Source organism: Maribacter spongiicola (assembly GCF_052119685.1).
In the GTDB taxonomy this organism is placed as follows: Bacteria; Bacteroidota; Bacteroidia; order Flavobacteriales; family Flavobacteriaceae; genus Maribacter; species Maribacter spongiicola_A.
In genome coordinates this window covers 1-57,671 of record NZ_JBGQOO010000009.1, presented here as the reverse complement: position 1 = coordinate 57,671, position 57,671 = coordinate 1, and the positions used below count along the sequence as shown (strand labels likewise).

The window sequence follows — 57,671 nt, the reverse complement described above, 5'->3', positions numbered from 1 at the left end:
GCTATAATATTTGTACCTGCACCTGTTGAAGATTGCTGTACAATTTTTAAGATTGGAGGTTTCCCTAATCCTGTATAATATTCTGTTACCGAAGAAATAACTGCACCTACTACTAAACCTACCAAAGTAGCATAGAATACACGCATTGCAGATATTTCTATTAGTCCTTCGCCGAAGAATTCCATTTTCATGGTCTCAGGTAACATCCACGTAACTAATCCAAAACATGAGATTGCAACCAAAACTATTGATGTCCAGTTACCAATATTTAAAGCACCCATTACCTCAGCTTCTTTAGCATCGTTGCTTTTTATTTTCACCAACATGGTACCGATGATAGATATAATTATACCTGCACCTGCAATTGCCATAGGCAATAATATAGGACCAATACCACCAAAGGCATCAGAAATACTGCCACCCATATCTTTAATTACATAGTTACCCAAAACCATAGCAGCCAGAACCGTTGCTACATACGAACCAAATAAATCTGCGCCCATACCTGCAACGTCACCTACGTTATCACCAACGTTATCAGCAATTGTAGCCGGATTTCGAGGGTCATCTTCTGGTATACCTGCTTCTACTTTACCTACTAAATCTGCACCTACATCTGCTGCTTTTGTATAAATACCACCACCTACACGTGCAAACAATGCAATAGACTCAGCACCTAAAGAAAATCCTGCAAGGGTTTCTAAAACAATTGTCATATCCATAGTAGATGTCCAAACACCTCCCATAAAGAATTGAAAGAAGGCTATAAAAAATATCGTAAGCCCCAATACCGCCAAACCAGCAACACCAAGTCCCATTACGGTACCACCACCAAAAGAGATTTTCAACGCATTAGGCAAACTTGTTCGTGCTGCCTGTGTAGTCCTTACATTGGTTTTAGTAGCGATTTTCATGCCTATATTACCTGCATAGGCAGAAAATATAGCGCCAAAGATAAATGCTATTACAATTAGCCAATGTGTTGTTGGCACTACAAAAGAAACGATTGCAAGTAAAACACTTACCACTACTACGAATATGGCCAAAAGCCTATATTCTGCACTTAAGAAGGCAAGGGCGCCCTCATAAATGTAATCTGATATTTCTTTCATTTTCCCATCTCCGGCATGTTGTTTCAATACCCAAGATCTTTTAATGCCCATATAAATTAGGCCTAGTACTGCCATAAGAATTGGCATGTAAATCATCAATGACTCCATTTAATCTGTTGTTAGTTAGTTATTCTATTAGTCCGACTAATGTAGTAAAATAGAATAGAATAAAAAAAGCCACTTTTTATTAAAAAAAGTGGCTTAAATAAAGTCAAAAATTATTTATATCATAAAAGTGCGCTTTGCTTTGTGCTCACTCTCATCATATCGCTTGACACATTCGTGGTAGATTTCTATTGCTTTTTCAGCATTACTCCATCCACCTGTATCCACTTTTTTCTCTTCTAAATCTTTATATACCTGAAAGAAATGTTCGATTTCTTTCAATCTATGCGGATTCAAATCACTTATATCATTGTTATTGCTCCAAATTGGATCTGAAACCGGTACACAGATAATTTTCTCATCTGGACCTTTTTCATCAGTCATGTGAAATACGCCAATTGGCTTCACTTCCATTACCGTCATTGGGTAAGTTGGTTCTGTACCCATAACTAAAACATCTAAAGGATCTTTATCCAACGCTAAAGTTTCAGGTATGAATCCATAATCACCAGGGTACATCATTGAAGAAAATAACATACGGTCAAAACGAATTTTATGTAGATCAAAATCGTATTCGTACTTGTTTCTGCTTCCTTTCGGAATTTCTATTAAAACATCAAAGGTTAAGCCTTTTGCTGCTGCCATATTAAAAATTGTTTAATTTATAGTTACTTATGAAACGTTACTAAGTTGTTATAATTGTAAAAAATAATCGAATTAAAAGACAAATCCAAACGTACCTGTTACACCGAATTTTCTCGCATCTGGATTTTCTAAATAATTTCCTCTAAAGTTAAAATCTAATCTAAATACCTTAAAGATATTTCCAATACCGAAAGAATACTCGTAGTATATTTTATCTGATGGAGCTCTTAATGGCGTATTTACTGTCGCTGGCGCACTTAAAGCAATATTTTCATCAGACAAATCTCCCCAAACCCCTCGAACAGCTACTATTTCTCTTAAATTATATTTCCTTAAAAACGGAATTCTAGAGAAAAATCGACCATTAAAATTATGCTGTAAATGAACTGCCGCATACGTATCGGTTACAAATTCATAAAAATCTAAATTTGGAAATGTACCATAATTAGAGAAGAAGGTTTGGTTACCAGGCACTACACTCAATAGCCCTAACGGCACTTCACCAAATGTTTTACCAAGCTCAACCGTACTCATCAATCTGCCAAAACCACCCAATTGCCAAGGCTGACTATATGAAAACTGAAGCTTGCTATAATCAAAATCGCTATCTAGCACTCCCTTTGTCCCTTTGGTGTAATTTAATAATATAGTACTATACGTGTCATTTACATCTCTACGTTCAACACCAAAACCTATGGTTTTCTTACCTGGTGTATACAATACCAATGCATTAAAATCGAATTGTCGAATTTCTGATGAAACCCCTGTAGGAGATTCTAGATCTACATAATCTAAACTAAAATCGCCTGGTAACGCAGAACTCAAAGTTCTAAATGTACCACCCACTGATAATTTTATATTGGTTAATGGCTCAACTTCAAAATTAAGCGCACTTAAATTAATATTCGTTAAACGATTATTGGCCCCTACAGTCAATAAAGAAGATGATGCAATACTGCGGCCTAAAACGTCATTCGTTGCCGTTAGACTAACACCAAGTTGCTCTATGTCTCTACGGTTACCGCCAGATATGATTAATCTACTGTTTTTATCAACCAGCATTTTACCTGCCAACCCGTGTTTAAATTTATGATCTTTAAAGCCGTATGCCGTATACCCTTCTATTCGCCAAAGGTCATTTTGCCCATAATAGGTTCTTGCCCCCAGTCGTACTCGTGCACCTTCTGCAGTATTGTATCCGAAGAAATCATAAACAGACCCTAAATCTAAGTTCCATTTATCTACCTCAACATAACCTGATCCTAAAATACTTACGAAATTGTAATACGTTTTAAACTTAGGTACGGTCTTAAGGGTGTCGAGCAATTTGTAAATACCCTGCTCGTCTTTATTTAAACTTTCTAACCTGTTCTGTTCCCAAAATTCATCGCTTTTAATGATTTGGGTAACATCTAAAGGATTTCTGTCTTTTTTATAAACATCTCTGGGCTTCACCTTATTGAACTCGTAGTTATCATAAACACTTGTTCGTTTGCCATATAAACCTTTTGATTCTTCTTTTTTATTAAAGCTGAAATCACTCAACATATAATCGCGCTTCAGAAGAAAAACTGAGTCGTTTACCACCTCAAAATCCTGCTCAATGTAGATATCTTTTACCCAGTTGATATTAGCACTTTTGGTAACCTGAAGATTAATATTTTTTACCGCCCAAGTAGAATCATTTACCCAAAAATCTCCTTTAAAGGTCAATTCGTTTTTACGACGCGGGTAGTATACGATATTATAACACCACTTATTATCTATAAAAGCACTGTCTCGAAGTGCATAATTATATACATCTACTCCAGTTTTTGATAGCGGACTTGTAAAGCTTTTATCAAAGAACTTCAAGTAGTTATTATACACATCGTACTCTTGGTACAAATCTTTTACAAAGGCAATAATAGCTTGATTGTTTTCAAAACCAGAGTTCTTGTTACCAAGTATCTCTTCTTTCTCCTCTTTAATTTTATTATCACCGTAAACTTTTGAAAAAGTTTCGTTTAAGAAAATTGGCAAATAGGTTTTACCCGTAATACGAGAGGTATCTAAATCTTGAAAAACAAATTCCAGTCCTTTAAATATCTTACTTTTAATTAGCGAGCTATCAATGGTATTGAGATCGAATTCGACTTTTTCATACTTATCAAACGCATATTGATTAAACTGTCGAACACCGTTTTGCCTCTTTTTCGCCCATATTTTTCTCAATATATCTATCGCAGGGTTATTTTTTTTAGATTGTTTACCCGCAATTAAAACCACTTCGTTCAACTGCTCGGCAGCTTCAATAAGTGTGATTTTTAAATCAAATGCAACTTTAGCATCTAACCGCAATTCATAATCTGTATAACCGATAAAAGATATGATTACAGTTGGGTACTCATTTTCAGACTCTAGGTAAAACCTACCATCATCATTTGTAATGGTACCTTCTGTAGAATTCTTAAAGAAGACATTCGCAAAAGATACGGGTTCACCTTGTTCATCGATGACAATACCACCAACCTTAGTCTGACCCTGAGCTATGAAAAAACATAGACTTAAGAATGTAAAAAATAATACCCTCATTAAAATTAGTCGTTCAAGATATTTTTGTCGCAAATAGCATACCAATAAAAAAAGCTTCTCCAGACTTGGTCGGAGAAGCTAAAGTACTTTACAAAAGTATATCTTTTATTTGTATAAAACTCTTTTAACAGCTTCAACAACATCTTTATAATTTGGCAACCACTCTTCTAATAGAACAGGAGAATAAGGTGCCGGTGTATCTGCAGTGTTAATTTTAACAATAGGCGCATCTAAATAATCGAATGCATGTGCCTGTACATGGTAGGTGATTTCTGTTGCAACGTTACCAAATGGCCACGCTTCTTCTAAGATTACCAAACGGTTCGTCTTTTTAACAGATTTTAAAACAGCTTCGTAATCTAGTGGTTTTACAGTACGCAAATCGATAATCTCGCAGCTAATACCTTCTTTTTCTAATTCATCGGCTGCTTTATCTGCTTCCTTTATAATTTTACCAAAAGAAACAATAGTAACATCTTTACCTGCTCTACGAATGTCTGCAACACCTAATGGAATAGTGTAGTCACCTTCCGGCACTTCACCTTTATCACCATACATTTGCTCAGACTCCATGAATATTACAGGATCATTATCGCGTATTGCAGCTTTTAATAACCCTTTTGCATCTGCCGGATTAGATGGAACAACTACTTTCAACCCCGGACAGTTGGCATACCAACTCTCAAAAGCTTGTGAATGCGTTGCAGCCAATTGACCTGCTGACGCCGTAGGACCTCTAAATACTATAGGACAAGGAAATTGCCCACCTGACATTTGTCTGATCTTAGCAGCGTTATTAATAATTTGATCTATACCTACCAACGCAAAGTTGAAGGTCATGAATTCTATAATAGGTCTATTGCCCGTCATAGTAGAACCAACTCCTATACCAGCAAAACCAAGTTCGGAAATCGGAGTATCAATAACCCTTTTAGGACCAAATTCGTCCAACATACCTTTGGAAGCTTTATAAGCGCCATTGTACTCAGCTACCTCTTCACCCATCAAATAGATAGATTCATCCCTCCTCATTTCTTCGGACATGGCCTCGGCTATTGCTTGCCTAAATTGTAGTGTTTTCATGTATGGTAAATATTATTCTTTGTTATATGCTAGAAAGCAAGCAAAAATAGGAAATATAATATCAAAAAATAGAATGCCATATTTAAAAAAAGTTATAAAATTTACTATGCATGCATAGTAAATTAGGATTTAAATAGCTATCTTCGTCACCATTGATATAAAGTTTTTTAAACATGAAGATATTAGTTTGCATAAGTAATGTTCCAGACACTACGTCTAAGATAAATTTCACAGATGGCGATACAAAATTCGACACTAACGGTGTACAGTTTGTAATTAATCCGAATGATGAATTTGGATTGACCAGAGCTATGTGGTTTAAAGAAAAACAAGGTGCTACAGTACATATAGCTACTGTTGGCGGCCCAACCGTTGAACCAACAATGCGTAAGGCCCTTGCCATTGGCGCAGATGAAGCTTTCAGAGTAAACGCAGAACCTACCGACGGATTTTTCGTTGCACAACAACTTGCAGAAGTTGTTAAGAACGGAGGTTACGATTTGGTTATAGGCGGTAGAGAATCTATTGATTATAATGGCGGAATGGTACCAGGTATTTTAGCCTCTTTAACGAATATGAATTTCATCAATTCTTGTATAAATCTTGAAATTGACGGAAACAACGTTACCGCAATTAGAGAAATCGATGGTGGGAAAGAAAAATTAAACAGCTCATTACCTTTAGTAGTAGGCGGACAAAAAGGTCTTGTCGAAGAAAGTGATCTTCGTATACCTAACATGCGAGGTATTATGATGGCAAGAAAGAAAACACTTTCTGTTCTTGAACCGGTTGATGGGCTTAAAGCAACTGAAGATAAAAAATTCGACAAACCTGCTGCAAAAGGTCAAGTTAAACTTGCCAAAAGTGTAGATCAATTAATTGACCTACTACACAACGAAGCAAAAGTCATTTAATAACCTATGTATTAGGTAATCATTAAAAATAAAAAAGATGTCAGTTTTAGTATATACAGAATCAGAAAAAGGGAAATTAAAAAAGAATGCGTTTGAGGTTGCCTCATATGCCTCTGCAGTTGCCAAAATGATGGGTACAACTGTTACAGCAATCGCTTTCAACACTACAGATGGCGAATCTCTTGGCGAATACGGAGTTTCAAAAGTAATGAACGTTAAAGACGGCTCGTTAGAAACTTTTAACGCAGGTGCTTTTGCAGCATCTATTGCAGAAGCGGTAAAAAGCATAGATGCAAAAGTGGTGATACTTAGCTCAAGTACCGATACAAAATATTTAGCACCGTTATTATCTGCCAAATTATCTGCCGGTTATGCACCAAATGTAGTTCAGGCCCCAGATAGCACTTCTCCATTTTTGGTTAAAAGAACAGCTTTCAGTAATAAAGGGTTTGCACACACTCAAATAGATACAGATATTAAAATAGTAGGGGTATCCAACAATGCTTTCGGTGCTCACGAAAACAAAACAGCTATTTCTGTTGAAGAAATAAGCAGCGCTACCGATGCTGCCACTAATGATACCAAATCTGTTGAAATAGATAAAGTTTTAGGTAAAGCCACCATAGCCGATGCCGATATTGTTGTTTCTGCAGGTAGAGGAATGAAAGGACCAGAAAACTGGGGAATGATAGAAGAACTTGCCGATATTTTGGGTGCTGCGACAGCTTGCTCTAAACCGGTTTCCGACCTTGGCTGGAGACCTCACGGCGAACATGTTGGTCAAACAGGAAAACCTGTAGCGAGTAATCTTTACATTGCTATCGGTATTTCTGGAGCGATCCAACACTTAGCTGGTGTAAGTGCCTCTAAAACAAAAGTTGTCATCAATAACGACCCTGAAGCACCTTTCTTTAAAGCTGCTGATTACGGTATTGTTGGAGACGCCTTTGAAGTAGTTCCACAATTGATTGAAAAATTAAAGGATTTTAAAGCACAAAACGGGTAATTTTTTGTTATTTTGTGCCCCTTAAAGGGCTGTTCGTATAGTTGGAGCCCCAAGTATTCGAACAGCCTTTTTTAGTTAAAAATCTATGAGTCTAGTACGATTAAAAATAAAAGGAATCTCTTACAGCCAAACTCAAAATGGTGCATATGCACTTATTTTGAACGAGGTTGAAGGCGACAGAAAGCTACCAATTGTTATTGGCGCTTTTGAAGCACAATCTATTGCAATCGCTTTAGAAAAGGAGATCAAACCGCCAAGACCACTTACACACGATCTTTTTAAAAACTTCTCTGATAGGTTTGATATCGTGATAAAACAGGTGATCATACATAAACTCGTTGATGGTGTATTTTACTCTAGCATTATTTGCGAAAGAGATGGTATCGAAGAAATCATAGATGCAAGAACGAGTGATGCTATTGCCTTAGCATTGCGTTTCAACGCTCCTATTTTTACCTATAAAACTATATTGGACAAAGCGGGTATTTTCTTGAAATTCTCTTCTAAAGAGAAAGACAAAAAAGAGAACGATGACAGTATAATGGTCGATGAAATTTTGCAAGAAGGTGAAACTATAGAAATAGAATCTGGTGCTAGCGATGGCTATACAGAACTTACTATAGATGAACTGGAAGCTGAATTAAAAAAGGCAGTTACCAACGAAGACTACGAAAAGGCAGCAAAATTGAGAGATGAAATCTCTAAACGCAACTAAACATTAAATAATAGTTTATGAAAAAGGGCAAATGGTTGCTATTTTTTGCACTAATTCTTACCACAATTACTTTTGCTCAAGACGTAGACGTAACCCAAACCATACAAAGTACCACTGATACCACCCTGGCTGATAACGTAGCCACTGCAAGCGTTATGGGCATGGAACCAAATGAAGGCTTTTCATTTAATAGTCTTGGTAGAGGTATTATAGGCATGGCCGTGTTGTTACTGTTGGCATTTTTATTCAGTTCGAACCGAAGAGCCATTAATTGGAAAACTGTTGGTATTGGTCTGGCGCTTCAATTGGTTATTGCCATTGGCGTACTTAAAATACCTTTCGTACAATTGGTTTTTGAACAAATAGGAAGAATCTTCGTCAGTATACTAGAATTTACACGCGCAGGCAGTAAATTTCTTTTTGAAGGTTTAGTAGTGGATACTGGTACTTTCGGGTACATTTTTGCTTTTCAAGTGCTACCTACCATCATATTTTTCTCAGCTTTAACATCTCTTTTATTTTACTTAGGATTGATACAAAAAGTAGTAAAATGGCTTGCTTGGGCTCTTTCTAAAACCTTAGGTATTTCAGGACCAGAAAGTCTTTCAGTAGCTGGAAACATTTTTCTTGGACAAACTGAAGCTCCCTTATTGATAAAAGCATATCTAGAAAAAATGACCAAATCAGAGATTTTATTGGTCATGATCGGTGGTATGGCTACTGTTGCCGGTGCAGTTTTAGCTGCCTATATTGGGTTTTTAGGTGGTGAAGATGAATTGTTACAGCTGGTTTTTGCCAAACATTTATTAGCAGCTTCTGTAATGGCAGCTCCTGGAGCTATTGTTATATCTAAAATACTTTATCCACAGACCGAAGAAGTAAATAGTGATGTTCATGTTTCTTCTGAAAAAATCGGTGCCAATGTACTAGATGCTATTGCAAACGGTACTACCGAAGGACTAAGACTAGCGGTTAATGTCGGTGCTATGCTTTTAGTTTTCGTAGCTATTATTGCTATGGTCAACGGTATTTTAGAGTGGACAGGAGATTTTACCCATTTAAACAGCTGGATAGCTGAAAATACCTCGTATTCTAAATTTTCTCTTGAAGCAATTTTAGGTACCATATTCGCTCCTTTAATGTGGCTTATTGGTGTAGCCGACGAAGACATTATGTTAATGGGGCAATTGTTAGGTATTAAATTAGTTGCAAGTGAATTTGTCGGTTATATACAATTGGCAGAGCTAAAGGACATTGCCACAATGCCACATTTAAAGTTCAATAAGTCTGTAATTATGGCTACCTATATGTTATGCGGCTTTGCAAACTTTGCTTCTATCGGTATACAAATAGGCGGTATTGGATCTCTTGCTCCAGGCCAAAGAAAAACGTTATCTGAATTCGGAATGAAAGCTGTTCTTGGCGGTTCTTTAGCATCACTACTTTCTGCAACTATTGCAGGTATGATTTTAGGGTAACTTACATATTCAACTTTAATTTAGTTAATAAGATCTTCATAACCCATACTTTAAATTCCACTCAAAAATTCATCTAAATAGTATTTTTGCAATACGTCGATGAATCAATTTGGCGTATACATAATTCTATTTCTATGAAACAATACCACGACCTTTTAAAACATGTTCTTAAAGAAGGAAACCAAAAAGGTGACCGCACAGGAACCGGAACTAAAAGTGTTTTTGGGTATCAGATGAGATTTGACCTCAGCGAAGGTTTCCCTATGGTTACTACCAAAAAATTACATTTAAAATCTATAGTATATGAGCTACTTTGGTTTTTAAAAGGTGATACCAATATTAAGTATTTACAAGAAAACGGTGTTCGAATTTGGAACGAATGGGCAGATGAAAACGGAAATTTAGGTCCTGTTTATGGTCATCAATGGCGTAACTGGAACGATGATGAAATCGATCAAATTAAAGAAGTAGTACACTCTTTAAAAACCAACCCTAATAGTAGAAGAATGTTAGTGTCGGCTTGGAATCCTAGTGTATTGCCAGACACTTCTAAATCATTTTGTGAGAATGTTTCTAATGGTAAAGCTGCTTTACCGCCTTGCCACGCCTTCTTTCAGTTTTATGTCGCCGATGGTAAATTATCTTGCCAACTGTACCAACGTAGTGCAGATATCTTTTTAGGCGTACCGTTCAATATTGCATCTTATGCATTGTTCACCATGATGATGGCTCAGGTTTGTGGCTACGAAGCTGGAGATTTTATTCATACTTTCGGTGATGCGCATATCTACAATAATCACATGGAGCAGGTTGAATTACAACTAAGCAGAGAGCCTAGAGCATTGCCAAAAATGAAAATGAATCCGAATGTGAAAGATATTTTTGATTTCAAATTTGAAGATTTTGAATTAGTAGATTATAATCCGCATCCTCATATTAAAGGGAAAGTAGCTATTTAGAATCAATTTCTTAATTTATCAAGTTAAACCCAATTGTTCATTTTTATTTAACTTTCCATAAAAATTGTTTTCATGGTTAGTACTGATACGCTCTTAAATTTCTTTTTAGAAACCAGAGAGCACACCGAGGCTATTTGCATGCCTTTAGAAATTGAAGATTATGTGGTACAACCTATCATAGAGGTCTCTCCTCCAAAATGGCACTTAGGTCATACGACTTGGTTTTTTGAGGAATTTATTCTAAAAACATACGATAAATCTTATACGGTTTTTGATGAAGATTTCTCGTTCGTATTTAATAGTTATTACGAAACTGTAGGTAAACGCGTTGTGCGTGCCGAACGCGGTAATCTATCTAGACCTGTTGTACAAAAGGTTTATGAATACAGACATTATGTAACTCAAGCAATGAAGAGGCTGTTAGAATCTAATGAAGAAGAAACATTATTAGCCGTTCTTGAAATCGGTATACATCACGAAAAACAACATCAAGAATTACTACTTACAGATATTAAATATATTCTCGGGAACAACCCGCTATTACCTAAATACTCAGACAATTTCAAAGAATTTACTATTGAGAAAGAAGCTCAAAGCTGGATACCTCTGAGTGAAGGAATTTATGAAATAGGTCATAATTCTACAGACTTTTGTTTTGATAATGAATTAGGAAGACATAAAGTATACCTACATGATTATGAAATTTCGAACAAACTAGTTACCAATGCCGAATATCTTGAATTTATACAAGCAGACGGGTATAAGCGTTTCGACCTTTGGCATGCCACTGGATGGGATTGGGTACAGCAAAACCAAATAACATCACCATTATATTGGCACGAGATTGATGGAATATGGCATTACTATAGCCTTAACGGATTAACTGAGGTTGATTTAGACGCACCTGTTACACACATATCATATTTTGAAGCATTTGCCTTTGCCCAGTTTAAAAGTTGCAGATTGCCTACTGAATTTGAGTGGGAAGCTGCTCAAAACCAATTTAATTGGGGACAACGTTGGGAATGGACAGAGAGTGCATACTTACCCTACCCTAATTATAAAAAAGTAGACGGCGCTTTAGGTGAATACAATGGTAAATTTATGGTAAACCAGAAAGTACTTAGAGGTAGTTCTATTGCAACCCCGAACAAACACGCAAGACATACCTATCGCAACTTTTTTCCAACCGATTTAAAATGGCAGTTTACCGGAATAAGGTTAGCAAAATAAATACGACAGATTACGTATGCAAGACACAAAAACTAAGCTCACCAATACAAGTGAATTTGAAAAAGAAGTTTCCCAAGGCTTGATCGACAAGCCTAAGCACTTATCTTCAATGTATTTTTACGACAAAAAAGGAGATAAGCTTTTTCAAGATATTATGGCAATGCCTACTTATTATCTAACCGATTCTGAGTACGAAATTCTTGAAAGCAATAAAGAAGAAATCTCAAATCTATTTACCGGATTTGGATCATTTGACTTAATTGAACTTGGTGCTGGAGATGGTAAAAAGACTAAAATTCTATTAAAACAATTTAGCGACAAAAAAATCGACTTCACTTATGTACCTATTGATATTAGTGACAACGCATTAAATCAATTACAGAATTCTATTGAACAAGAACTGCCAGAAGTACAAGTTCAACCTTTTCAAGGCACATATTTTGAAGCACTTAAAGAAATAAACAATCGCGAGAACAGAAAAATAATTTTGTTTTTAGGTTCTAATATTGGTAACTTAATGCATGAACAGGCAGTTGTTTTTATGAATAAGATTCAACAGCTAATGCAACCTGAAGATTTACTGTTTATGGGGTTTGATCAAAAGAAAAATCCGCAAACCATATTAGATGCCTATAATGACAAAGAAGGCATTACTGCTGCATTCAATAAAAATGTTCTTGCAAGAATAAACACCGAATTAAATGCAAATTTTGATTTAAATCAGTTTTTACATTGGGAGGTGTATAACCCCGAAACAGGCACTGCAAAGAGCTATTTAGTTTCGAAAATTGAACAGACTGTACAAATTGAAAATTTAGAATTAACCGTAGATTTTAAGCAATGGGAGACTATACACACCGAAATTTCACAAAAATATGATGATGAAATAATTACTTGGCTTGCGAAAGAATCTGGTTTAAAAATGACCACTTCTTATGAATCAACAACATATGGTTATAAAAACTGTGTCTTTAAAAAAGCTTAGATTCTACTGCTAAATAGAATAAAAAAAGCCTGCTATATCAAATAGCAGGCTTTCTATATTTTAGTATTATTTCTATTTACAATTCTAATACAGCATTCTCAGAACCTGCGAAATCATTCCATTGATAACGATCTGCCTCACCATCGTTTACATATTCTCCATCAACGATGTATTTGAATTCAAATGAATTCTCTTTTGGAAGATCAAAAGTTCCTGTAAACGAGCCATTCTTTTGTTTCTTCAATGCGCTCTTTTTTGCGTTCCAGTTATTGAAATCGCCTACAACAGCTACTTTTTTTGCATCGTCTGTAGGTACTGTAAAAGTAACCTTACATACTGGCTTAGTTTTTAAATATTTTTTTGCAATTGCCATGATATTAAATTTAATATTTGAAGCAAAACTAGTACAATAAAATACTCATTTACAACACTTAACAGATTTTTATCAAATCCTTAATATTTAGGCATTTTATAGATGTACAACGGAATTTAATCCTACAAAATTACTTTATTGTGAATAGCTACTTTTCTGCTTTTAAGATTTTTACAATTGCATCTATTTCTGCTTCGGTATTATAAAAATGAAAACTTAAACGTACACCATCGCCTCTTTGAGCACAAAACACATCATTGTCTATTAGTTTTTGATAAGTAGCTTCGTTTGCTTTAATATTAAAAATGGTACTGTGTTGTTTTCTTCCCGAAACCGCATCAGATAGTAGCCCTAGCTTTTGAAATTCTGCCTTTGCCTTCTCAGATAATTTTCGATTCTGCTCGGTAATTTTATCTACTCCGATTTTTTCAAAAAATTCCATTGAAAACTTCATGCTTCCAAAAATAAGCGATGACAGATGACCTGGCTCAAACTGTTTTGCAAACCTTATTTCATCTCTTTTATCTAATTCGCCATTGGCAGCATTAAAGCCAATGTTATGCAATGAAAATTTTTCTTTTATCTGATCAGAGAATAGCATGAATCCGTTTCCATAACCTGCCAATAGCCATTTGTATGCACTTGCTCCTAAGGCGTCGATACCAGAATTATCGAAATCAAATGTAGTACTGCCACAAAACTGAGTGCCGTCGGCAATTATAATCAAATCAGGATGTTGTTTTTTTAAATCTTTCAAAAAATCTAAATCAATGGTAAATCCGTCTAACCACTGCACAAGACTTAATGCTAGTACATCAATTTTTTTCTCTGACACCACTTTTTGAATTTGATCTTCTATGTCAACCGACATTTTCAAATACTCGATATCAAATTCTCTCTTTTCAAAACACCAGTTTAGTGATGGGTAGTCATTTTCCACTAAGAGTATTTTTTTATTTGAATTTAATCCTTCAAGTAAGACATTTAATCCTGTAGAAAAATTACTGACCAATGCGACATTCTCTCTTTTACAATTAAAAAATCTACCAACAGTAGATCTCGTATCAGCAATAACTTTTAAGGCTTTGTCGCGCATATCGCTGCCATATATAATAAAGTCTAAATCGTGCTCTTGTCGCCAATCTAGCAAAGAATCATACAACAGACCATATACCGCTGTGTTAGCATAAATACCTTTTTTTAAAACTGGGAATTCCTTTCTAAATTTTTCCATTGATTATAGCGTATACTACATTTCCTGTATCTTTATACCAAATATAGGAAGAGTATGTTTTCTAGAAATAAAAATACCTCCAAATTAGATTTAGAGCAGCATGAACTTTTAGAGAATGCTCAAAAGAGGGTTCGTCAAAAGAAGCGCTTATACACCCATTTTGTAATTTTTTTGATAGGTAGTGTATTTTTGGTGCTTATCAATAAAATATTAAAATACGGACAAGAATATAACTGGTTCATATGGGCAATTACCTTTTGGGGATTTTTGTTTGTACTTCATATTTTCAATGTTTTTATTACCAATAAATTTATGGGTCAAGATTGGGAACGCGCCCAAAGAGAAAGATTAGTAGCTAAGCAAAAGAAACGCATTGCAGAAATGGAAAAAGAGATTGAACAGGATTTAAAATTTCCTACCTCAATTGAACCTGAACCTAAAAAAAAACTACTTTGAGCACACTTATAATGATAGCTGCTGCTGCAGAAAACAATGCACTTGGCAAAGACAACGATTTGCTATGGCATTTACCAGATGATTTTAAAAGATTTAAAAAATTAACGTCTGGTCATAAAATTATCATGGGCAGAAAAACATATGAAAGTTTCCCTAAACCCTTACCGAACAGAACTCACATCATCATTACCAGGGATAAAGATTACTCGGTAGACTTTGATGAATGTATTGTAGTGCACTCTCTTGATGATGCTATAGATTTGGTTGACAATGAAATTGCCTTTATAATTGGTGGTGGAGAAATTTATAAGCAGGGTGAAAAGCGTTCTGATAAAATAGAACTTACCCGTGTACATGCCAATTTTGAAGAGGCAGATACTTTCTTCCCTGAAATTGACGAAAACTATTGGATGTTAACGCAACAAGAATTTCACCCAACAGACGAAAAACATAAATTATCTTTCACTTATTTGACTTACGTTAAAAAAGAAAATACGCTTAAAAGTCTTTAAAAAATACGCTCAAATTTGACTGTGGCATATTTAAAATACTAGCCAGCACTTTTTCATCGCCATTGGTATAAAATTGGTGCAAACCCTGCTGTTTAGAGCTGGTCAACAACTCATTTTTCTCTAAAACAGTTTTCGTTTGTCGCGCCACTGCCTGACCAGAGTCTATAATAGTTACATTCTCAGGCAACATTCTTTTCAATAACGGAATTAAATATGGGTAATGGGTACAGCCCAAAACCAAATAATCCATCCCCTTTTCAAGCATAGGTTTTATATAACCTTCTAATAACTGGTATAATTCATCGCTTCGAAGGTTTCCGTTTTCGATCATCTCGACCAAACCGGTGCCTCGTTGTTCTAACACGGTTATACCGGCAGCATGATTTTTTGAAGTACTGTGAAACAGACTACTCGACAAGGTACCTTTGGTCGCCAACACACCTACAATCTTAGATTTGGTATTTATAGCCGCAGGTTTTAATGCAGGCTCAATACCTATAAAAGGTATCGCATAGTGGGCCCTTAAATAATCAATGGCGTTGGTTGTTGCCGTATTACAGGCAACAACTATAATTTTACAACCTTGGTGTAATAAATATTCGGTATTTTTTATACTTAGCTCTAGAATTCGCTCTTCAGATTTTTCACCATAAGGCGCATTTTTACTATCTGCCAAATAAATACAATTTTCATTTGGCAAAAGTTCTTGTATTTCGCCCCATATAGATGTGCCGCCAATACCAGAATCAAAAATACCTATCTGCCTATCATCCATATTATTTAAACACCTCTGTTATGGGTTTACCGGTTGTACCGTTCGGAAAAGATATTCCTAACAATGCCGATATTGTAGGAGCGATATCAGGAATCTCTGTTCTGTTAATAGTTGATCCTGGCTTTATACCCATACCATAAAACAATAATGGTGCATGTGTATCGTAGATTTGTGGCGAACCATGTGTTGAGCCTGTAGAACCGTAAGAAATAAAACCTGGTTTCAACACTACCAATACATCACCTGATCGCTTTTGGTTATAACCGTTCTGTAATATATAAGGTATGCCAGTAGTATAGTTAGTACTCCACATTTGATTAGCAGTATACACTCTAGCAATAGCATCGTAATCTAAAATTTCTTGCGCTATTTCAACTTGAACTTCTGCCAGACTTAAATCTAGATTTTTTATAATTTTATGATCTAAGAATATTTGATCGTTAGAATAGTTTTTAACTATATCTTCTGCACCATACTTATACTGCAAAAACTCGGCTAACCTTTTTTTATTCGCTGCTGTTTCTATATAACCAGATGGTATTTTTACACTCTTTAAATACGTTGGTACTTCAATAGCCGCATGATCTGCTGTTAAAAACAATGTGTACTGCCCTTCACCTACATTCTTATCTAATGCTTTAAATAATCTTTCTAAATCTGCATCTAACCTTAAATAAGTATCTTGAACTTCTTTAGAATTTACCCCATACATATGCCCAACATAATCGGTACTTGAAAAACTTACCGCAAGGAAATCTGTAATATCATCTTTACCCAGACCTTCTTGCTTTAATGCTTCTATAGCAAAATCTGCAGTCAATGAATTACCAAATGGCGTTGCTTTAATAATATCAAGATCTTTGGTCTTGTCTAATAATGCAGAAGTATTGTGAGGGAATGAGGTGGTAGATTCTCCTTCAAATTTACCTTCAAAAAGGTTATTATCGCTTCCACTCTCTTTATATTCTTTAATATCTTTTAACGTATTCCACTCTCTTTTATATGATTGTGCTGTACCAGATGAATTAAAATCATTAACCCATTTCGGTAGTTCGTTCATGTAATAAGAACTTGTTATCCAATTCCCTTCATTTGCACCATGAAACCAATAAGCTGCATTTGCCGTATGACCACCAGGTAAAACCGCTCCTCTGTCTTTTAAAGCAATGGCAATAGTCTTACCTTGCATTTGGTTATTTAAGCGTAATTCGTCTGTTATTGTAGTTACCCCCATTCGGTGCGGTGACATTTGCCCTGCATCTGAAGTTGTACCTACAGATGTGTAAGAATCATCACCGGCACAATACACACTTTTATCTATTTCTTTATCGTACCAATTGTTTCCGATAATGCCATGTACTGCAGGCGTTGTGCCTGTATATACCGAAGTATGCCCAGGTCCTGTGCTTGTAGGCGCATAATTAAAATGATTGTTCTTGCAATTAAAGCCTTGCTCTACAAGTCTTTTAAATCCGTCATTTCCAAAATGATCATAAAAACGAGTTAGATAATCATATCGCATTTGGTCTACCACAATACCAACCACCAATTTTGGCTTTACGCGTAATAAATCGTCGGTCGTATTATCTTTGTTTTTCTTTTGCGCTGTTAAACTACTTGTCAACAACAATGTTACCATCAATAATGATGCACTTAAATATTTTTTCATTTTGATACTGGTGAGATTGAAACGCAAAAGTAAATAATTTCAACGTTTAAAGATTAAACGGAGGTTAAATCAAGTCCTTTATTGTTATTTTTACGATAAGAAATTTATTTGTAACGAATGAACTATTTAGCATCTGTAGGAAGCTATACAATTATGATCCGCGAGGTTTTTAAAAAACCTACGAAATGGAGAATAATGAAATCACTTATTTTTAAGGAAATAGATGAGCTAATCTTTAGCTCATTGGGTATTATTATATTCATCTCCTTTTTTATAGGTGCCGTTGTAGCTATCCAAACTGCCCTTAACCTTACCAACCCATTAATACCGAGAAACCTTATTGGTTTCGCGACACGGCAATCTGTAATATTAGAGTTTGCACCTACGTTCGTTTCTATTATTATGGCTGGTAAAGTGGGATCATATATCACATCTAGTATTGGTACCATGCGGGTTACCGAACAAATCGATGCGCTTGAGGTAATGGGTGTAAACTCATTAAATTACTTAGTATTCCCAAAAATAATTGCAATGCTTTTTTATCCTTTTGCAATTGCAATTTCTATGTACGTCGGAATATTCGGTGGATGGATGGCCGGAGTTTTCGGCGGATTCTTAACTAGTGAAGATTTTATAACCGGACTTCAAACAGATTTTGTACCCTTTCATATTGCATATGCATTTTTAAAAACATTGATTTTTGCCTTTGTGATTGCTACCATACCATCATTTCATGGCTTTTATATGCGTGGCGGTGCTCTAGAGGTTGGTAAGGCTAGTACGACCGCGTTCGTTTGGACGAGTGTTGTAATAATTATACTCAACTACATATTAACGCAACTTTTACTAGGATAATGATAGAAGTACGAGACATACATAAATCTTTTGGCGATGCTCATATTCTTAAAGGGATTACCACCACATTCGAAAAAGGCAAAACCAATTTGATCATTGGACAAAGTGGATCGGGTAAAACTGTATTCCTTAAATGTCTTTTAGGATTATTCATTCCTGAAGAAGGTGGTATCGTCTATGACGGAAAATTATATGCCGACCTTTCAAACGACGAGAAACGCGATTTAAGACAAGAAATGGGCATGGTATTTCAAGGTAGTGCCTTGTTTGATAGTATGACGGTTGAGGGTAATGTAATGTTCCCTTTAGAAATGTTTACCAAACAGTCTAAATCTGAAATGAAAGACCGTGTAGATGCTGTTCTAAAAAGAGTTAATCTAATTGATGCGCATCATAAATTTCCTTCCGAGATTTCTGGTGGTATGCAAAAGCGTGTAGCTATTGCTCGTGCGATAGTTATGAATCCGAAATATCTTTTTTGTGACGAACCAAATTCTGGTCTAGATCCTAAGACAGCTATTCTTATTGATGACCTTATCAAAGAAATTACCGAAGAGTACAATATCACCACGGTTATAAACACCCATGATATGAACTCGGTAATGCAAATAGGGGAAAAAATAATATTCCTTAAAGACGGACTCTTAGAATGGGAAGGAACCAAAAATGAAATCTTTAAGACCGAAAATGAAGCGGTAACTAATTTTGTATATTCATCTGACCTTTTCAAAAAAGTACGTCAAATGTATATTCAAGAACAGAACTAGTCTTTCGCTATTTCCTTTATTTGAATGTTTTTATTATTCAATCTAAGACGCAGCCAATCTTGTAGCTTGCCCATGTCTTTAACCGTTTCTGCCCTTTTAGCTTCCTTCTTCCAAGTTACCTCAAATAATGGTATACTATCAGTTTTAGCAAAATCTGTTGAAATTAAATAAGCATAGCCTATTCGTTCTAAATTTTCATAATTCGTTTTCGCCTCTAGACTAATTTCTTTGAAAGGAATCTGATTTGATGATATTTGATTTAAACGAACCAATTCACTTTCTAAAAGCTGAATTTTCTCGTCTTTAGTGGTAAGAATACTTTTCTGTGACTCATAAAGCTCATTAACATATTTCAGCTCATTTGCTTCGTCACTTTTAGAACCCTGAACAACGCTGAGCTCAGTTCCTTGTAGTTGTTTGTATTCTGCCATTTGGGCACGCCAGGTAGCAATTACATTGTCCGGTATGCCATCATTACCCATGAAAACCAATTCAATTTTAGACTTACCTTCAGCATCATAGTCTACCTCACTAAAATCTTTCAAAAATTTACCTTCACCCGAAAATTGGTATTGCACTATTTTCTCTGTTATAAAAGTTTCGGCATCTCTATTAAATAACGATTTTTTGAAAACGCTGTAAAAAGTAAATCCCGCAGGTATCATTACTAGTATAGCTAATAAAGACGCTAATCTACCTATTAATTTTCTTCGCTGCGAATTCACATAGCGAACCATAGGAAATTTTAATAGCTTAATAACCAAGAAGGTTGCAAGGGCTATAAATATGGTATTAATAATAAAGAGGTACATCGCACCTGATGCATAATTCCAATTACCAATTGCCAGACCAAAACCTACGGTACATAATGGCGGCATTAACGCTGTTGCAATCGCCACACCGAAAATAACACTAGCTATTGTTCCTTTCTTAGCACGAGCAATAACCAATGCCAAACCACCAAAAAATGCAATTAAAACATCTCTAATATCAGGTTCGGTTCTTGCTAAAAGTTCTGAAGACTCATCTCTAAGCGGAAAAAACCTATAGAACAAATAGGCTGTTATTACACTTAAAACTACCATTACGGCAAAGTTCTTCAATGATCTTTTTAGCGTATCAATGTCATTTATTGCCACAGACATGCCAATACCTAAAATAGGCCCCATTAATGGAGAAATTAACATCGCACCAATAACAACAGCTGTAGAATTGGCATTAAGACCAATTGATGCAATAAAAATAGAACAAATCAAAATCCAAGAAGTATGACCCTTAAAAGGTATATCGGCAATAATAGCTTCTTTCGTTGCCTGCTGATCAGTATTCGTTCTAATGTCCAACAACTCAGAAAGAAACGTTTTAACACTACCTAAAAGACCTTGAAAATCTTTTTTTACTTCTTCACTACCACTACCCTCATTACTATTAGGGGTAATATTATCTTGATTAAGATTGTTCTCCATATTTAAGCGAATTCATCACCAAAGGTATCTTTTACCTTATTTAAAACTTGTTTAATGTCTTGTTCTTTTGTCTTTGGGTAAATCAAAAGTACTTCATCTTTATCAACTATTATATAATCACTTAGACCATCTACTACAACAACTTTACCTGCTTTAGACCTAATCATGTTACCATTAGCATCTTGGGCTATCACTTTTGCATTTACTATGGCATTTTCATTCTTATCTTTATCTAACTTATCATACAATGAGCCCCAAGTACCTAAATCATTCCAATCAAATGTTGCTTCTTTTACGTAAATAGCTTCCGAATTTTCTAATATGGCATAATCGATTGAGATATTTTCTGCCTTAGGATAGTTTTCAGATATAAATTTCTTCTCATCATCGGTATTATAACACACTAAACCATCTCTAAACAATGCATATTGTTTCGGTTGAAAATTTTGAAATGCGTTTACAATTGTCTTTGCACTCCACATGAAGATTCCCGCATTCCATAAAAAATTCCCTTGTGCTAAAAAATCTTTTGCAGTCTCGTAGTCTGGCTTCTCTCTAAACTGATTTACCTTTTTAATTTGTGCTTTATCTGCCTTGTTATATTCTATGTACCCAAAACCAGTGTTTGGAAAAGATGGCTTAATACCTAGCGTACATAACACATCTTCAGTTTCGCATTTCTTAAAACAAGCTATAACATCTTTTGCAAATGCATCTTCATCTTCGATCCAATGATCACTTGGTGCCACTATCATTACGGCATCTTTGTTCATCTTCTGAATTTTCATTGCAGCATATAAAATACAAGGCGCCGTATTTCTCATGGCTGGCTCAAGAACGACTTGCTCTTGTTTTACCATCGGCAATTGCTCTAATACTAAATCATTATAGCGTTCATTGGTAAGAATCAAAATATTTTCGGTAGGTACAAATTTGTTCAACCTCTGAAACGTTTTTTGAATAAGGGTATCACCTGTACCCAACATATCATGAAATTGTTTCGGATTGTCACTTGTACTTATTGGCCAGAATCTAGACCCTACTCCTCCTGCCATTAAAACGGCGTAATAATTTTTATTCATGTCAGCTTTTTATTAATTCCACTTCAGCATTAGGTTGAAACAGAAACATCCTACCTGAGGATAATTCTACACATTCATAACGCTTAGTTCGTTTATTTCCTTTTTTAAATAATTTGCCATTATAGATGCGAAACACACACCCAATCGGTAATTCGTAAACGTAAGTTTTTTCCGATTGTTGTTCATCGAATTGCTTTAAAGCAATAGATAATTGAGCATCTGTACTACTGCTTGCCTTCGGATTCTTAAAATGTCTAGCCAATAAAGGTAAAAGTTGCGAAGGAAATATCTCTGGTCGTATAAATGGTAGCATTAAATGCTGAAAGGTTTTTTTCCATTCTAACCCATGTGGTTTAATATGTCGACCATATTTCTCAAACGCCATTAAATGGGCGATCTCATGAATTAAAGTAATCAAAAACCGGTACTTATTTAAAGACGCATTGACCGTTATTTGATGATTACCATCTTTTCGCCTTCTATAATCGCCATGCCTAGTAACCCGCTCATTCACGATTTTTAAATGCACCTGACTTACTTTAATTAGCTCATAACATGGACTAACCGCTAATTCTGGAAGATATTTAGCTAACGTTTGTTGCATTTTTACGGTGTACTACTGCTTACCTGTAATATTTTACCATTATAAAGCTTTTGGCCTTTCAAGGCAAATTCCATTATATATTCAGCTATTTCTAATGCAGTAACAGGAGCTTTATAACCCGGAAAAGCTTCTTCTAACATTTCTGTCTGTACCGCACCTAATGCGAGTGCATTGAATGCCGGACCTGTTTCTTTGAATTCCTCAGCTAGTAATTCTGTTAGTGTAAGAACAGCTCCCTTACTCGAACTATATGCAGAAAGACCTGGAAATTTTGCGCTCCCCTGAATACCACCCATAGAACTAATAGTAAGTACGTGACCATTAGTATTCATGAATGGCACCACCAATCTTGTCATAGCCGCAACCCCAAAAACATTCACATCATATACCGACTTAAACTCTTCTTCTGTCAATTCTAAAAAAGGTTTGTTGATCAGCTTGCCCGCATTATTTATAAGTGCTATTACATTACCCTTTTTATCTTTTAAATAATCAGATAATTTGGCTCTATCTGGTACCGAAGACACGTCAAAGGAAAATGTCTCAATATTTTTATGGTTAAGGTTCTTAATCGGCTTTTCATTTCTGGATAGCGCCAAGACTTTATAACCGTTATCGGCTAGTAGCTTACTCAATTCAAAACCAATTCCCCTACTGGTACCTGTTACAATTACGTATTCCATTAATTATATTTTACTTCTTTTATCGGTGCGTTAATTATACCTTCTAGCATAGGCATGGCTTCATTTACAACTGTAGACATGAAATTATAATCCATCAACGATGCTTCATCGCCTACTTTATGATATTCACCAAAATTTGTAAAGTCAAAAGAGCTATATGTTTGCGAAGGCACATTAAACTCATCGTGAAAAGGAGCATTATCTGACCTTCTAAACAAATTAAACTCTTTTGCTTTCGGAAGAAAACCTACTAAATTTTTGTGCGCGTACGAATTACTGATGTCTGCTAAATTTGACAACTCATATCCTGTTAAATACAGACTATGATCTTTATCGACCATAGGTACACCTACCATTTCAAAGTTTAGCATGGCATATAAATCAATATTTTCAGCCTTTAATTTTGAAGCCAAATGCTTAGAACCTAACAAACCCTTTTCCTCAGCCGTAAACAGTGCGAAAATTATACTTCTCTTATTGCCTTTCAACTTGCCAAAGTATTTCGCCAATTCTAAAACTGTGGTTGTACCAGATGCATTATCATTTGCTCCATTCGCAATTGAATCATCACCACCGCCACTTATTAAACCGATATGGTCATAATGCGCACCTATAATAACAAACTCGTTTTTCAACTTATCATCTGTACCTGATAAAAAACCAACTATGTTATAAGCTACACCATCGTTATAATTTTCTAAAGTATCTCTGTATGAGGTAAAATAAGGTGCGATTCTATTCTCTTCAAATATATTTTCAATATAATCGGCTGCCATTACAATACCTTCACTGCCTGTATCTCGACCCTGTAGCTTATCTGAAGTTAAAAACGTCATAATTTTTTCAATTTCACCTGGTGTGGTATGCGCCTTCAGCTTTGAGGATTCCATATCTACTTTACCTTCAGAACTTTCAACTGTACTGCTAGGTAAAACCGTTCCTTTTACTCCCTTCGGATTTGTAAGATTCAAGACTGTTGATTGATCAACTTTCGCCCCACCACAACTAAGAATTAGTGTACTGAGAAGTACTAAGCTTAAATATTTCATAACAAGATTACATTTAGAATATAAAGATAAAAAAAAGCATCCCGACGAAAGGATGCTTTTCTAATTCTATTTTTAAAATTAATTTTCTATGCTAACATAGTAACCGGATTTTCAACAAAATATCTTAATGTCTGAAGAAACTGAGCTCCTACAGCACCATCAACAGTTCTGTGATCACAGGCAAGCGTCAATTTCATTGTATTGCCTATTACGATTTCACCATTTTTAACAACCGGCTTTTCAACAATTGCACCAACTGAAAGTATTGCTGAATTTGGCTGGTTGATAATACTAGTAAATTCAAGTATACCGAACATACCTAGGTTTGACACCGTAAACGTACTGCCTTCCATTTCTGAAGGAGCAATTTTCTTATTACGTGCTTTACCTGCTAAATCTTTTACGGCACTACCTATTTGCGTTAAACCTAATAGATCGGCGTGTTTTATAACTGGCACAACTAAACCTTCATCAACAGCAACAGCAACACCCATATGAATGTGTTTGTGGTACTTTGTAGTTTCGGCACTCCACGAAGTATTAACCTGAGGGTGCTTTCTAAGCGCCATTGCACATGCCTTTAATATCATATCATTAAATGACACTTTGGTATCTGGCAAGCTATTGATCTGTGCTCGAGATTCTTTTGCATTATCCATATCTACCTCAATTGTAAGATAGAAATGTGGTGCATTAAATTTAGAATTACCTAATGCCTTAGCTATTGCCTTACGCATATTAGAGTTCTTAACCTCTTCTGTACCTTCCTCACCAGATGGCAATGCCATTGATACAGGCTGGGCAGCGATTGCGTTATCAGCTTTTACACTTGCAGTAGCTGCTGGAGCAGAAATAGCAGCGGCACTTGGAGTATAATTTTCTATATCTTTCTTTGTAATTCTTCCATTATCACCAGAGCCAGAAACTTTTGCTAAATCGATACCTTTATCGGCAGCGATTTTTTTAGCTAACGGCGAAGCAAAAATTCTTTCACCATCGGCTACCGAAATTGAAGCCTCTTTAGTATCAAAAGTATCATCTGATTTTTTATCTTCTTTCTTAGTTTCGTTTGCAGCACTCTTTTTACTTCCGCCAGATTTGTTATTTAAAACAGCATCGACATCAGTTCCTTCTGGACCTATAACCGCTAACACAGCGTCTACGGGTGAAGACTCACCTTCTTGTATACCAATATATAACAGTTTTCCATTATAGAAAGATTCAAACTCCATCGTAGCCTTATCGGTTTCGATTTCTGCTAATATGTCACCTTCCTCAACATCGTCACCAACCTTCTTTAACCATGTTGCCACAGTACCTTCTTCCATGGTATCACTTAAACGAGGCATTTTTACGATTTCAACTCCCTCAGGAATTTCACCAGCACCATTCGCTTCTTCAGCTGAATCTTCAGTAACAACTTGCGCTTCAGATGATTTCTCTTCTGCAACAGCCGCACCGCCACCTAACAAAGTTGAAATATCTTCACCTTCATCACCGATAATAGCCAATAGACTATCTACAGGGGCAGTATCACCTTCTTGAATACCAATATGCAATAAAGTTCCCTCATTAAATGATTCGAATTCCATCGTTGCCTTATCAGTTTCGATTTCGGCTAATATATCTCCTTCTTGAATTTTATCTCCAACGCTTTTTAACCATTTAGCTACGGTACCCTCTTCCATGGTATCGCTTAAACGGGGCATATTTACTACTATAGCCATCTAATTAAAATTTATGTTCAACAAATGGAAAATCCTCTTGTTCGTAAACCATGTCGTATAATTGGTTTATAGGTGGATAATCTGATTCTTCTGCGAACTTCTCGCACTCCTTAACCATTGATTTGACATTTTTATCAATTTCCTTGATTTCGGCTTCAGTTGCGTAATTATTTTCTTTAATAATATCCAATACTTGAGTAATCGGATCTATTTTCTTATACTCTTCAACTTCATCTTTCGTTCTGTAATGCTGAGCATCTGACATGGAGTGACCTCTATATCTGTATGTTTTCATTTCCAGAAAAGTTGGCCCGCCACCACTACGAGCTCTATCAATAGCTTTACTCATTTCTTGTGCAACTGTCACAGGGTTCATTCCATCAACTGGTCCACAAGGCATTTCGTAACCTAAACCTAACTTCCAGATTTCTGTAGAAAAAGATGTCCTAGCCACCGAAGTACCCATTGCATAACCATTATTTTCGCAAATGAAAACAACTGGCAATTGCCATAGCATTGCTAAATTGAATGTTTCATGTAATGCTCCTTGTCTAACAGCACCATCACCCATATAACATAGGGTAACATTATCTCTACCAGCGTACTTATCACCAAAAGCCATACCTGCGCCTAATGGAATTTGCCCACCAACAATACCATGACCACCATGAAAACGGTGCTCTTTCGAAAAGATATGCATCGATCCACCCATACCTTTAGAAGTACCAGTGACTTTGCCATAAAGCTCTGCCATAACCATTTTAGGATCCACACCCATACCAATTGGCTGAACGTGATTTCTATAAGCCGTTATCATACGGTCTTTGGTTAAATCCATTGCATGCAGTGCACCAGCCAAAACAGCTTCTTGCCCATTATACAAATGTAAAAACCCTCTTACCTTTTGCTGAATATATACAGCAGCCAATTTATCCTCAAATTTTCTCCAAAATAGCATGTCTGCATACCATTTCAAATACGTTTCCTTGGTGATTTTTTTCATCAATTTTAACTAAAGGTTTAAAATTCTATATTGATAACAGAGGTATTATGACCTATGTATACTAGAGCAGCAAAAATACACATATTAATGAATCGATAAAAATATTAGAAGCAAATCCATTCAGAAATTATATGCTTAACAAATAAAGCATATAACGTGTTTATTTACAATACTTTTTGCGTGAAAGATTAATTTAAAAAATCACTATTAAACCCGAGTGGTAGTAGATCCGCTAAAGAATTGCACTCTATAACACTACCTATCTCTCCCATTAATAAAATTTTAATCGGTTCGCCCTGCCTAAATTCATACTCAGAAATTGCCTGTCTGCAATTACCACAAGGGGCAGCAGGTTCACTTACTTCATGATTTAAAGACGCAGCCGTAATCGCAATTGCTTTAATTTTCATTCCTGGATATTTCGCACCTGCATAAAACACAGCTACCCTTTCTGCACACAAACCTGAGGGATAAGATGCATTTTCTTGATTATTACCCTCTATAACTTCACCATTTTCCAATAAAACGGAAGCACCAACATTAAAACTTGAATAAGGCGCATAAGCTCGCTGCCTTGCACTGACAGCGGCTGACATTAAATTTTGGTCATCACTTTTCAGTTCATTGAACGAATCATATACCGTAATGTCAAAACTTATCTTCTTTTTATTGACCATATTTTATCTTTATGTTTCAATCTACAAATATATGTCTGGTGACTATATAAATTTACCTTTAAAAAAATTACCGCATAAAAAAACCTGCAATTGCAGGTTTTTTTATATTCTTAAAATCTATTTTTAAGCCTAATCGTTGTAAAATTCTTCTCCTAAATTAAAGGTAAGGGAAAAACGTAGCGTATTCTCTAAAGGATTTCTAACCTGAGAAGTAGAGAACAAATAAGATAAATCTACTTGTGCAGCCTTAAATTTAAAGCCAGCACCTAGTGTAAAAAACTTTCTAGACCCTTTCTCTTCACTTTCATTAAAATAACCTGTTCTAATCATAAAGGCATCTTGATATACATATTCTGCACCTAAAGCCCAAGTGAATTCTTTTAACTCTTCACTAAAACCATCCGGTGCATCAGAGAATGAATTGAAAATACCACTGAACCCACTTTCGTTCTGGTATATATCATTATCAGCAGCATCTACATCGCCATCACCATCATAATCTTGTGGTGTAGGCACTAGTAACTTGGTAAATTCTGTTGTAATACCAATAACATTGTCTTGATCTAATATAAAATCAAAACCACCACCAAAACTTAACTTACTTGGCAAGAAGTTTTCTTGTCCGCCAGCATCATACTGAATTTTACCCCCAATATTAGAAAGGTTGAAACCTGCCCTCCATCTACCATCAAAATTATTATAAGCTATTTCGTCAGACCTATAGTAACCTGCTACATCTACTGCAAACGATCCCGCAGCTTGAGAATCTTCGGTACCGTTTTGAGGCAATCTTAAATTAGACCTAATATATCTACCACCAACGGCCATAGAGAAAGTCGGACTCAATTTTAGAGAGTACGAACCATCTAGCGCTAATTCATTTGGTTTAGCAATAGTACCAGGGTCATTTGCAAATTGTCTTAATTCTATTTCACCTAAAGTAAAATATCGTAAACTTAAAGCAAACGCACTCTGGTCATCTAGTTTATTATAAAAACTAGCGTTTAACAATGAAATATCGGTAATTATACTTTCTAAGTAAGGAGTATAACTAACACCTATACCCATTTTGCGTTCTGCAAAAGCAAACTTAGCAGGATTCCATTGTTGGGAAAATGCATCCGTAGACGTTGCCACACCCATATCGCCCATACCTGCAGACCTTGCATCTGCTGCAATTGTCAGAAAAGGTACAGCTGTGGTAATAACACGTTGATTATCTTGTGCAAATACTTTACCTACAATTAATACAAAGAAAATTATAGAAATTTTTCTCATTTTAAAATGGTTCTTTAAATTTTTAAAGGTGAAATATAGTGAATACCCTATTTCAAGCTTTAATATTTTACATGAAAACGCACATTTTCCCGTTATCTTGCATGAATCTTAAGTTTTTTATAAGATTTTATTTTTTCATCACGCGCTAAAGGTTCTTTCCTTAATAAGAATACCAAATAATAACAGTTTTCAAAGCTTTCAAAAAGAAATATTCAAAACCATACTAATTAATCGTTTTAAGCGTTTACCTAATTAAACGAGCCTAAATTTATTGACAGTTCGATATGAGATTTTTAAAATTATTTTTAAATGTAAAATAATCTCACAAAAACACCGTTCTATTGAGCGAAAGTGACAAACAAATTAAAAGAAATTATAGTATCATATTCTGTAGCGACCAAACTACTATAGTATATGTAAATTGAACTCAAGTCCTAATTATGAAAAAACATTTAATAAAAGTTGTACTCTCATGCACGGTATTAGTAGGAGGTTTTACAGTAAGTAGCTGTTCGAAATCCTCATCTGGAAAAAATACCTCTAGAGCTACAGGTTGGAAGATAAATGCCAAAGAAGGTGGTTTTCAATACAATACCGACTTTAAAGAGCAAGAAACCGCTCCTGGATTGGTATTTGTTGAAGGTGGTACATTTACTAAAGGTAAAGTACAAGATGATGTGATGCATGATTGGAACAATACTCCAACTGCACAACATGTACAATCTTTTTATATGGATGAGACCGAGGTAACTAATGTTATGTATCTAGAATATCTTGACTATTTAAAAAGTGTTTACCCTCCAGAAAATCCTAAATACACTAACATATATGTAGGTGCATTGCCAGATACTTTAGTATGGAGAAACAGATTAGGTTTCAACGAAACTATGACGAACAATTACCTGAGACACCCAGCTTATGCAGAATACCCTGTGGTTGGAGTTAACTGGATTCAGGCTACACAATTTGCAGAATGGAGAACCGACCGTGTAAACGAGGTTATGCTAGAAAGAGAAGGTTACTTATCTGAAGATGCAAAATATCAAGCATCTACAGGTGAGGTTCAAGGTACCTTTAGTACTGAAGCTTACTTAAACAGACCAGAATCTGTTTATAACGGTCAAATTGATTCGCTTCAAGGAAAAATGAAAAAAGATAGTACATCTACTTTCGCAAAAAGAAGTAGTGGTATTATTATGCCAGAATATAGATTACCTACTGAAACTGAATGGGAATATGCCGCTCAGGCACAGGTTGGTCAAAGAGAATACAATAACTATAGAGGTAGAAAAAAATACCCATGGGAAGGTGATTATACTCGTAACGGACAACGTGTAGGTAGAGGTGATCAATTAGCTAATTTTAAGCAAGGTAAAGGTGATTATGGCGGAATCGCAGGTTGGTCTGATGATGGTGCCGATATTACCGCTCAAGTAATGTCTTACAAGCCTAACGATTTAGGTCTTTATGATATGGCTGGTAACGTTGCCGAATGGACAGCCGATGTTTATCGACCAATAGTTGATGACGAAGTAAGTGATTTCAACTACTACAGAGGTAACATTTACATGAAGAGCGCTATAGGCGAAGATGGTAAAGTAAACATCTTAAGAGATACTATTGTTTTTGACACTTTACCAAACGGAAAAGTAGTTGCAGTAAATTTACCAGGTGAAATTAAAATGGTACCTGTTGATGAAGAAGAAACTTATTTAAGAACAAATTTCTCTTCAAGTGATAACAGAGGGTATAGAGATGGTGATTCTGGATCTTCAAGATTTTACGATAGATTTAATGACGGCGAAGAAGAAGACCCAAACAAAAAAATGTACAACTCTCCTAAGCATTCAGTTGAAAGAGATTCATTAGGTAATCTTGTTAAAGGTTTTGACGTATCAAACAACAGAACTACATTAATTAATGATGAAGTTAGAGTATTCAAAGGTGGTTCTTGGAGAGATAGAGCGTATTGGTTAGATCCAGCACAAAGAAGATACTTACCAGAATATATGGCGACTGATTACATTGGCTTTAGATGTGCAATGTCTAGAGTTGGTTCTAAGTCAAAAACAAAGAACAAAACAGTTAGAGGGAAAAAAGCTAAATAATTTTTCTCTTAACCAACTAAAAAAAGCTCCTTTCTTAAGGGGCTTTTTTTTATCTTCGATTTTATGAAAATTCAAGATTTACATTCCGCTTTTTTAGCAAACCCTTCTATCAGTACCGATACCAGAAAAATTAAAGCGAACGACATATTCTTTGCTTTAAAAGGAGATAATTTTAATGGCAATACGTATGCTCAAAAAGCTCTTGATAGCGGAGCAAGCATTGTCATTATCGATGAAGAAGAATATCTAATTGACGATAGAACAATTCTTGTTAAAGATGTATTGACGACACTACAACATCTTGCAAATTTTCATAGAAAACAATCTAAAGCGCAAGTTATAAGTCTAACCGGCAGCAATGGTAAAACCACCACAAAAGAACTAATTAATGCCGTTTTAAGTACCACTTTCAAAACTATAGCTACCAAGGGAAATCTCAATAACCATATAGGTGTTCCATTGACATTATTGACTATTGAACCCGATACTGAAATTGCCATTATTGAAATGGGCGCAAATCACATTAAAGAAATCGAATTTCTTTGCAAAATTGCTGAACCAGATTTTGGGTATATCACAAATTTTGGAAAAGCACATTTAGAAGGTTTTGGCGGTGTTGAAGGCGTTATTAAAGGAAAAAGCGAATTATATGAATATCTCACCTCTCATAAAAAGGGAATTTTTTTAAATGCTGACGACCCTATTCAAAAAACTAAGCTAAGCACTTACACGAAAAAATTTGGTTTTAGTTCTGAGGATTCTAAATACTATATTATTAAATTACTGGAGGCTCAACCATTTGTTCACCTATTAGTAGAAGACATTCGTATGGAGACTAATTTAATTGGTGCGTATAACTTCTCGAACTGTTGTGCAGCAATTATAATGGCTAAATATTTCAATGTTGAGTTAAATGATATAAAAAAGGCACTTGAAAAATATACCCCGGATAATAATAGATCCCAGATATTAAATAATAGCGGACACTATATTGTCTTAGATGCCTATAATGCCAACCCCTCTAGCATGACTGTCGCATTAGAAAACTTTAATTCTTTAAATAAACAACGTAAAGTTTTAATTCTCGGTGATATGTTCGAATTAGGCGAGTCTGCAAAAGAAGAACATCAAAATATTTCAGACTTAGCAGCGGGCTTAAATTTTGAAGAAGTGATATTGGTTGGAGAGAATTTTTACCTAACAGACTCAATCGCTACTAAACTAAAGAATTTTGAAGAATTGAAATCTTACCTAAGTAAAAATCCTTTACAAACTAAATCTTCTATATTGATAAAAGGTTCTAGGGGAATGGCTTTAGAGCGTGTTTTAGATTTGATTTAAAAATATAAATTTTATTGTGGGATATACTGGATTCGAACCGGTGACCTCTGCCCTGTCAAGGCAGCGCTCTAAACCAACTGAGCTAATATCCCTTTAAAATTTGATATAAGGGGATAAAGATACTACATATCCTATTTTAAAATGAAGTGATAAAAGTAAAATTATTCGATTTGATTTTATCTTGATTAAAAATAATCAAATAAGGCAACTATACCATTATAAGAAATTACGCAAGAAAAGAAAAGTGCCGCGAATAGACCAATATTTAGCCACGCACCTGCCTTATATATGGTCATTAATCCTTTATTATTAATTAAGAGAATTATAACTATTATTACCAAGGGCAATACAAATACATTAAAAACTTGCGATAGTATCTGCATTTCAATAGGGTTTGCCCCATAAACAGGTACAATTAAAGCAAATACGCAGGCAATCGCCGTTATAATTCTAAATTGCTTTGAATTGGTATCTAATTCACCAGATTGATAATCTGCCAACAATATAGGTGCAATTAATAAACAAGGAAATATTGAAGATAAGCCCGCACTTAATGTACCAAAAAAGAAAAGTGTAAGCGCAAATTTACCGGCTACTGGCTCTAATGTATTGACCATATCTAATACCTGAGTTACCGGTTGCCCTTGGTGAAATAATGCTCCGCATGCCACAGCCATTACAGATGCACTTATGAAGAACACTAACGTTGCCGCAATTATCGCATCTTTCTTTTGTTGCGAACGATTTTTTATCGTCCATCCTTTTCCTTTTACAAAAAGTGGACGCGACAGAAAAGTTGCTGCCGCCATTGTGGTACCCACAAAAGCAGCTACCATCATTTGACCTCCTTCCACTTTCGGAATTGCTGGTATCAAACCCTTCGCTACCTCAACAGGTAAAGGATATACCATAAACAAAGAAATGATAAATGAGAGCCCCATAATCGTGACAAAAATGACAAGTATTTTCTCAAAGAAGGCATATTTACCGACCATTAAGAACCCATAAAACACCACTATTACCACAATGGCTATTGACAATACCGCTTCATATTTAAGGTCTGCTAAACTTGGAAAATATATTAGAAAAATCTCGTAAATGATATTGGCAGAAATACCTAAAATACCCATTAAGGAATTCCACTGACCAAATGATATACCCAAAATTATAAGAATCGCAATTAACTTACCCCACTTTAAATGTTTCTTAAATGCATACAGTGCTGTTTCGCCCGTAACTAATGCGAAATTTCCGTATGCATACATTAACAACCCCGAAAAAATACAACTGAGAAGAAGCACCCATAAAAGTTGCATGCCATATGTACTACCAGCTACAATCATTGAAGTTACGCTACCGGTACCTATGGTATAGCCTATAGCAAAAATACCTGGTCCAAAAGCGAGAACTACCGCCAATATTTTTTTCCAGATTGATAGTTTAATTGGCTTGCTCATCCATTTGTTCTTTAAGTTTGGTGGTAGGTATCGTAATTGACTGGGGTTCAGTTTAGGTGTTCAGCTCGTGTGAACACTTATTGTAATAATTATTTGAATCTTTACTTTTTCATTGAAATAGACCACGTATTTCTAATTTTAAGCGAAGCTTATTTTGAACCATCGCATAAATGTTAGGTGAGTTTTTTTTAGCAATGCTTATCTAAAAGTCCTCCGTTAGAAAATATTTTAAATATTATAACAATATTGGTAAAGGTTTTTGAAATGCACTTTCATTTTTTCTCTTGCTAATTGCGGATTTTGTTCATTGATAGCATCAAAAATATCTTGATGTTCTTGAATACCTTTAAACGCCATGTCTTTATCGCAAACATGGTATTTTTCAAAATTGGTCAATATCTCTGGTATAATAATAAGCATGAAAGTGTTTAAGGTACTATTTCCACTTGCCTTTGCTATGCCCAAATGAAATAATAAATCTTCTTGAACTGCATCTTCTGCATTTTCAACTTTTTGTTTATACGCATCTAACGAGTTTTTTAATCGTTTCAAATCCTCTTTGGTTCTTCTTCTAGCTGCCAGTCTAACCGTTTTAAGTTCTAACAATATTCTTGTTTCTACTAAAGATTTAAAATCTGGCTCTTCCAATCTTAAAATTTCATTAACCATACCATTCATAGCGATCTGCCCAATATCTGCTACAAAGGTTCCGCTTTGTGGTTTTGAAATTAAAATTCCGTAAAACTCTAATTTTTGAATCGCCTCACGAACACTTGTTCTACTAACCCCAAATTTATCTGAAAGGGATCTCTCGGAAGGCAATTTATCACCGGGTTCGAGATTTTTATGATTCATTAAATCTCGAATCTGAATTACAATATCATTTTGTATTTCTTGGTTTTCGGTCCTTGTGAGGATTTCTATTTTCATATATAGCTTGTCATTAATAGAAAAATGATTAGTAAAACAGTTTGCTGAAAATTAGTTACACAGATGAACAATTGTGTAAAATTAGCTTTCAACGTATTATTATTCAGTTCTAAACCCTAAGGTTAAATGAAGTTTACCGGCCTAAAAAAGACCAGTAAATTCATTTCAACAAATCTAACTCAAACAACTTTCTTATTTACACTAAGTATATTAATCGTAAAACACTAATGTGTTACTTCTAATTCGTAATATTTAACCTTAGCAGAAGCCCCAGCATCTAGGGTTTGCAAATAGTTCCCTGCTTTAAAATAATTTTCAAAAACACCCCATTTTTCCATATGAATGTCTTCATAAACTACAGATTCGGTTTCATTTAAAATAACCTCCATTTTACCATTAGAGGCTATAATTTCGAATGTAAAAATATCTGTACCTATTTCATCAGGGAATGTGTAACCTTCATCATCGCCCCAAGCATCGGTATGTAATATTTCTTCATCTGATGCATTAATATTCTTTAGCACTTTTGTTTTAACCCTAATTTTTCCATTTTGCCAATATATTTTTAATATCGGTGGAGCATTATTATCATTCTCACCAATTAAATCTCGTTGAGCATTGGTTAACCTACCATGAATTTGCATAACCATAGTTCTATGATAATCTCCACTTGCATCTGTTGTTATTTCTGGTACTGACAAAGTACCTTTCATTCTGCCACCTTCTGCAAAAGTCCAATTTGTACTATTACTACCCGGTACCATTTGTTCTCTTAGCTCTGTTCTAGAATATGAAGAGTTCGCTGTAGAAGAACCTGGGGAGGTATAAAAAACTAATGAGCCATCTGTAGAATCATTATACATATAAGGCATTAACTTTTCATTTGTAGCATAATCTAAAATCTGGGGTGGCTCAACCTCATCAGGACTACCGATAGGTAATGTCACTTTCCAATTGCTTAAATTAATATTTGGCAAAAAGAAATCAACCCCTTCTACCCTTACTTCTTCTTCAACCTCTTCTTCTACCTCAGCCTCGGGAGTTTCTTCAACTTCTTCTTCTACTATTACTTCTGGAATAACTACTGGCTCATTTACATCAGAATCGTTACTACAACTATACATAGAAATTACAACAGAAAAAACTATAATGAATTGATAGTTCATCTGTTTACTTACTTCTATTATTTTATTTAATATCATATTTCTAATTATTTATGCTCAACCTCAAGTTCATAAAAACTAACTTTCGCAAATGAGCCTTCATCTCTACTTTGAAAATAATTACCTGCTTTAAAGTAGTTTTCAAATATGCCCCATCGTTTCATATTAGCATCTTCATAGACGGCAAATTCAGAATTATTGAGGGATACTACCATTTTACCATCGGTAACTTTAATTTCAACTTGAAACTTACCGAAGCCTACTTCTTCTTCAAAATTAAATCCTTCATCATCTGTCCACGCTTCTTCATGTAAAATACCTAAAGCGTTTACGCCTGAAAATTTGAGCTTTTTTGTTTTAACTCTAATCTTACCATTCTGCCAATAAATCTTTAATACTGGAGGTGCGTTATTATCTTTTTGACCTATTAATTCTTTTTGCTCGTTGGTTAATCTACCATGTATTTGTAAAATAATTATTTTATGATATTTACCATTACTATCTCTAGAAACCTCATCAACGGAAAGTTTTGCTTTTAAAGTACCGCCTTGACTAAATGTCCAATTGATGTTATCATTACCCGGCACCATTTGCTCTCTAAGTTCTGACCTTGAATATTTAGTATTTGCTGTGGTCGCTGTAGTTGGGTAAGCGTAAAATGTAATTGCTCCTTTCGTTGAATCATTGTACATATAAGGCTTTAAAGTCTCATTTGTACCATAGTTCAAAATCTCGGGCGGTTCAACACTAATTGCGCCTCCTTTTCCTTTTCCTTCAGGTATGGTAACTTTCCAATTACTTAAATCAATTTCTGGTAGTTTTACTTTCTTTTTCTTCTCCTTTTTTTTCTTAACTTTTTCAACTTTAACATTAGCTTCTTCTAAACCATCTGTCTTATTTTGGCCAGACAAACTAAAGGATATAAACGCTATTATTAAAACGGATAGGAATTTTTTCTTAATTCTTTTCATCTTACAAATTATACACATTAAATAGTCTTCAACTTTATCATCTTCATTACTATTGTTATATAACCACCCATACTGTTTTATTAGTATGAGTGGTTTTTATAATTGCTAAAACAATTTGCTTTTAGTATTATTCTGTAATCATAATATTATCAAAGAAAGCTTCGGCAGTGTTATCTATAACCTCTACATTTCTAACATAAATAACAATTTGATTTGTTGAAGCGGTGAACTGGAATGTGTTTGTTGCATAAGCATCACCATCTGTATCATAAATATTTGGTATTGCATAATACGCATCTATTGCCGCATCTGATGTTGACGAATTTATACCCACTTCATCTTCTATTTGTGTATTCAATATAAATACCTCAGATGTAATACCACCTGCGGTAGTTCTTGCATCAATAGAGAACGTATATGTAGAACCTTGCTGAACAGTTACTACTTGATATAATCGACGACCAGTCTCATCTAACTTAGCACCTCTTGTACCGTTATTACCGTCACTAGTAGATCCTGCTTGCTCGCTATTATCACCATAAAAACCTTCTAACCAAGAATCTAAAGCTCCGTTATCCCATAATGGATCGTAAGGACTATCTACCGTATTACCATCATTGTCTACAACTGTGCTGTTAGGCGTCATATCCCAAGCATCGGCATTGTCTCCTGTGTTAACGGTGTACTCATCAAAAGTTCCATTAAGTACTTGCACTACGAAACCTTCTGAAACTACTAACTGTTCGGTAGCAATATGCGTATTACCTGTAATACTATACGCAGTTAAAACAACATCATAGATCCCATCTTCTTCATAAGTGTGCGAAGGATTCATACCAGTAAATTGGTAACCATCCCCAAATTCCCATAGAAGCATAACAGCATCTATTGAAGCATCCATAAAATTAAATGTTCTATAATCATCTGGATCAACTTCAGATGTAAAAGCAGCCGTTACTGGAGCTAATATATTTATGGTCTTACTTAACTCAGTAGAAAGGTTTGAATCATTTATAGCATTTAACGTTACAACATATTCTGCCGCTGTCGAGTAAACATGTGTTGGCGATTCGTCTGTAGATGTATTACCATCTCCAAAATCCCACTCATACGTTACTGCATTTACCGATGAATTATTAAATGTATATTCTAAGTAATTTGTCTCACTCTGTGCAACAGCAAACCCTGCAGACGGAGGCACAGCACCTGCAACACCAATTTCAATAGTGAAATCATCTAATCTTGCTTCAACTTCGCCATTTGTAAAATAAATCGCTACCGTATTATTGATACCAGAATTAAAAGACAATTTCTGTTGTATATAAACATCTGGTTCTGAATCATCTGTCACTGTTACCGAAGCTATAGTTGCCTCTGCCGCTTCTTCTTTTGTTGCAAATGGTCCGTTTTCGGTAACCCCTAATACAGATATTGTCAACGAAGGATCAGAAGAACCACTCAACATTGTATACCAAAAACTTAAATCATAATTCATGTCTGGCTCTACCGTTATTTCTTGATAACCTACACGATCACCTGCAGGCACTGGTAATTTAGCACCTTGATCGCCGAATGTTACTGGACTTCCTGTAATTTGAATTACTCCGCCCAAATCATTATTTCTCCAAGAATCTCTACCATCTCCACCACCTTCAGGCAAGGTATCATCTTCAAAACCCGGTTCTAATATTATAGGTTGAAATGGACCTTCTACAACTATGACATCTACAGTTGTTGTACCAACAACGGAATTTCCATCAGAAGCCGTTAATGTAACAGCATAAGTTCCTTCGCCTTCAAATGTAAAGGAAGGGTCTTGATCAGTTGATGTATTACCATCTCCAAAATCCCATACATAGGTAGAAGCTTGTGTAGCAAGATTGGTGAAATTTATTATTCTAAAATCATCTGATGAACTCGCATAAGAAAAATTAGCCTCAGGAAAAACCGTGTCAACCTTAGAGTTTGTACCCGGTAATTCATCTCTGAACATTTCATCACCAACACAACTTACGAAAACAATAGCCGAAACCATTGTTAGAAGTACCAGTTTTGTTTTACTGCATATATTTATTTTTTGTTTCATAATTTTTTATATTAAGAATATTAATATCCTGGATTTTGTGTCAATAGACCACCACTAATATTGATTTCTCTCGCCGGTATCGGCAACAACAATGCCCTTGAAGTATAGACATAACCCATTTCAGTTGCGTGCGCACTAAGAATAGCGTCAGCTACGCCAAACCTAATTATATCGTACCAACGTTGATTTTCAAATGCCAATTCAACACGTCTTTCAACCAAAAGTTCTGTTTTAGAAACGCTTGAAATACTGTTAGGTGCTGTTTCAGGAAAAGCTCTATCCCTTATCTTCTGAAAAGATGCTAGGGCATCTATATTGGTAGTACTTGTACCATCGCCTATAGCCGCTTCTACATGCATTAAAAGAACATCTGCGTAACGCAATGCTATATAATCATTACCAGCATCGCGAGCACTTAAACCATAATCTGGCGGACTGATACTAATATCTGTGCCTTCTGGTAAAAACTTAGTTACCTCTGATGTTGTGTTGAAAGTAATATAAGAAACCTCAGATCTAGCACCACCATATGCAGTAAAGTCTGCAATTAGATTCGCATTTACAATATTCTGACCATCTTCTCTACCTTGACGAAATGTTGATGTGAACTCAGAAGAAAAACTTTGGCTTTCAGCACTGTTACCTGCAGTATATTGAATCGCAAAAATTATCTCATCATTTAATTCATCATAGAACACATCTGAGTAGTTGCTCTCTAAATCAAATTGACCACTATTAATAATAGCTTCGCATAATTGTAGCGCACCAGAATAATTTCTGTTTGGTTGTGTTAAATACACTTTTGCCAATATACCTTGAGCTGCAGCCTTAGAAGCTCTAGATTTAGATGAATTATCTAAAACATTTACTGCTTCTTGTAAATCTTCTACTATTTGAGCGTAAATCTGTGCTTCTGGAATTCTAGTAAAAAGCGCTTCATTATCTGTAGCCCCAACAACTTCTGTTACAAGCGGCACATCGCTAAATAAACGAACCAAATTAAAGTAAGCATAAGCTCTTAAAAACTTAGCCTCCGCAGCATATTTTGCCTGATTGCCAGCATCAGCTACATCAATATAATTTAATATGTTATTAGCTCTAAAAATAACCTCGTACATAGATTGGTAGTAATCTTCAGATTCTACATTGTTAGCATTAACTATATATCTGTGAAAATCTGATTTTGAACCTTCTAAGGTTGCATTTCTAGTATTATCCGATCTATGCTCAGTTAAAAGATGCTCAAATTGAACCCCTCTATTTGCGTCGCCGATATTGGTCGTGGTATTTTCATTGACACCTTGTAAAGCATCATAAATACCTATAACCCCAGATTGTACATCTGCATCAGATTGAAAAAATGATTCGACTGCCACTGCTGTCTCTGGCAATGGGTTTAAAAAATCATCACTACAAGATAGAAAAGCTATTCCTGCTATAGTAAAGATCAAATATTTTATATGTTTCATAATATGTATCTTTTAAATTTAAAAATCAATGTTAAGACCCAATGTCATCGTCTTGAAAATAGGAGTACCAGCTCTTTGAGAACCATATGCTCTTGGGTTTGACCCGTCTACATGTTCTGGATTAAAACCATGATAATCGTCTGCAGTGATATATAACAAATTTTGAGCTGTAGCATAAATTCGTAAACCATTTATACCAATTTTAGACGTTACCTCATCTGAGAAATTGTAGCCAACATTTACATTTCTTAAAGAGAAGTAGTCTGCACTAGCAATTACTTCGCTGGTTAACACCTTTTCTTGAATAAATGAAACATGTGGTACAAGACCATCGGCTACCGCTTGGGCTTCGCCTCCACTTCTAGTTCTATTACCAAACCAGTTGTAGAAATATTGATCACCAATATTATTGACCTGACCTCCTAAGCTACCTTGAACCATGAAGGATAAATCGAAGTTGCCGATTTGAAATTCATTGGTAAAACTGTATACCAAATCTGGGTATGGATCACCTAAAATTGTCTTATCCTCCTCAGTAATAATTCCATCTCCATTTAAATCTTTTACAACGGTATCGTCTGCTTGACCATTAATTCTGTTCCATGGATTATCAACATAAGTTGTTCTAAACTGTGTGTCATCATATACATCTGTATCTACCACATAACCCCAAAAAGAAGATATTGGCTCTCCAATGCGATTGATCCATTGAGAATTTCTACCATAATCATCCTCAATTAATGCGTTGTTAGAATCACCAAAACTTAACAACTCGTTTTGGTTGGTCGATGCTATAATTGTAGAGTTCCATCTGAATTTTTCACTAACAATGTTTTTAGTTCTTAATTCAACCTCTATACCCTTGTTTTGTACTTCTCCTAAATTTACAATACCACTTGTAAACCCTGTGATATAAGAAACAGGATTTTCTAAAAGTAACTCATCACTAGTTCTTTGGTAATAATCAACAGATCCTGATATTCTATTACCTAAAAAACCATAATCTAAACCAATTGTTAGTTCTTCTGAAGCTTCCCACTGCAATAATGCATTTGCAATGTTACGTGGCGATACACCAGCAGCAATACTACCATCTGTAATTGCATTTGAGTTTTGCAATAAAGCCAGGTAAGGATATAAGTTCACATTATCATCACCTACATTAAAGTTCTCTGCACCGGTAAGACCGTAACTAGCTCTGAACTTTAAATTACTTACAACATCGCTATTCAATAAGAAGTTTTCTTTAGCAACATTCCACCCAACAGATACTGCCGGGAAATTACCGTACTTAGAATCTACACCGAAAACAGAACTGCCATCTCGTCTAAAAGATGCATTCACTAAGTATTTATCTTTATATGCATAATTAACTCTAGCGAAATAACCTACTTTTTTAAGCTCTGTATTAATTTCTGTTGGATTATCGATTAAGGTAGCTCCTTGAAAGTTTTTCAATAAATCATTAGAAAACCCGCCACCTGAACTGATACTTTCTTCCGATTTTCTTTGTTGAACGGTCATACCCGCCAATAAGTTTAAATCATGATTATCGCCAAATGTTTTAGAATAATTCAATGTATTATCTAAGACCAATCTAGTTCTTGACCTGTTAGAAAGATAATATGCCGCTCTACTGTTACCAGCTGCATGATGTAATGTACCATCATATCTTGTTCTCTTTCTCTGCTCCAGAGTAACCCCTAGAGAAGTTTTTGCAGTAAGACCATCTAATAATTCATAGCTTAAGTACGTAGAACCAAACAACTTTGTATTGTATTCATAATGTTCTCTTTCTACATATTGCGCATATGGGTTAGAATCACCAGATGTACGAGGGCGCTCATTATTACCATCATTATCCAAATCTAAATTCTTTAAATGGTTTTCATAAAAATAATCTCCAACACCAACATCTGGGTAAACATCTCTATCAATAAATTGTAAAGATGATTCTGTATGATATATTGGCAACCAAGGCGATTGACGAATTGGATTGTGTATTGATGTGGGTAATCTTCTCTGAAAAGTATAAGAAGGTGTAGCACTTAAGCCAAATCTTACTTTATCTCCAAATTTAGAATCCATTTTTAAATTTGCCGTATACAATTTATAATCATCAGTGATTACTACACCCTCATCATGTAACGCTCTTAAAGATGCGCTGAATTTTGTATCTTCCGTACCACCTCTTGCTGAAAAAGAATGACTTGTTACATTACCACCATCAAAGAAAACATCTTGCCAATCTCTATCGACAACTGTCGTAGAAACTAATAATTGAGCATATAGTGTTTCTCCAGAAAGTGTACCGGTAGCAGCCTGTTCTCTCTTTGCCCAGTCTGCAACACTTTTCTTATAATCATCGCTACCGTGTGCCTGCTTATAACCAGTATAAGTCTGGTAACTAAATTTTGTTTTACCAGCTTTACCACTTTTTGTTGTAATCAATATTACCCCGTTAGAACCTTCACTACCATAAATAGCAGCAGATGCAGCATCTTTTAAAACTTCAAAAGATTCTACATCGTTCATATTAATATTTCCAAGAAATTCAGAACTTACAACTATACCATCAACTACTAAAGCCGGGCCTGAATCTGCAGTTACAGAACCTACACCCCTAATTGTAATCGTTGGCGCCCCACCTGCCTCGGCATTGGTAGCTTGTATATTTACACCCGATACTTGACCGATTAAAGCATCATCTACTCTAGATACCGCTATTTGATCTAATGTTTCGTTCGTAACTTTTGATATCGAACCAGTTAAGGTCGATTTCTTTTGTGTACCATAACCAACTACTACAACTTCATCTAGTTGACTGGCATCTTCCTTTAAAGTTACACTAACTGTTTTTTGAGCAACAATAGCTACTGTTTGCGTACTATACCCTATATAAGAAAACCGCAAAATATCTCCACTCTTAACTTGAATGGAAAAGTTACCATCAAAATCTGTTTGGGTTCCTCTTGTTGTATTTGCTACAACTATATTTGAACCTGGTATCGGTACATTGTTTGCATCGATCACTGTACCTGTTAGGTCATAAGTGTCTTGTGCAAATAATTGAATGTTGACAAGCAACATTGCAACCATAAAAATTTTCAATTTAAAATTCATCTGTGTTAAATTAAGTTAGTTCTGTTGAATAGGCTAACACGCCATCTTTTTGATCTACTTAAAATGCGATTACTTTTGTCGCATCATAATCTTCAATTTACCAATACACACATTTCATAAAAACCAATGAAATTCCGTATTTTTACAGGAAATATGTCTATCGTAGTATTTACATGTTTGGTATTACTTCCCTTCTAAATGAAGTAAATTTTTTAATTAAAAGGATGGGCGAGCACCCGTCCTTTTTTATGCCACTTTCTTTTAAGGTTTCATGTCTATTTTTTTAGTTAATAATAGTTTGTTTATAATCATATTTTAACTGGTTTACCAAATTGGTTCATCAAACTGGTTTACCAAATATATGTTATTATATTGTTAAAAAAAATTACTTCAATTAATAAAGCCTTAAAATTTTAAGATTTAACATAATTAAATCTTCTTAAATTAGATATTTCATAATTATATATGCTAATTAATCTGTGCTATACAATTTTAAAGTAAACAGCTACATTATTGGGCTACGGGAGATTGAGCCACTATTAGAATGAAAGTTATTGAAAAGAATTACAGTGAATAAAATAATGTACCACATGATAGAAACTTGATTATCATTTAAACCTAATTTCTTGATATTACCCAGAATTATACTTGATTTTTTTAACTACACCCTATATAATAGGTTGGGTGAAATTAATGGATGGTTCTGTGATGACGGAATAATGATTACAAGAAATAATTGATAATTACCAAATCTAATTACCTATCAGGTGCAGAGATTATATGCGAAATAACACCTACTTTTTTTTGCACCTAAAAAAGTGATTCAGAATCGATTTAAAATAACAGAAGTATAACTATTAGGAAAGTGCTAAAAATAAAAAAAGGCTTTCATTTTCATGAAAGCCTATTAACCTGTGGGCCCTACTGGATTCGAACCAGTGACCCCCTGCTTGTAAGGCAGGTGCTCTGAACCAACTGAGCTAAGAGCCCCAAAAGGAGTGCAAATATATAATACTTTTACATTCCACAAAAGAAAAATCAATAAAAATTTAAAGAACTTCTGCTACAACAAAATTACTACCGCCAACATATATAAAATCATTCTTTTTAGCATGTTTTTTCGCCGATTTAAATGCCTTATTTACAGACTTATAAACCTTACCCTTAAAATTAAGGTCATAAAATAGCTCTGCCAAAATATTTTCATCTAGCCCTCTAAATATTTTCGGTTTGCAAAAATAATATGTTGCGTTTTTAGGAAATAAAGGTATAATTTGACTAATATCTTTGTCTTTTACGAAACCTACTACTATATGAAGATTTTCATATTGCTGGGTTTTTAGTTGGTCTAAAACTATAGATATACCTTCTTTGTTATGGGCAGTATCACAAATTATCGTTGGTTCTTCACCAATTTGTTGCCAACGCCCCATCAATTTGGTATTTTCAATTACTCGCTTTAATCCTAAAACAATATCGTTTTCTTCAACTTTAAAATTAGACAATACGTTTAAAGTCGCTAAAACGCCTTTTATATTTTTCTTTTGATAAGAACCTATTAAGCCAATTTCATAAGGAGGATACACATTATCTTCTGCAAATATTATAGGTGAATTTACCTCTTTTGCTTTCGCCTTAAATACCGGCGCTGTCTCATCATTATATTCACTTATAACCACAGGCACATGAGACTTTATAATACCAGCTTTCTCTTTGGCGATTAGTGGAATGGTATGACCAAGCATATCAACATGGTCTAAGCCAATATTTGTAATTAAAGCAACCTCTGGTAAAATAATATTGGTAGAATCAAGCCTACCGCCTAAACCAACCTCTATTACCGCTATATCTACTTTCTCATATTCAAAATATGAGAACGCCATACCTACGGTCATTTCAAAGAATGAAAGTTTGTTAGAAACAAAATAAGATTGATTTTGAGCAATAAAATCTACCACCCAGCTCTTTCCTATTTTTTTTCCATTAATACGAATACGCTCTCTAAAATCTTTTAAATGAGGTGAAGTATAAAGTCCGACCTTATAGCCTGCTTCTTGCAAAACAGACGCTAGTAAGTGACTGCTTGAGCCTTTACCGTTAGTACCGGCAACATGAATACTCTTAAATTTTGTATGTGGATTATCTAAATGTTCGGCAAATGAAGTAATGCCATCTAGTTTCGAATTAAAGGCTACTTTACCTTTATTCTGATACATTGGAAGTTGTGCAAACATCCAATCTAATGCTTCTTTATAGGTCACTCTCCAAGCTTAAAGTTAACAACTACGAAACCAACTTGTTGATTTGGGGCATTGCTATCTAAATTCCATTTATGCATGAATGCCGTCTTTTTAGCTGGTTCCAATAAACACGGATTATTGTTTGTAGTACCACGAACGCCTGGCTCAGCACTAATTACTTTTCCATTTCTGTCAACAACAATTTTCACTACTACTCTACCAGATTCATTGCATTCTTGCTGCACTTTTCCCTTATTTACTAACGAACGACCATTTAATCCGTATCCCCCAGTTCCACTTCCACTACCAGGACTTCCATAATAACTAGTTGCGTACGGGTCACCATCTGGTTGACCTTTATCTCCTGCTTTGTTATCATCGCCTTCGCTACCCGATGCCGTACCCTCAGACTTATTGAGTCCACCCATCATAGCATCTAAGGCTCTCTTTTTAGCTTCTTGTTCTTGTCGAGCCTTATCTTCAGCATCTTTCTTTTGTTTCGCAATTTTAGCCGCCTCTGCCTTTTTCTTATTTTCAACTGCTTCTGCCTTTCTCTTGGCATCTGCAGCTGCCTCATCAGCCTTTCTTTTAGCTTCTTTAGCTTGATTTATTTTTATTGCCTCTTCGTTTTCTTGAGTCAATAATTTTTCTGCTGGGGCATCTTTCTCAGCCGTTGCTTCCCCTACTTCTTCTTCAGGCAATTCTACAGCCTCTTCCACCTCTTGTTTTGTAGGTTCTACTGGCGGAGTATCTAATGGCTCTGATTGTATTTTTTCTTTTGGCTGCACTTTACCGCTACCAAATTCCATAGTTCCAAAATTGACCGAGATTCCATTCTCTTCTGGCGGATCCATGTATGTTAGACCAATATAAAATAAAACCAATAACAGTGTACTCAACAACAATGTGGTAAGTGTCAACGATTTCTTTTTATGTTTTGTGTCTAAAAATGCCATTAATTTGGACGTACCGCTAAAATAACTTTAAAATTATTTCTATTCGCGATATCCATAACATTTACGGCTTCTTTAATCGCGACACTTTCTTCTGCTCTTAAAATTATAGTAGGATTATCTTGACCTGCTAATGCTTTCTTAAGCTCTATCTCAATATATTCTCCATTGATACGTTCATCATTAACGAAATATTGAAGATTCTTATCGATGCTGACCGAAACGTTCTGGGTATTTGTAGATTTTCCTTTAGCCTTTGGCAACAACAAATCTAAAGCGTTCGGTGAATTAGCCGTTAGCATGAAAAATATCAACAACAAGAATACAATATCTGTCATTGAAGACATGCTAAAGTCTGGACTGACTTTATTTCTTCCTTTTAATTTCATATTATAAAATTAAAGAGGTTCGTTTAATAGATCTAAGAATTCTACCGCGTTAGCTTCCATTTTATGAACCACCTTATCGGTTCTGTTCACCAAATGGTTATACCCAACGTAAGCAATAATACCTACTATTAGACCCGCTACCGTCGTAGTCATCGCAGTATAAATACCTGAAGCCAAAGACCCCATCTCTGCTTGACCGCCACTACTGGCCATTTCATGAAAGGCAAGTATCATACCTATTACCGTACCCAAGAAACCAATCATTGGTGCCGCACCTGCTACCGTAGCAAGTATACTTACATTTTTCTCTAGCTTGTATACCTCTAAAGTACCAGCATTTTCAATTGCGGTATTTATATCGTCTAATGGCTTACCAATTCTAGATACACCTTTCTCGGTTAATCTAGCTACTGGCGAATCAGTTTGCGCACAAAGAAGTTTTGCAGCATCTAATTTACCCGAAGTAACATAATCACGAATTTGATTCATGAAATTCTTATCTATTTTAGATGCCGCATTTACAGCAAGCAAACGCTCAAAATAGATATACAACGCTACACCTAACATTATAAATAGTACTGAAATAATGATGACACTACCCGTACCCCCATTAAATATTAAATCTATAACCGAAAGAGTTTTCTCTTCAGACAATAATTCGTCGCTCGCATTTTGAGCCAAATCCTGGAATAATAACATAGTATTCTTTAAGTATTGAATTTGCCTTTATAACGATGAATTGCGAATTAAATTATACGTTAAGTACAAAATCTCTTAACAATATAAAAACTATGGCTCCACTAATAAAACCTGCGAATGCCAACCATGCAATTTTTTTAAGATACCAGAAAAAATCAATTTTTTCCATACCCATTGCAACAACACCTGCTGCCGAACCAATAATCAACATACTACCACCTGTACCAGCAGAATATGCGATAAAATGCCATAGTGGATTATCTAAAGGCTCGCTAAACATACCCATACTTGCCGCAACTAATGGTACGTTATCAATAACCGCCGATCCCAAACCAAATAATAATACTACAATATCAGTATTTGGTATTGCTTCATTAAGTGCACCTGCAGCATTAAAAAGTATTCCTAATGACTCTAAAGCAGCAACCGCTAATAAAATTCCTAAGAAGAATAATATACTTGGCAATTCTATTTTAGATAAAGAGTGGTGAACAGGGCTATGGTGACCTTCACTATCTTGTCCTTCTTGATCCACTGAAGAGATGCTAAACTTCTTATTACTATATATTTCAGCGAAAGTCGCTACAACAGCCAATGATAACATCATACCAACATATGGTGGTAAATGTGTAACTGTTTTAAAAATAGGCACGAACAAAATAGCACCTAGACCTAAATATAACATTACTCCACTATACTTAGATTTAGATTTTTCTTCGTCTAATTCCCCATCGATCAAACCTTTGAAAACTTTAAACCTACTTGCAATCACCACAGGTACAATCATACAAACTAATGAAGGTAAAAGAACATGAAGCACTAACTGACCGGCACTTACTCTATTCGCAATCCACAACATTGTTGTTGTAACATCGCCAATTGGTGACCAAGCACCACCAGCATTAGCCGTTATAACAATCATACCTGCAAACCATAATTTTGTTTCTCTATCCTTAATAACTTTTTGCAGTATAGTTATTAAAACTATAGTAGCTGTAAGGTTATCAATAATAGCGGACAATATGAATGCTAATATTGAAAATAACCAAAGTAACTTTCCTTTATTTTTGGTTTTAATAAAGCCTTTTATAGTAGCGAAACCATCGAAATAATCAATTATCTCCACAATAGTCATAGCACCTAACAAGAAGAACAGTATTTCAGCAGTTTTACCCAAATGATGTAAAAGAGATTCCTCCATCATATGCATTCGATCCAAATGACCGAATTTATCAAATCCATCAACAAGACTTTGATGAGCTGAATCAAACCAGTTTTCATAACCATCTATTCCAAGAGCAATCAGAGCCCAAAGTATAGCCATCATAGCTAATGCTGGAATTAATTTATCTATTTTAAGATTGTGTTCTAAGGTAATGGCAAGGTATCCTGCCAAAAAAACAATAACAATGATGGTTTCCATATTAGTTGGTTTTTTTGAGTAACTAGTTAGTAGTTGTAAATATAGGTTCTAATTCTAAAAAATAAATCTTCCAAATATATTTAAAATTGTCTGTGAATTCCTAATGAATTGACAATAATACCGAAGTTATTTGACTTCCAAATACTTAAATCGATACTATTCTAAATTTAACAAGTTTTTAGTGACCACATTTTAACATCTAAGAAAATGTTAAATAGTCATCTCTAAAAAATTTACAACCACATTTGTTATAAAATCGATTAAAAGAGACTTTTTAAGTTGAATATTTAACGAGTATATCTTTATCTTTGAGAAGATAACTTTTATAAAATTTACATGGATTTTTCTTTAACTGAAGAACAACAACTTATTCAACAAGCTGCGCGCGATTTTGCACAAAGCGAATTACTACCTGAGGTAGTGGAACGTGATGATGCACAAAGGTTTCCTAAAGAAGAGGTCAAAAAATTAGGCGAACTCGGATTTTTAGGAATGATGGTAGATCCAGCTTATGGCGGTAGTGGTTTAGATACCTTATCATATGTATTGGCCATGGAAGAAATTTCTAAGATTGATGCCTCTACTTCTGTAATTATGTCAGTAAATAATTCTTTGGTTTGCTGGGGATTAGAAAAATTTGGTTCTGAAGCTCAAAAAGAAAAATATCTTACCAAGCTTTCAACCGGCGAACAAATTGGCGCATTCTGTCTTTCTGAACCTGAAGCTGGTAGCGACGCTACTTCTCAAACAACAACAGCAATAGATATGGGCGACCATTATATTGTTAACGGTACTAAAAACTGGATTACCAATGGCGGCACAGCTAGCACATATATTGTTATAGCCCAAACCGATAAAGAGAAAAAACACAGGGGAATAAATGCTTTAATTATTGAAAAAGGTGCTCCAGGATTTGAAATTGGTCCTAAAGAGAACAAATTAGGGATTAGAGGTAGCGACACTCATTCTTTGATTTTCAACGATGTAAAAGTACCTAAAGAAAATAGAATTGGTGAAGATGGCTTCGGTTTCAAGTTCGCCATGAAAACTTTGGCCGGTGGTCGTATTGGTATTGCTGCACAAGCATTAGGCATTGCTGCAGGTGCTTACGAATTAGCTTTAAAATACTCTAAAGAACGAAAAGCGTTCGGTACCGAGATTAGCAATCATCAAGCCATAGCTTTTAAACTTGCAGATATGCATACCGAGATTCAAGCAGCAAGGTTACTTGTATATCAATCTGCTATGGATAAGGATAATGGTAATGATTATGACCTTTCTGGCGCTATGGCTAAATTATATGCTTCAAAAGTTGCGATGGAAACAACCGTTGAAGCCGTTCAAATTCATGGCGGAAACGGATTTGTAAAAGATTACCACGTAGAAAGATTAATGAGAGATGCAAAAATCACTCAGATATACGAAGGTACTTCCGAAATACAAAAAATCGTAATTTCAAGAAGTATTCTGAAGTAAAGAAGTGCTTTTATAATAAACACCCCTATAATTTATAGGGGTGTTTTTATTTTAAGTCAACACTAACTTTGTTACCCTCTCAATAAAGTTAGACTTAATTGTTAGAAAGTTGTATAAACTGCAACTTACCCCCTTAGTCAACCCTTCATTTACGTAATATTAACTTAAATTTATCAATCTGATAAATTGAAGGTTTTAAAAATCCATAATTATCGATTTTTTAAGCTTTTATTTATTCTGTTGAGTTTTTTACTAGAATTTGTTCAAATCATTGAATATAATTCAATTAAATTGATATTTTTGAAGAAATACCACAAAGGATGACACTGAAAAAGCAAGGATTATATCTACCGGAATTTGAACATGATAACTGTGGGGCTGGATTTATTTGTAGCCTTAAAGGAAAAAAGTCCAACGACATTATACATAAAGCGTTGGAAATCCTTGAACGATTAGAACATAGAGGTGCTGTAAGTGCTGATGGTAAAACAGGTGATGGAGCGGGTATATTAATAGATATACCTCATGATTTTTTTCAGGCTGTTTGTAGTTTTGAATTACCAAAAGCTGGTGATTATGCTGTTGGTAATATATTCTTTCCTCGTAAAGCTAATCAGCGAGATTTTTGTATTTCGGTATTTGAAGAAAATATTAAAAAACAGGGGTTAAAATTATTAGGATGGAGAGATGTACCTGTTAATAGATCAATACCTGGCAGAATTGCTTCTGAAACAGAACCTTTTGTAAAGCAGATTTTTGTTGCGAAAGAAAACGAAGAACAAGACTTTTTTAATTTTAACCTAAAATTGTTCATTGCTAGAAAAGTAACGGAACATACAATTATAAAATCAAAATTATCTGAAAATAAGTTTTTTTACGTACCTAGTCTTTCTACTAAAATAATTATTTTCAAAGGATTATTGATGCCATTAGATATAAGTCTTTATTACTCAGACTTAATGGATTCTAGAGTTGTAACTAGACTGGCATTGGTACATCAAAGATTTTCAACAAATACTTTCCCTACTTGGGATCTGGCTCAACCATTTAGATATATGTGCCACAATGGTGAAATCAACACCTTAAGAGGAAATGTAACTCGAATGTTCTCTAGAGAAGAGCTGTTAAAGAGTGATGTATTCGGTGATGAAATTAAAAACATACTTCCTGTAATTTTACCTGGCAAATCAGATTCTGCGACTATGGATATGGTTGTTGAGCTATTACTTATGACCGGTAGATCATTACCAGAAGTAATGATGATCCTAGTTCCTGAAGCTTGGGAGAAAAATGCAGAGATGTCTGATGCTAAAAGAGCATTCTACGAATATCATTCTTGTATGATGGAACCATGGGACGGACCAGCGTCTATTCCATTCACAGATGGTAATTTTATTGGTGCCGTTTTAGACAGAAACGGACTAAGACCTTCTCGATATACTGTAACGAAAGATGACTATGTCGTTATGTCTTCAGAAACTGGTGTTGTAGATATTACTCCAGAAAATGTAGAATTTCATGGTCGATTACAACCAGGTAAGATGTTCTTGGTGAATATGGAAGAGGGCAGAATTATTAACGATGAAGAAATTAAAGAGAACATTGCTAAAAAATTCCCTTACCAGAAATGGCTAGATGATAACCTTGTTCATTTAAAAGACATACCTTATAATGATTGCCCTTTATTTTTAGGGGAAGAGACTTTAGAAAAAAGGAAATCTGTTTTCGGCTATACATTAGAAGACATTAACACCATAGTGTTACCAATGGCTAAAGCTGGTAAAGAACCTATTGGATCAATGGGTTCAGACACACCAATTGCTGTTTTATCTCAACGCCCTCAATTAATATATAATTACTTTAAACAATTATTCGCCCAAGTTACGAATCCGCCTTTAGATGGTATTCGTGAAGAATTGATTACAGATATCAGTTTAACTTTAGGTAGCGACCATAATATTTTTGAATTTACAGAATTACACTGTAGAAAGCTTAAAATTCAAAACCCGGTTATTTCTAAAGAAGATTTAGATAAAATTAAAAATTACGATGTTAGTCCAGATTACAAAGTAGTTTCAATACCTATGCTATATCCTATTAAACAAGGGCATAATGGATTAGAAGATGCACTTCAAGCTCTTTTAGAACAAGCACGTAAATCAGTAGAAGAAGGCGCTAACATTATCATACTTTCCGATAGAAATGTTACCGAAGAAATGGCTCCTATTCCTGCATTATTAGCTTGTTCATTTGTTAATAGCGGATTGCAAAGGCTCGGCAAACGTTCTAAACTAAGTGTTATAATAGAATCTGCAGAACCGCGAGAAGTACATCATTTTGCCTTATTATTTGGCTTCGGCGCAAGTGCTATTAATCCATATTTGGTTAATGAAATTATCGCTGAGCAAATAGAAGAACATGATATTACAGAAATATCATTTGACGATGCTATTAAAAATTACAATAAAGCTGTAGGCAAAGGTATTTTGAAAGTAATGAACAAAATCGGTATTTCAACATTGAACTCATACCGAGGTTCTCAACTTTTTGAATGTATCGGCATTAATACTAAGGTGGTTGATAAATATTTTCCGAATACACCAACCCGTATTCAAGGTATTGGTCTATATCAAATAGAAAAAGAAATTGCTTTACGTCACCATAAGACTTTTAGCAAAAAACATATTGATGCTACTTTAGATTTAGAAATTGGTGGTGAATATAGATGGAGAAGAGATGGTGAAAAACACATGTTTAATCCATTATCCATTGCCAAACTACAAAAGTCTGTTCGTAATAATGAACCAGATACTTATAAGGAGTACTCTAATATGGTTAACGAGCAATCTAAAAACCTGATGACTATTAGGGGTCTTTTTGAATTCTCTAATTATGACCCAATTCCCTTAGAAGATGTTGAACCATGGACAGAAATTGTAAAAAGGTTTAAAACCGGTGCAATGTCTTACGGATCTATCAGTAAAGAAGCACATGAGAATTTAGCGATTGCCATGAACCGTATAGGTGGCAAAAGTAATTCAGGCGAAGGTGGTGAAGATGAAAATAGATTCTATAAGAATTCTACTGGTGATTGGAGAAATAGTGCCATAAAACAAGTTGCCTCTGGTAGATTCGGAGTTACTTCTAATTATTTGACCAACGCCAAGGAAATTCAAATAAAAATGGCTCAAGGTGCCAAGCCTGGTGAAGGAGGTCAATTACCTGGACCAAAAGTAAATCCTGAAATTGCGAAAACAAGAAATTCAACACCTTATGTTGGTTTAATTTCCCCGCCACCGCATCATGATATTTATTCTATTGAAGATTTATCTCAACTTATATATGATTTAAAATCTGCTAATAGAAAAGCTAGAATAAATGTTAAATTAGTTTCTGAAGTTGGTGTAGGCACCGTTGCAGCCGGGGTTGCAAAGGCAAAAGCCGACGTAGTATTAATATCAGGTTTTGATGGTGGTACTGGAGCATCCCCTTTAACCTCATTAAAACATTGTGGTTTACCTTGGGAGCTTGGTATTGCCGAAGCCCAACAAACACTTGTTTTAAATGATTTAAGAAATAGAATTGTTCTTGAATGTGACGGACAATTAAAAACTGGTAGAGATGTTGCCATAGCTTGCCTTTTAGGTGCCGAAGAATTCGGTTTTGCTACTGCTCCATTAGTAGCGTCTGGTTGTATAATGATGCGTGTATGTCATTTAAATACCTGCCCAGTGGGTATCGCAACTCAAAATCCTGAACTAAGAAAGAAATTTAAAGGTAAGCCAGAACACGTTGTTAACTATATGTATTTTGTAGCACAAGAACTACGAGAAATCATGGCGCAATTAGGCTTTAAGTCTATTAACGAAATGGTGGGTCAGGTTCAAAAACTAGATCGTAAAAAAGCAATTGATCACTATAAAGCAGCAGGTATTGATTTAACTCCGATATTACATCAAGTAGATGTACCAAAAGGAACTAAATTCTACAATACAGAAAAACAAAAACACGATATAGACAAGTCTATAGAGTTCGATATTATAGCTAAGGCTAATCCGTCGCTATTTAGAAAAGAGAAATTAACTTTAGATTACCCAATTTGTAATACTGACCGTGCCGTAGGAGCAATAATAAGTAATGAAATTTCTAAAACTTATGGTGCAGAAGGCTTACCAATAAACACACTGCGACTTAATTTTACCGGCTCTGCAGGACAAAGTTTCGGTGCATTCGCAACAAGAGGACTTACTATGATTGTTAATGGAAACACTAATGATTATTTAGGAAAAGGGCTTTCAGGTGCCAAACTTGTTATTAAAGTACCAGAAAAATCAACTATAGTACCTGAAGACAATGTAATTACAGGAAATGTTACTTTATATGGAGCTACTGCAGGTAGAGCATACATTAATGGAAAAGCCGGCGAGCGTTTTTGTGTTCGAAATTCAGGAGCTAAGGCGGTAGTTGAAGGTATAGGAGATCACGGTTGTGAATATATGACAGGTGGTGTTGCCGTTATTCTTGGTGAAGTAGGTAGAAACTTCGGAGCAGGTATGAGTGGTGGTATCGCATTTGTTTTAGATGACAACAAAACATTTAAAAAGAGATGTAGCACAGAAGGACTTAACCTTCTAGAAGTAACAGAGACCAATGATATAAAGCAATTAAGAGATTTAATTGAAAGCCATTACAACGCTACATCAAGTCCATTAGCACAACGTATTTTAGAAAACTGGGAATCGTATTTACCTAAATTCGTTAAGGTCTTACCTGAAGAATACAGACAAGCTTTAATCAGATTAGAAGAAGAAAATTTACAAACTATTTAAAATCGGAATATGGGAAAGATTACAGGGTTTTTAGAATTCGATAGAAAAATTGAAGCATACGAACCGGTTGAGGAACGTTTAAAAGATTATAAAGAATTTACAATACCATTACCTGAAAAGGAAATGAAAGAGCAAGGTGCTCGTTGCATGGATTGTGGTATACCTTTTTGCCATAGTGGTTGTCCTTTAGGGAATTTAATTCCTGACTTCAACGATGCAGTATACCGCTCTAAATGGGAGAAAGCGAGTGAAATTTTACATTCTACAAACAATTTTCCAGAGTTTACAGGCAGATTATGCCCAGCACCATGCGAAGAAGCTTGTGTACTTGGTATTAATGAAGATCCCGTAACTATTGAAAATATTGAAAAAAATATTGTTGAAACTGCTTTTAAGAAAGGATGGATTACCGCAAAACCACCTTTAAATAAAACGGGCAAGAAAGTTGCAGTTGTTGGTTCAGGACCTGCTGGTCTTGCAACTGCACAACAATTGAACAGAGCAGGTCATGATGTAACCGTATTTGAACGAGATGAAAAACCTGGCGGATTAATGCGTTATGGTATTCCAGATTTTAAAATGGAGAAAAACGTTATTGACAGACGTTTAGATGTTCTTAAAGAAGAAGGAATAACTTTCAAATGCGGAGTTCATATAGGTTTAGATATTAAAGCGGATACGCTAAAAGAAGAATATGATGCAATAGTATTAACTGGTGGAGCTACCATTAGAAGAAATTTACCCATTGAAGGTTCAGATTTAAAAGGTGTTGTTCAGGCAATGGATTTTCTAGGTCAAAATAATAGACGTGTAGATGGAATTAAAAATTTAGGAGAAGAAATCAAAGCTACAGGAAAAGATGTAGTTGTTATAGGCGGTGGTGATACAGGTTCAGATTGTATCGGTACTTCTTTTCGTCATGGGGCTACTTCTGTATCCAATTTCGAAATTATGCCAATGGCTACAACTGAAAGACCAGAAGGTCAACCTTGGCCATTTTGGCCAATGAGACTAAGAACTAGTTCATCCCATAAAGAAGGTGCTGAACGTTTCTTCAGTATATCTACAAAGAAATTTATTGGTGATGCCGATGGGAATTTAAAGGGATTAATAACTTCAGAAGTAGAATGGGTTAGCACTCCGGGACAACGACCACAATTAAAAGAAGTTCCTGGTTCAGAAAAAGAATGGAAATGTGAATTAGCACTTTTAGCTTTAGGTTTTACTGGATCTGAAAACACAGTTGCTAGTCAATTAGGTTTACAAATGGATGCCAGAACAAACATTAAAGCATCTGAAAATGATTATAAAACAAATGTTGCAGGTGTATTTGCTGCAGGCGACCAAAGAAGAGGGCAATCTCTTATTGTCTGGGCTATATCTGAAGGTCGACAAGCTGCACATCATGTAGATAAATATTTAATGGGAGAAAGTGCTTTACCTCTTAAAGGTGAAGGAGACCTACCAAGAGTTTAATACTCCAACAAATAATATTGAAAAGCCTCAACTAGTTAAATAGTTGGGGCTTTTCAATTTACAACAAGATCTAGCTTACATCTGAATTCACAGGTTATACATACTTCAGTTTTATTGACTACTTCTCACAGTTGAATAAATAATACTCTATTCAAGATTTATTATCAGTTAATATTTTTGAAGATAAACCCATACATGATACATTCTAAGAATATATACACTTATATAGGTACTTCAGCCATAATTATCAATCTGTTATAAAGATTGGAAGAATATCGACTATACTATAACAGCCTTATAACTTTAATTAGTAGTAGTAGTAGTAGTATCGGTAATAGGGACCGTGACAGTTGAGTTGGTATTGCTATTACCCCTTTGCTATAGGGGCGTATATGCAGTATAGTTTGTTGACTTTATGGTATAAAAAAAGCCCTTTACATTGCTGTAAAGGGCTTTCGAAAAAGGCGGCTACCTACTCTCCCACTTGATATAGCAGTACCATCGGCGCAAACGGTCTTA

Annotated in this window: 45 protein-coding genes and 2 tRNA genes (1 of these 47 running past the window's edge); 16 read left to right on the top strand and 31 right to left on the bottom strand. The window is 35.1% G+C overall.

Annotation, left to right across the window (positions count from 1 at the left end; translation table 11 throughout):
- The 4 genes from ACEN2N_RS13490 to ACEN2N_RS13475 all read right to left on the bottom strand — a co-directional run.
- Nucleotides 1–1,220 carry the 5' portion of a sodium-translocating pyrophosphatase gene (locus ACEN2N_RS13490; protein WP_441824819.1) on the bottom strand. The gene continues 1,207 nt to the left of window position 1, outside the view, so the window shows 1,220 of its 2,427 coding nt (coding positions 1–1,220); its start codon is at nt 1,218–1,220; the stop codon falls past the left edge of the window.
- A gap of 114 nt (nt 1,221–1,334) precedes the next feature.
- A complete protein-coding gene (locus tag ACEN2N_RS13485) occupies nt 1,335–1,862 on the bottom strand; it encodes an inorganic diphosphatase (RefSeq protein ID WP_441824818.1) in 528 nt (175 codons plus the stop codon).
- Nucleotides 1,863–1,934: 72 nt separating this feature from the next.
- A complete protein-coding gene (locus tag ACEN2N_RS13480) occupies nt 1,935–4,436 on the bottom strand; it encodes a DUF5686 family protein (RefSeq protein ID WP_441824817.1) in 2,502 nt (833 codons plus the stop codon).
- A gap of 105 nt (nt 4,437–4,541) precedes the next feature.
- A complete protein-coding gene (locus ACEN2N_RS13475) occupies nt 4,542–5,519 on the bottom strand; it encodes a pyruvate dehydrogenase complex E1 component subunit beta (protein WP_441824816.1) in 978 nt (325 codons plus the stop codon).
- A gap of 173 nt (nt 5,520–5,692) precedes the next feature.
- Between ACEN2N_RS13475 and ACEN2N_RS13470 the strand changes: the two genes are divergently transcribed.
- The 7 genes from ACEN2N_RS13470 to ACEN2N_RS13440 all read left to right on the top strand — a co-directional run bounded on the left by ACEN2N_RS13470 (nt 5,693) and on the right by ACEN2N_RS13440 (nt 12,809).
- Nucleotides 5,693–6,433: an electron transfer flavoprotein subunit beta/FixA family protein gene (locus tag ACEN2N_RS13470; protein ID WP_441824815.1), complete on the top strand. Its 741-nt coding sequence runs from the start codon at nt 5,693–5,695 to the stop codon at nt 6,431–6,433.
- A gap of 37 nt (nt 6,434–6,470) precedes the next feature.
- Complete coding sequence (locus tag ACEN2N_RS13465; RefSeq protein ID WP_441824814.1) at nt 6,471–7,439, top strand: electron transfer flavoprotein subunit alpha/FixB family protein; 969 nt, start codon at nt 6,471–6,473, stop codon at nt 7,437–7,439.
- Nucleotides 7,440–7,524: 85 nt separating this feature from the next.
- Nucleotides 7,525–8,154 (top strand): bifunctional nuclease domain-containing protein, encoded by a 630-nt coding sequence (locus ACEN2N_RS13460; protein WP_441824813.1) that lies wholly within the window; start codon nt 7,525–7,527, stop codon nt 8,152–8,154.
- A gap of 17 nt (nt 8,155–8,171) precedes the next feature.
- Nucleotides 8,172–9,632 carry a NupC/NupG family nucleoside CNT transporter gene (locus tag ACEN2N_RS13455; protein WP_441824812.1) on the top strand — a complete coding sequence of 487 codons (1,461 nt, stop codon included), beginning with the start codon at nt 8,172–8,174 and terminating at the stop codon, nt 9,630–9,632.
- A 134-nt stretch (nt 9,633–9,766) separates the two neighbouring features.
- Nucleotides 9,767–10,591 (top strand): thymidylate synthase, encoded by an 825-nt coding sequence (locus tag ACEN2N_RS13450; protein WP_441824811.1) that lies wholly within the window; start codon nt 9,767–9,769, stop codon nt 10,589–10,591.
- A 72-nt stretch (nt 10,592–10,663) separates the two neighbouring features.
- Nucleotides 10,664–11,824, top strand: a complete 1,161-nt coding sequence (gene egtB / locus ACEN2N_RS13445) for an ergothioneine biosynthesis protein EgtB (protein WP_441824810.1) — start codon at nt 10,664–10,666, stop codon at nt 11,822–11,824.
- 16 nt (nt 11,825–11,840) lie between these two features.
- Nucleotides 11,841–12,809: an L-histidine N(alpha)-methyltransferase gene (locus ACEN2N_RS13440; RefSeq protein WP_441824809.1), complete on the top strand. Its 969-nt coding sequence runs from the start codon at nt 11,841–11,843 to the stop codon at nt 12,807–12,809.
- Nucleotides 12,810–12,885: 76 nt separating this feature from the next.
- Here the strand turns inward: ACEN2N_RS13440 and ACEN2N_RS13435 are convergent, their stop codons facing one another.
- Together ACEN2N_RS13435 and ACEN2N_RS13430 are read right to left on the bottom strand one after the other, a co-directional pair.
- Entirely contained in the window at nt 12,886–13,182 is a 297-nt protein-coding gene (locus tag ACEN2N_RS13435; protein WP_424002283.1) for an isoamylase early set domain-containing protein, read from the bottom strand.
- Nucleotides 13,183–13,330: 148 nt separating this feature from the next.
- A complete protein-coding gene (locus ACEN2N_RS13430; RefSeq protein ID WP_441824808.1) occupies nt 13,331–14,416 on the bottom strand; it encodes an aminotransferase class V-fold PLP-dependent enzyme in 1,086 nt (361 codons plus the stop codon).
- Nucleotides 14,417–14,470: 54 nt separating this feature from the next.
- Here ACEN2N_RS13430 and ACEN2N_RS13425 point away from each other — a divergent pair, with 54 nt between their 5' ends.
- Nucleotides 14,471–14,872, top strand: coding sequence for a 2TM domain-containing protein (locus tag ACEN2N_RS13425; protein WP_441824807.1), 402 nt, complete (start codon nt 14,471–14,473; stop codon nt 14,870–14,872).
- Nucleotides 14,873–14,883: 11 nt separating this feature from the next.
- Complete coding sequence (locus ACEN2N_RS13420) at nt 14,884–15,384, top strand: dihydrofolate reductase (protein WP_441824899.1); 501 nt, start codon at nt 14,884–14,886, stop codon at nt 15,382–15,384.
- Here ACEN2N_RS13420 and murI read toward each other — a convergent pair.
- Nucleotides 15,371–16,159 carry a glutamate racemase gene (murI, locus tag ACEN2N_RS13415; RefSeq protein WP_441824806.1) on the bottom strand — a complete coding sequence of 263 codons (789 nt, stop codon included), beginning with the start codon at nt 16,157–16,159 and terminating at the stop codon, nt 15,371–15,373. The genes ACEN2N_RS13420 and murI overlap by 14 nt on opposite strands.
- Before the next feature lies 1 nt (nt 16,160).
- Nucleotides 16,161–17,828 carry an alkaline phosphatase PafA gene (gene pafA, locus ACEN2N_RS13410; RefSeq protein ID WP_441824805.1) on the bottom strand — a complete coding sequence of 556 codons (1,668 nt, stop codon included), beginning with the start codon at nt 17,826–17,828 and terminating at the stop codon, nt 16,161–16,163.
- 117 nt (nt 17,829–17,945) lie between these two features.
- On the opposite strand from pafA, the gene ACEN2N_RS13405 reads away from it, so the two are divergent.
- Both ACEN2N_RS13405 and ACEN2N_RS13400 read left to right on the top strand, forming a co-directional pair.
- Nucleotides 17,946–18,683: an MlaE family ABC transporter permease gene (locus tag ACEN2N_RS13405; RefSeq protein WP_441824804.1), complete on the top strand. Its 738-nt coding sequence runs from the start codon at nt 17,946–17,948 to the stop codon at nt 18,681–18,683.
- Nucleotides 18,683–19,450, top strand: coding sequence for an ABC transporter ATP-binding protein (locus ACEN2N_RS13400; protein WP_441824803.1), 768 nt, complete (start codon nt 18,683–18,685; stop codon nt 19,448–19,450). The genes ACEN2N_RS13405 and ACEN2N_RS13400 overlap by 1 nt, the downstream gene beginning before the upstream one ends.
- Here the strand turns inward: ACEN2N_RS13400 and ACEN2N_RS13395 are convergent.
- The 9 genes from ACEN2N_RS13395 to porV form a co-directional block, all read right to left on the bottom strand.
- Nucleotides 19,447–20,916 (bottom strand): DUF389 domain-containing protein, encoded by a 1,470-nt coding sequence (locus tag ACEN2N_RS13395; protein ID WP_441824802.1) that lies wholly within the window; start codon nt 20,914–20,916, stop codon nt 19,447–19,449. The genes ACEN2N_RS13400 and ACEN2N_RS13395 overlap by 4 nt on opposite strands.
- 2 nt (nt 20,917–20,918) lie before the next feature.
- Nucleotides 20,919–21,998 carry a mannose-1-phosphate guanylyltransferase gene (locus ACEN2N_RS13390; RefSeq protein WP_424002299.1) on the bottom strand — a complete coding sequence of 360 codons (1,080 nt, stop codon included), beginning with the start codon at nt 21,996–21,998 and terminating at the stop codon, nt 20,919–20,921.
- 1 nt (nt 21,999) lies between these two features.
- A complete protein-coding gene (locus ACEN2N_RS13385; protein WP_424002301.1) occupies nt 22,000–22,602 on the bottom strand; it encodes a SprT-like domain-containing protein in 603 nt (200 codons plus the stop codon).
- A gap of 2 nt (nt 22,603–22,604) precedes the next feature.
- The gene (locus ACEN2N_RS13380) at nt 22,605–23,285 is read right to left on the bottom strand and encodes an SDR family NAD(P)-dependent oxidoreductase (RefSeq protein WP_441824801.1); all 681 of its coding nucleotides are present in this window, start codon (nt 23,283–23,285) and stop codon (nt 22,605–22,607) included.
- Nucleotides 23,285–24,334 carry a M28 family metallopeptidase gene (locus tag ACEN2N_RS13375; RefSeq protein WP_441824800.1) on the bottom strand — a complete coding sequence of 350 codons (1,050 nt, stop codon included), beginning with the start codon at nt 24,332–24,334 and terminating at the stop codon, nt 23,285–23,287. Before ACEN2N_RS13375 ends, ACEN2N_RS13380 begins: the two co-directional genes overlap by 1 nt.
- Before the next feature lie 86 nt (nt 24,335–24,420).
- Complete coding sequence (locus ACEN2N_RS13370) at nt 24,421–26,061, bottom strand: 2-oxo acid dehydrogenase subunit E2 (protein WP_441824799.1); 1,641 nt, start codon at nt 26,059–26,061, stop codon at nt 24,421–24,423.
- 4 nt (nt 26,062–26,065) lie between these two features.
- Nucleotides 26,066–27,064: a pyruvate dehydrogenase (acetyl-transferring) E1 component subunit alpha gene (pdhA, locus tag ACEN2N_RS13365; protein WP_441824798.1), complete on the bottom strand. Its 999-nt coding sequence runs from the start codon at nt 27,062–27,064 to the stop codon at nt 26,066–26,068.
- Between the two features lie 188 nt (nt 27,065–27,252).
- Nucleotides 27,253–27,741: a cytidine deaminase gene (gene cdd, locus ACEN2N_RS13360; RefSeq protein ID WP_441824797.1), complete on the bottom strand. Its 489-nt coding sequence runs from the start codon at nt 27,739–27,741 to the stop codon at nt 27,253–27,255.
- 129 nt (nt 27,742–27,870) lie between these two features.
- Nucleotides 27,871–29,019 (bottom strand): type IX secretion system outer membrane channel protein PorV, encoded by a 1,149-nt coding sequence (gene porV, locus ACEN2N_RS13355; protein WP_441824796.1) that lies wholly within the window; start codon nt 29,017–29,019, stop codon nt 27,871–27,873.
- Nucleotides 29,020–29,459: 440 nt separating this feature from the next.
- Between porV and gldJ the strand changes: the two genes are divergently transcribed.
- Both gldJ and ACEN2N_RS13345 read left to right on the top strand, forming a co-directional pair.
- Complete coding sequence (gene gldJ, locus ACEN2N_RS13350; protein WP_441824795.1) at nt 29,460–31,127, top strand: gliding motility lipoprotein GldJ; 1,668 nt, start codon at nt 29,460–29,462, stop codon at nt 31,125–31,127.
- Between the two features lie 63 nt (nt 31,128–31,190).
- A complete protein-coding gene (locus tag ACEN2N_RS13345) occupies nt 31,191–32,468 on the top strand; it encodes a UDP-N-acetylmuramoyl-tripeptide--D-alanyl-D-alanine ligase (protein ID WP_441824794.1) in 1,278 nt (425 codons plus the stop codon).
- 17 nt (nt 32,469–32,485) lie between these two features.
- On the opposite strand, the gene ACEN2N_RS13340 is transcribed toward ACEN2N_RS13345, so the two are convergent.
- The 14 genes from ACEN2N_RS13340 to nhaD all read right to left on the bottom strand — a co-directional run bounded on the left by ACEN2N_RS13340 (nt 32,486) and on the right by nhaD (nt 49,371).
- Nucleotides 32,486–32,560: transfer RNA gene (locus ACEN2N_RS13340), tRNA-Val, on the bottom strand.
- Between the two features lie 93 nt (nt 32,561–32,653).
- The gene (locus ACEN2N_RS13335; RefSeq protein ID WP_441824793.1) at nt 32,654–33,925 is read right to left on the bottom strand and encodes an Nramp family divalent metal transporter; all 1,272 of its coding nucleotides are present in this window, start codon (nt 33,923–33,925) and stop codon (nt 32,654–32,656) included.
- A 228-nt stretch (nt 33,926–34,153) separates the two neighbouring features.
- Nucleotides 34,154–34,855, bottom strand: a complete 702-nt coding sequence (locus ACEN2N_RS13330) for a FadR/GntR family transcriptional regulator (protein WP_441824792.1) — start codon at nt 34,853–34,855, stop codon at nt 34,154–34,156.
- A gap of 224 nt (nt 34,856–35,079) precedes the next feature.
- Entirely contained in the window at nt 35,080–36,057 is a 978-nt protein-coding gene (locus tag ACEN2N_RS13325; RefSeq protein WP_441824791.1) for a polysaccharide lyase family 7 protein, read from the bottom strand.
- 8 nt (nt 36,058–36,065) lie between these two features.
- Nucleotides 36,066–36,989, bottom strand: coding sequence for a polysaccharide lyase family 7 protein (locus tag ACEN2N_RS13320; RefSeq protein WP_441824790.1), 924 nt, complete (start codon nt 36,987–36,989; stop codon nt 36,066–36,068).
- A 127-nt stretch (nt 36,990–37,116) separates the two neighbouring features.
- A complete protein-coding gene (locus ACEN2N_RS13315; protein WP_441824789.1) occupies nt 37,117–39,075 on the bottom strand; it encodes a PKD domain-containing protein in 1,959 nt (652 codons plus the stop codon).
- Between the two features lie 20 nt (nt 39,076–39,095).
- Nucleotides 39,096–40,544 carry a RagB/SusD family nutrient uptake outer membrane protein gene (locus tag ACEN2N_RS13310; RefSeq protein ID WP_441824788.1) on the bottom strand — a complete coding sequence of 483 codons (1,449 nt, stop codon included), beginning with the start codon at nt 40,542–40,544 and terminating at the stop codon, nt 39,096–39,098.
- An 18-nt stretch (nt 40,545–40,562) separates the two neighbouring features.
- Nucleotides 40,563–43,667, bottom strand: a complete 3,105-nt coding sequence (locus tag ACEN2N_RS13305) for a SusC/RagA family TonB-linked outer membrane protein (RefSeq protein WP_441824787.1) — start codon at nt 43,665–43,667, stop codon at nt 40,563–40,565.
- 915 nt (nt 43,668–44,582) lie between these two features.
- Nucleotides 44,583–44,657, bottom strand: a tRNA-Val gene (locus ACEN2N_RS13300).
- 59 nt (nt 44,658–44,716) lie between these two features.
- The gene (locus tag ACEN2N_RS13295) at nt 44,717–45,928 is read right to left on the bottom strand and encodes a bifunctional folylpolyglutamate synthase/dihydrofolate synthase (protein ID WP_441824786.1); all 1,212 of its coding nucleotides are present in this window, start codon (nt 45,926–45,928) and stop codon (nt 44,717–44,719) included.
- Nucleotides 45,925–46,863, bottom strand: coding sequence for an energy transducer TonB (locus ACEN2N_RS13290; RefSeq protein WP_441824785.1), 939 nt, complete (start codon nt 46,861–46,863; stop codon nt 45,925–45,927). Before ACEN2N_RS13290 ends, ACEN2N_RS13295 begins: the two co-directional genes overlap by 4 nt.
- Nucleotides 46,863–47,249, bottom strand: coding sequence for an ExbD/TolR family protein (locus ACEN2N_RS13285; protein WP_441824784.1), 387 nt, complete (start codon nt 47,247–47,249; stop codon nt 46,863–46,865). The genes ACEN2N_RS13290 and ACEN2N_RS13285 overlap by 1 nt, the downstream gene beginning before the upstream one ends.
- Before the next feature lie 9 nt (nt 47,250–47,258).
- Nucleotides 47,259–47,948: a MotA/TolQ/ExbB proton channel family protein gene (locus tag ACEN2N_RS13280; RefSeq protein ID WP_133688941.1), complete on the bottom strand. Its 690-nt coding sequence runs from the start codon at nt 47,946–47,948 to the stop codon at nt 47,259–47,261.
- Between the two features lie 52 nt (nt 47,949–48,000).
- A complete protein-coding gene (gene nhaD, locus ACEN2N_RS13275; RefSeq protein ID WP_441824783.1) occupies nt 48,001–49,371 on the bottom strand; it encodes a sodium:proton antiporter NhaD in 1,371 nt (456 codons plus the stop codon).
- A gap of 336 nt (nt 49,372–49,707) precedes the next feature.
- Between nhaD and ACEN2N_RS13270 the strand changes: the two genes are divergently transcribed.
- The 3 genes from ACEN2N_RS13270 (at nt 49,708) to ACEN2N_RS13260 (ending at nt 57,152) form a co-directional block, all read left to right on the top strand.
- Nucleotides 49,708–50,847: an acyl-CoA dehydrogenase gene (locus ACEN2N_RS13270; protein ID WP_441824782.1), complete on the top strand. Its 1,140-nt coding sequence runs from the start codon at nt 49,708–49,710 to the stop codon at nt 50,845–50,847.
- A 320-nt stretch (nt 50,848–51,167) separates the two neighbouring features.
- Nucleotides 51,168–55,676, top strand: a complete 4,509-nt coding sequence (gene gltB / locus ACEN2N_RS13265) for a glutamate synthase large subunit (protein WP_441824781.1) — start codon at nt 51,168–51,170, stop codon at nt 55,674–55,676.
- A 9-nt stretch (nt 55,677–55,685) separates the two neighbouring features.
- Nucleotides 55,686–57,152: a glutamate synthase subunit beta gene (locus ACEN2N_RS13260; RefSeq protein WP_441824780.1), complete on the top strand. Its 1,467-nt coding sequence runs from the start codon at nt 55,686–55,688 to the stop codon at nt 57,150–57,152.
- The last annotated feature ends 519 nt before the right edge of the window (nt 57,153–57,671 follow it).

Coding starts and splice junctions, on each gene's coding strand:
- ACEN2N_RS13485 (WP_441824818.1), bottom strand. CDS start 1,862: ATGGCAGCAGCAAAAGGCTTAACCTTTGATGTTTTAATAGAAATTCCG.
- ACEN2N_RS13480 (WP_441824817.1), bottom strand. CDS start 4,436: ATGAGGGTATTATTTTTTACATTCTTAAGTCTATGTTTTTTCATAGCT.
- ACEN2N_RS13475 (WP_441824816.1), bottom strand. CDS start 5,519: ATGAAAACACTACAATTTAGGCAAGCAATAGCCGAGGCCATGTCCGAA.
- ACEN2N_RS13470 (WP_441824815.1), top strand. CDS start 5,693: ATGAAGATATTAGTTTGCATAAGTAATGTTCCAGACACTACGTCTAAG.
- ACEN2N_RS13465 (WP_441824814.1), top strand. CDS start 6,471: ATGTCAGTTTTAGTATATACAGAATCAGAAAAAGGGAAATTAAAAAAG.
- ACEN2N_RS13460 (WP_441824813.1), top strand. CDS start 7,525: ATGAGTCTAGTACGATTAAAAATAAAAGGAATCTCTTACAGCCAAACT.
- ACEN2N_RS13455 (WP_441824812.1), top strand. CDS start 8,172: ATGAAAAAGGGCAAATGGTTGCTATTTTTTGCACTAATTCTTACCACA.
- ACEN2N_RS13450 (WP_441824811.1), top strand. CDS start 9,767: ATGAAACAATACCACGACCTTTTAAAACATGTTCTTAAAGAAGGAAAC.
- egtB (WP_441824810.1), top strand. CDS start 10,664: ATGGTTAGTACTGATACGCTCTTAAATTTCTTTTTAGAAACCAGAGAG.
- ACEN2N_RS13440 (WP_441824809.1), top strand. CDS start 11,841: ATGCAAGACACAAAAACTAAGCTCACCAATACAAGTGAATTTGAAAAA.
- ACEN2N_RS13435 (WP_424002283.1), bottom strand. CDS start 13,182: ATGGCAATTGCAAAAAAATATTTAAAAACTAAGCCAGTATGTAAGGTT.
- ACEN2N_RS13430 (WP_441824808.1), bottom strand. CDS start 14,416: ATGGAAAAATTTAGAAAGGAATTCCCAGTTTTAAAAAAAGGTATTTAT.
- ACEN2N_RS13425 (WP_441824807.1), top strand. CDS start 14,471: ATGTTTTCTAGAAATAAAAATACCTCCAAATTAGATTTAGAGCAGCAT.
- ACEN2N_RS13420 (WP_441824899.1), top strand. CDS start 14,884: ATGATAGCTGCTGCTGCAGAAAACAATGCACTTGGCAAAGACAACGAT.
- murI (WP_441824806.1), bottom strand. CDS start 16,159: ATGGATGATAGGCAGATAGGTATTTTTGATTCTGGTATTGGCGGCACA.
- pafA (WP_441824805.1), bottom strand. CDS start 17,828: ATGAAAAAATATTTAAGTGCATCATTATTGATGGTAACATTGTTGTTG.
- ACEN2N_RS13405 (WP_441824804.1), top strand. CDS start 17,946: ATGAACTATTTAGCATCTGTAGGAAGCTATACAATTATGATCCGCGAG.
- ACEN2N_RS13400 (WP_441824803.1), top strand. CDS start 18,683: ATGATAGAAGTACGAGACATACATAAATCTTTTGGCGATGCTCATATT.
- ACEN2N_RS13395 (WP_441824802.1), bottom strand. CDS start 20,916: ATGGAGAACAATCTTAATCAAGATAATATTACCCCTAATAGTAATGAG.
- ACEN2N_RS13390 (WP_424002299.1), bottom strand. CDS start 21,998: ATGAATAAAAATTATTACGCCGTTTTAATGGCAGGAGGAGTAGGGTCT.
- ACEN2N_RS13385 (WP_424002301.1), bottom strand. CDS start 22,602: ATGCAACAAACGTTAGCTAAATATCTTCCAGAATTAGCGGTTAGTCCA.
- ACEN2N_RS13380 (WP_441824801.1), bottom strand. CDS start 23,285: ATGGAATACGTAATTGTAACAGGTACCAGTAGGGGAATTGGTTTTGAA.
- ACEN2N_RS13375 (WP_441824800.1), bottom strand. CDS start 24,334: ATGAAATATTTAAGCTTAGTACTTCTCAGTACACTAATTCTTAGTTGT.
- ACEN2N_RS13370 (WP_441824799.1), bottom strand. CDS start 26,061: ATGGCTATAGTAGTAAATATGCCCCGTTTAAGCGATACCATGGAAGAG.
- pdhA (WP_441824798.1), bottom strand. CDS start 27,064: ATGAAAAAAATCACCAAGGAAACGTATTTGAAATGGTATGCAGACATG.
- cdd (WP_441824797.1), bottom strand. CDS start 27,741: ATGGTCAATAAAAAGAAGATAAGTTTTGACATTACGGTATATGATTCG.
- porV (WP_441824796.1), bottom strand. CDS start 29,019: ATGAGAAAAATTTCTATAATTTTCTTTGTATTAATTGTAGGTAAAGTA.
- gldJ (WP_441824795.1), top strand. CDS start 29,460: ATGAAAAAACATTTAATAAAAGTTGTACTCTCATGCACGGTATTAGTA.
- ACEN2N_RS13345 (WP_441824794.1), top strand. CDS start 31,191: ATGAAAATTCAAGATTTACATTCCGCTTTTTTAGCAAACCCTTCTATC.
- ACEN2N_RS13335 (WP_441824793.1), bottom strand. CDS start 33,925: ATGAGCAAGCCAATTAAACTATCAATCTGGAAAAAAATATTGGCGGTA.
- ACEN2N_RS13330 (WP_441824792.1), bottom strand. CDS start 34,855: ATGAAAATAGAAATCCTCACAAGGACCGAAAACCAAGAAATACAAAAT.
- ACEN2N_RS13325 (WP_441824791.1), bottom strand. CDS start 36,057: ATGATATTAAATAAAATAATAGAAGTAAGTAAACAGATGAACTATCAA.
- ACEN2N_RS13320 (WP_441824790.1), bottom strand. CDS start 36,989: ATGAAAAGAATTAAGAAAAAATTCCTATCCGTTTTAATAATAGCGTTT.
- ACEN2N_RS13315 (WP_441824789.1), bottom strand. CDS start 39,075: ATGAAACAAAAAATAAATATATGCAGTAAAACAAAACTGGTACTTCTA.
- ACEN2N_RS13310 (WP_441824788.1), bottom strand. CDS start 40,544: ATGAAACATATAAAATATTTGATCTTTACTATAGCAGGAATAGCTTTT.
- ACEN2N_RS13305 (WP_441824787.1), bottom strand. CDS start 43,667: ATGAATTTTAAATTGAAAATTTTTATGGTTGCAATGTTGCTTGTCAAC.
- ACEN2N_RS13290 (WP_441824785.1), bottom strand. CDS start 46,863: ATGGCATTTTTAGACACAAAACATAAAAAGAAATCGTTGACACTTACC.
- ACEN2N_RS13285 (WP_441824784.1), bottom strand. CDS start 47,249: ATGAAATTAAAAGGAAGAAATAAAGTCAGTCCAGACTTTAGCATGTCT.
- ACEN2N_RS13280 (WP_133688941.1), bottom strand. CDS start 47,948: ATGTTATTATTCCAGGATTTGGCTCAAAATGCGAGCGACGAATTATTG.
- nhaD (WP_441824783.1), bottom strand. CDS start 49,371: ATGGAAACCATCATTGTTATTGTTTTTTTGGCAGGATACCTTGCCATT.
- ACEN2N_RS13270 (WP_441824782.1), top strand. CDS start 49,708: ATGGATTTTTCTTTAACTGAAGAACAACAACTTATTCAACAAGCTGCG.
- gltB (WP_441824781.1), top strand. CDS start 51,168: ATGACACTGAAAAAGCAAGGATTATATCTACCGGAATTTGAACATGAT.
- ACEN2N_RS13260 (WP_441824780.1), top strand. CDS start 55,686: ATGGGAAAGATTACAGGGTTTTTAGAATTCGATAGAAAAATTGAAGCA.